The sequence below is a fragment of the Vibrio sp. 10N.286.45.E10 genome, assembly GCF_002874195.2.
In the GTDB taxonomy this organism is placed as follows: Bacteria; Pseudomonadota; Gammaproteobacteria; order Enterobacterales; family Vibrionaceae; genus Vibrio; species Vibrio crassostreae.
The window spans coordinates 1-57,671 of sequence record NZ_MCWD02000002.1; the positions used below are offsets into that span (position 1 = coordinate 1).

The window sequence follows — 57,671 nt, forward strand, 5'->3', positions numbered from 1 at the left end:
CAAGATCATGAACATTTTTCGCCCAATGGTTGACTAACGTTGACCTGATGGGTTGGTTGTGATCTTATTCTCCTCTTTTGAGGAGCACCCATGAATTTAGATACCATCAAAACGTATTTCAGCATCATTCGAGACGAACGACAAAGCGCAAAAGTAGACTATCCTCTGTTCGACATTTTATTTGGTTCAATTTGTGCCGTAATAGCCGGAGGTCAAGGCTGGACTGATATTCGCGAGTATGTTCTCGGACACCATGAATGGTTTCTTAAACATGGTTTATTCGAAAAAGGTGTGCCGGTTGATGATACCTTTGCTCGTCTGATTTCAAACATCGACCCGGCAGAGTTCCGAGATTGCTTTCTAGCCTGGATGAAAGCAGTGCACAAGTTAACTGGTGGTGAAGTGGTAGCCATTGACGGCAAAACTTTACGGGGTTCCTATGACAGAAACGACAGGCAAAGCACCATTCACATGGTGAGTGCTTATTCCTGTGCTAATCAACTCGTATTAGGTCAGCTAAAAACCGATGCTAAGAGTAATGAAATCACAGCGATACCTGCACTCCTCCAGATGCTCGACTTACGAGGTGCTATCGTGACGATTGATGCGATGGCCTGCCAGACTAAGATAGCAAAGGCTATCACGAGCAAAGGCGGTGATTACTTATTATCGGTTAAGGGTAATCAAGGCAAGTTAGCGGCCTCGATTCAGTCCGCCTTCTCCTCACGCCGGCGAGATCCGATTGACTGGGATAGGTATCAAGTTGAGAAGCAGAAGGGCCGGATTGAAGCGCGTACTTGTCATATCCTGAGTGCTCGTGAGTTGGAGGGTGACTTCTCCACTTGGGATAGGTTAACCAGTATTGTGATGGTCGAAAACTACCGAGCAACAAAAGGCAAGGCTCCAGAGTTGGAGTATCGTTACTACATTAGTTCAGCAGAACTGACCTCAGAGCAGGCAAGAGAGGCTATCCGTGCCCACTGGGGCATTGAATCCATGCATTGGATTTTAGATGTCAGTATGGGTGAAGATGCTTGTCAGATTTATAGAGAAAATGCTGCTGAAAACATGGCGGGATTAAGACATATGGCACTGAACATGCTCAGAGCTGAGTCAACCAAGATTAGCGTACCGATGAAACAGAAGCGGTGTATGATGAAGCCTGCCTACTTGGAACAAGTTCTTATGGCTGGATTTACATCGATGGCTAAATCTTAACCATTCATGCGGACGCCCTGACCTCTTCCCCATGTAATAAAGTTGGGTCAAACGTGCTCCCGTTATAATCCCATGACTGTCTAGGCATTACGAAAATGTTAAAATAGAAGTCTTCTGCAAAAACATAATCAAGAGAAAATTGGCTGCTCAATTGATATTCAATAAGCTGATTACCACCAGCTGTTTTATATTCGTGAAAGTTTTTTCTAAGTAATAACGTATTACTTAATGAAAGCCCTTCAATCCAATTATCGAATGGAGCACTCCACCTGACTTTCAACCTAGTTCCTAACGTTAGATCGTTCCTCCTTGACCATTTGGACGTTGGCAATATTACTCTCACCTCACCACTCAGTGATGAACCATCAGTTGGTTTGAATAATCCATTGCGCCCCCATGAGATGGACGTATCATTCCAGAATTGTCCCCTAGTCCCATATTCATCACCGTCGGACAAGTGGTAACCTGACGCCACAACTTGGAGTCGAGATTTGTCTGAAAACGAATATCGGACAACGCCAGTTGCAGAAGCCGAACGGTTTGCTAAAGACGCACTGTCTTCATATCCGTTTCGAGAATAGTCAGCACTAATGTATCCAGACCAAGGGTTTTCATTGTTTTTGGACTCCCACTCATCTTGCAAATTATTTGCTAGGGCGAGCGAAGGCGCCACCAGCATGAACGCTGGCAACATAAGTAGTTTATTCATATTTTCCTTCTTGTATTACACTTCCGTATTATATCTACATTTTCTTTTTCCAGTTTTAAGCCTGTTTAGCTAACCTCGTTGTTTTTATTTTATTCCTTTGAGATGGATGCGTTATTGGAATCGACGCCAATAGAGTTTTTGTATATTCTTCTTTTGGGTTTTTATAAACGTCTTCCACACTTCCAAACTCAATTATTTTACCTTTTTTCATTACGACCACATTATCTGAAATGTGCTTAACGACAGAGAGATCATGTGAAATAAAAATAATGGAAAGGTTCATCTCTTTTTGTATTTTTAGTAATAAGTTCAATATCTGTGCTTGCACAGAAACATCTAATGCCGATACTGACTCATCGCAAATCAATAACTTTGGCTTTAATGCTATTGCTCTTGCTATGCCTATACGCTGCCTTTGCCCTCCAGAAAACTCGTGCGGATAACGGGCTACGGCGGAGTGAGGTAATCCGATCTTATCGAGTAGCTCTAAAACCCATTGCTTTCGGTCTTTCTTTGAACCAATCCCATGAATAATAAAAGGTTCTTCAAGTATGCCGCCTACTGTATGCCTCTGATTCAATGATTCTAGAGGATCCTGAAATACAATCTGCATATCTCGACGAAGTGGACGCATTCTTTTTGTACTGTAATGGGTGATGTCTTCGCCTTCGAAAAAGATCTTCCCAGCGGATGGCTCATACAGTTTAAGTAATGTTCTACCAAGCGTACTTTTTCCACAGCCAGACTCTCCAACCAAACCTAACGTCTCACCTTGCTTCACTGAGAATGAAACGCCGTCAACAGCCTTGATTACATAACCTTTCTTAAATAGGTTCTTACCTGATAGAAAATGCTGCTTTAGCCCTTCAATTCTAATGACTTCTGACATAATCAACTCCCCTTGTATTCTGGGAATTCATTCAAATCAATTGGGTTGATTTGAATGGTTTGTTTCGGCTCGACATTGAGATCTGGAATTAAGCTCAAGAGTCTTTTTGTATACGGATGTTGTGGGTGATCGAAAAGTTCGAAAATTTCTGCATGCTCAACAATACGTCCGTCATACATCACAGCGACTTCATCGCAAATTTCCGCAACAACACCTAGATCATGAGTGATAAAGATCACTGCCATCCCGGTCTCTTCTTGAAGCTCTCTTATCAGTTCCAAAATTGATGCTTGAACCGTTACATCTAATGCAGTCGTCGGCTCATCGCATATCAAGATGTCAGGCTTACATGCAAGAGCTATCGCAATCATTACCCTTTGTCGCATACCCCCTGACAGGCTATGAGGGTATTCTTTAAAGCGTAGTTTCGGCATTGGAATTTCAACTTTCTCAAGCAAACCAATTGCGTACTCTATCTTTTCAGACTTAGACATCTGGCTATGGTGCAAATCCAGAACCTCGACAATCTGCTTGCCAATTGTCTGAACAGGGTTCAAGGCAGTCATAGGGTCTTGGAAAATGATTGAGATACGGTTCCCACGCATCTTATGCATCTCATGTTCAGGTACCTCTGTAAGGTCTGTATCACGATAAATTATTTTTCCAGCCGTGACCTTTCCATAAGGCTTAGGAAGTAGTCCCATAATAGACATGGAAGTTACGCTCTTCCCACTGCCCGACTCTCCAACCAAACCGAGTGTTTTGCCTGATTTCACGTCAAAGGACACACCTTTCAGTATCTTGACAATGCCCTCATCAGTATTGAACTCTGCTTCTAAGTCACGAACTTTTAATATAATATTTTGGTTCATTCCACGGTCATCCTTAGAGCTTATATCTGTCATCAATGATGGTGATGGGTGGATATGCCTTACCTTCTTTAGAAGCCAACTGAGTTTCTTCTTTTAGGTCTGTATCAATCCAGAAATTACTGGTATCTAAAATATTAAACATGGCGCCAGTCTTCTTCGTCATTGGGTTCTTTGGGAACTTAATCCAACGCCAGTAGGCATCTCGCGTATAAGGCACCATATAGCCAGGCACAATCACATACGCATCCTTTATTTTTCTTTGGATGTTCTGAGATAGCTGCTGTTTTCTTTCCATATCAAACTCAGAAATAAACGCCTCAATTTTTTGATCTAGCTCTGGTGAACTGAAATTTGTATGGTTATTAGTTTGAGGACGGTTGGCATTTGTCGAGTGAAAATACTCTTTGTAAGCTGGTATCTCCCCTCCGCCCATATTAAGAAAAGCAAGCTGGTGCTTTTTCTCGAGAATAAATTTGAATGCAGCAGAACCATCGACAAGATTTAAGTCGAGCTCTAAACCAGCTAACTTCGCTTGCTCTTTTAGATAGGCAATTCTTGGTGTCCAAATGTTGTAGCCATACGTAATCTTGAAACTCAAACGAAGCCCATTAGCATTCATTCGGATACCATCAGAACCGATATTATCGAAGCCTGCAGATTCAAAATAACCAATCGCAAGTTCAGGCCTAAACGGTGGCGGCTCTACGCCTTCTAAATCGTATTTTCCATGCCCAAACCCCATAGCATGAGGTTTTCTAGAGTAATCGCCTCGTAACACGTTTTTGATCATGCCGTCGAAATCAGTCGCGTACGTGATACCTTTCCGAACATTAATGTCGTTCAGCAGTGGCATGGATGTATTGATCCATAAACCGCCAGCGCCTTGTGGCCTTTGATTAAAGCCCCAGAATTTCTGTATAAAGCCATGACTAAAAGGTTCTGAGTTAGTTTTCTCATGCCACAGTTGAGGCTGTACCATTGCAAACGTGTCTAACTTTCCTTTTTCAAAATGCTTGCGTGCAATATCACTATCACGAATTACCTTGATGCGAAGTTTTTCCACGTTAAATCGGTTTTTATAATATTTATTTCCGTAACCCCACCAGCTATCACCAACATGTGAAAACGTAATGCTGCGGCCTTTATTTACTTTTGATATAAAATAAGGTGATGTTGTTGGCTCTGGCTTGAAGTTGTATTTGCGAACAAAATTATCATCCATGCCATCCTTATTCCCATCGTTAATATCAACAAAATGATGCTTGGGACGAGGCTGGACTCCGTGACTCGGCATATTGATAAGAGCCATAAGTTCATCATTACTTTTAGGCTCGGCCATCGTAATACTTATCGTATAGTCATCGAATTTTTCAACGGTCGTGATGCTATTGCGGAAAAAGTCGCTATACCAAGGATCAATAATGTCTTTGGAACGGTAATACGTAAGCATAAATAGATAGTCGTCAGCCGTTACCGCTTCCCCATCAGACCATTTCGCGTCAGGATTCAGTTTGAAATAAACCGTCTGGTGATCGTTCCCAAATGCCCATTCATTCGCCAGTTGTGGAATCCAATTGTCGGTATTTGGATGTCGTTGTGCCAATTTAGGCGTGCCATCCATTAAATAGAAACGAATACCTGAATTTGCGTCGGGGCCCACTGAACGTAATGTTTGTGGGAAACTAGGCATAAAGCTACGTAAAGTACCGCCACGCTTAGCCTCTTCAGAAGCAAAAACGGGATCATCCCAATTACTTTGCCATTCCAAGTTATTTGGTGTTTGTTGTGCTTGAGCTAAGAAACTCAACAACAAAGCGAATAGTCCGTATCTGTACATCATCACTTCCTAGTGCCTATCTATAAACTGTGTATTTTTTGGGATCAAAAGCCGTTCTTATCGCTTCACCGATGAATGTAACCATGACCAACACACCGACTATTGCCGTCACAACAGAGCCAACAATCCATGGCGAATCGAGATTCGACTTGCCTTGTTGAAGAAGCTCTCCCCAGCTTGGGGTCGGTGGAATAAGACCTAAACCTAAGTAGTCCAGTGCAGTTAATGCAGTGATATTGGCTGCAATAGTGAAAGGCGCCAGAGTGACGATCATCACCATCGTGTTGGGTAAAATATGATTGAAGAGGATTCTTGCTGTCGATGCTCCTAGCGCCTTTGCAGCTAACACATACTCTCGAGCAGATTCTCTGTAGGTCATCGTTCGCATGTACCAAGTAATGCCCATCCATCCAAAAGTCACATTGATCAATACAAACAGCATGAATGTGGGTTGTGCTATCGAGACCAAAATCATGATCACGTAGAGGAACGGCACCATTGACCAAGTCTCAATGGCTCTTTGAACAATCAGATCAAATTTGCCACCAAAGAAACCCATCGCACACCCCACCGTTACACCAATGCTGTATGCGATGACCATAGTTATCAGAGCAAACCCCATTGCTGTTCTAAACCCGTAAACCAATCGAGCTAAAATATCCCTCCCGATTACGTCAGTGCCCAAATAGTGCTTTGAGTAAGCACTTGGAGCATGTGGCGGATATTCACCAGAGAAGTCTTGTTCATACGGATTCCAAGGCACCAAAGGTAAAATCGCAAAGTCACCATTGTTTTTATCTTTAAGCGCTAATTGAAGTAGTCGATAGTTTACCTCTCCCGAAGACTCCAAACCAAATGTCTTGCCGGAGTAAACATCAGATACAATTGGAAAGTAATATTCCCCCTGATAACGCACCACTAAAGCCTTACTGTTGATCAACGCTTCAGCAAAAAGAGACAGTAATAACATTACAGATAGAATGATCAGCGACCAGTATCCACGCTTTATTTGTTTGAATCGCTTGATCTGCTTTAGCGTCAACGGATTTAATTTAATCATCATCAAGCTCCAAACTTCACTCTAGGATCGACCAATGCAACGCAGACATCAGACAAGATATTGCCAAGTAGCAATATGCAGGCGTTGATTGCGACAATACCCATAACCACTGGGTAATCTCTTTCTACAATTGATTCATAACCAAGCAGGCCTATGCCATTAATATCGAAAATGACTTCAATTAAGAAAGAGCCCGTCATGAAGAAAAGAAGAGAGTTGCCAAAGTGGCTAGCGATTGGGATTAAACTATTGCGTAGTGCGTGTTTACGAATCGCCTCTCTAAAAGGCAAACCTTTAGCGATAGCAGTGCGAATGTAATCTGACGATAAGTTTTCCATCAAATTATTCTTCATGGTCATGGTTAACGTCGCAAAGTCACCTATCAGATAACAAAGCAAAGGTAAGACCGCATGCCACAAAATATCAGTAATTTGCTCTGAGAAAGTATTGAAGTCGTCGAAGTCATCATCCACAAAGCCCCCCATTGGGAACCACTCTAGGTGATAACTGAAAAACGTAATAAGAAGCACGCCGACCACATATCCTGGTAAGGCATAGCCGACAAAAATCATGATTGATGAAACAGAATCAAAGACGCTGCCGTGCTTCATCGCCTTAAAATAACCAAGAGGAATAGAGACAAAATAACTAATGAAAAAGGTCACACCACCATACATAGCAGAGACGGGCAGGCGCTCAAAAATCATGTCACTGACCGGTTCGTAGTAGCGTGTCGACTCGCCTAGATCAAAATGAACAAGTCGAACTAGCCATTCGAGATACGCTTCCGTTACCGGCTTATCCAATCCATAAAATTTATTAAGATCGGCGAGTTGGTCTTCAGACAAAGCTGAGTTTTGGCCAACGAGACTAGACGCACCACCATCCCCTTGAGGCTGCATGTTAGCGAGCATCCTCTCGACAGGGCCACCTGGAACAAAACGCGTAATCGCGAATATCAAAATCGTAATACCAAGAAACGTAGGTACAACTAAAGCAAAACGTTTCAGTAAATATGCAATCATCCTAACTAGCCAAATTCCATTTAAAGCAATATTTCATCAATTTAATCAATAAAACAAAGTAGTCAAATGGTTACATTTACCTACATTAACTTACAATTGCATTTAGTTTGGATTTATTTACTTAATAAATTTTAATCTTAATAATCAAAAGCTTAAATTGGACACCAGAAAGGAATTTTGAATTAGAAGGTGTGGGTAATCTTTGTTTGTAACTTAGAAAGTGAACTGCTTAGACAATTCAAACATGTTTGTAAGCTGCATTGATATGGTGACAAATCGAAATCAAATACAAAAAATCGCCACTGTTACACAGAAGCGATTTATTGGTCTAATGAAAGAGGAGTTAATCTATGAATAATGTATTTGGCTACAGACCACCAACGTTCGAGAGATTCACCAACTGCTTGGTATATTCATGTTGCGGATTACCAAACAAAGTCTCAGTGTCGCCCTTCTCTATCACCTCACCTGCTTTCATGACAATGGTGTAATGACACAGGGATTTTACAACATTCAAGTCATGGCTAATGAACAGATACGTCAGATCGTACTTTTCTTGAAGTGACTTCAGCAAATCCAACACTTGAGCTTGAACCGTTCTGTCGAGTGACGATGTTGGTTCATCGAGCAGGATAAACTCTGGTTTAAGGATCAGAGCACGAGCAATCGCAATACGCTGCCTTTGGCCGCCTGAAAACTCGTTCGGATAACGGTGGCGAGTTTCAGGGTCGAGATCGACCTCTTTCATTACTTCACAGATGCGTTGATCGAGTTCGTTCTCGTCCAATTGTTGATGCACTAACAAACCTTCACCAATCACCTGAGCGACCGACATTCTTGGGTTCAAGGCAGAAAACGGGTCTTGAAACACAACTTGCATACGGCTTCGAAATGGCAGCATCTGTTGGCGGTCTAAGCCTTGAAGCTGTTCATTCGAATAGGTAATTGACCCTTCGCTATCCACTAGCTTGAGTATCGCCATACCAGTTGTTGATTTACCCGAACCACTCTCACCTACTAGGCCGATTGAGTGCCCCTTTTTCAAGGTAAACTCCATATCGGTAACGGCTTTGACGTGCGAAATCGTACGCTTGAATAAGCCGCCCGTGATCGGGAACCAAACTCGAAGTTGGTCAACATTAAGTAGAGGCTTGCTATCTGGTGATACAGGAACAGGCAAACCTTTAGGATCAGAGTTAATGAGTTTTTGAGTGTAAGGGTGAGTTGGTGCATTAAACAATGTTTGGCAATCGTTACTTTCAACCAAACGACCATCTTTCATTACCGCAACCCTATCGGCAATCTTACGAACGATACTTAAGTCATGGGTAATGAAAAGCATCGCCATACCCAGCTCTTGTTGCAGATCTTTTAGAAGATCAAGGATCTGCGCTTGTACCGACACATCCAATGCGGTTGTCGGCTCATCAGCGATCAGTAACTCTGGCTCGTTGATCAGTGCCATCGCAATCATCACGCGTTGGCGCTCTCCACCAGACAACTCATGTGGATAGGCTGAAATTTTTTGCTCTGGGTAACGAATACCCACCTTTGAGAGCCACTCTATCGCCAAGGCTTGCGCTTTGTTGGTTCGCATACCTCGGTGAATGGCTAAGGTTTCAACCAATTGTTTTCCGATTCGATGAAGTGGATTAAGCGAAACCATAGGTTCTTGAAAGATCATCCCAATGCGACCACCACGAATCCCGCGCAATTGCCTTTCTGAACAACTCAGAATATCGGTGCCAGAGAAATTGATCTTACCGTTTAGGTAGTGGGACGAGCCTTTAGGTAACAGCTTTAAAATCGAATTAGCCGTGACCGATTTACCGGAACCACTCTCACCCACCAGCGCGAGCGTTTCACCTTTGTATATTTCCAAAGAGACATCTTGTGTTACCTGTTCTATCGAATTTTTTCGCCCGAAACCGACAGACAGTTTGTCTATGGTCAAAACCGGAGAAGCAGGCGTTGTATTTGAAGTCATAACCTATCCTTACTTCTGTTGATGTGGGTCGAAGGCATCACGTACCGCTTCACCGACGAAGACGAGTAACGTAAGCATTAAAGAAAGTACAACGAATGCGGAAATACCAAGCCAAGGCGCTTGTAAGTTCGCTTTACCTTGCGCTAAAAGCTCACCTAATGAAGGCGAACCCGCAGGAAGACCAAAGCCCAAGAAGTCTAATGAGGTTAATGTGGTCACTGAGCCAGAAAGAATAAATGGCATCATGGTTAACGATGCAACCATCGCGTTGGGTAGCATGTGACGAAGCATAATGCGTTTATCATCAACGCCCATAGCCTGCGCGGCACGCACATAATCGAAATTTCGACAGCGTAAGAATTCAGCACGAACAATACCCACCAAACTCATCCAACTGAACAACACCATAATCCCAAGCAGCCACCAGAAATTCGGCTCAATAAAGCTCGATAGAATAATCAGCAAGAACAAGGTCGGCATACCAGACCAGACTTCAATGAAGCGCTGTCCGAATAGATCAACCCAACCACCGTAGTAACCTTGTGTTGCTCCAACTACGACACCAATCACGCTCGATACAATCGTCAGAATAAAACCAAATAGAACCGAAATACGGAAGCCATAAATGATACGAGCTAATACATCTCGCCCTTTATCATCGGTTCCGAGCCAATTCACAGAATCAGGTTCAGATGGCACCGCACCTGAAATATCGAAGTTTATCGTGTCGTAGCTAAACGGAATGATTGGCCACACGATGTAACCGCTGTCTTCAATGAGTTCGATAACATATGGATCTTTGTAGTCGGCTTCAGTTTCAAACTCACCACCAAATTCCGTCTCGGCGTATTCATTGATAACAGGCACAAACCACTGATTATCATAAGAAACCAATAAAGGCTTATCGTTAGCGATGATCTCAGCGAACAGGCTCAGTCCAAACAAGATGGTAAATATCCAAAGGGAGATAAAACCACGCTTGTTTGCTTTAAAACGTAACCAACGAGCTTCAGCTAAAGGGTTGTTAAACATTTATTATCAATACCTTGTTATTCGTTCGCCATTAACGCGCTTCAAAATCAATTCGAGGATCAACCCAGGTATACGTCAGGTCGGAGATAATGCTCAGCACCAAGCCAAGCAAGGTCATGATATAGAGAGAGCTGAACACCACGGGATAGTCACGTTGAATGGTTGATTCAAAGCCAAGAAGACCAATTCCTTCGAGTGAAAACATCACTTCAATCAACATAGAACCCGTGAAGAAAATACTAATAAATGCGCTTGGGAAACCCGCAATAATGATCAGCATGGCGTTACGGAAAACGTGCTTATAGAGAATACTGCTCTCGTCCAAGCCTTTCGCTCTCGCAGTCACCACATATTGCTTATTGATTTCATCAAGGAAGGAGTTTTTGGTCAGCATGCTGAGTGTGGCAAAGCCACCGATGACCATCGCAAAAATAGGCAATGCTAAGTGCCAGAAATAGTCGCCAATTTGCTGATACCAATTAAGCTGCTCAAAGTTACTTGATACCAAGCCACGCAATGGGAACCAACTGAAGTAGTTACCACTCGCGAACAAAATAATCAGGATAATCGCAAACAAGAAGCCCGGAACGGCATAGCCGACAATCACGACCGCGCTCGACCAAATATCGAAGCGAGAACCGTGATGTATCGCCTTCATGATGCCTAAAGGTATCGAAATCACATAGATGATTAACGTACTCCACAACCCTAAAGAAATGGAGACGGGCAGCCGCTCGATGATTAAATCAATCACGTTACCGCCCTTAAACAGGCTTTCACCAAAGTTAAAGGTCGCGTAATTTTTCAACATATCGAAGTAGCGAACATGAATCGGCTTATCAAAACCAAACTGCTTTTTGATCTCTTCAACCACTTCCGGATCAAGCCCGCGTGAGCCTTTATAACCACTGGCAGATGCTTGGTCACTTTCGCTTAAATCAACTTCTTGTCCACCACCAGAAAAGCGCTCCATGATCCCAGAGTTGTGCCCTTCTAATTGGGCAACAGCTTGCTCTACTGGGCCACCAGGTGCAATCTGAATGATGAAAAAGTTGATGGTGATGATCGCCCACAGCGTGGGGATCACCAACAGTAAACGCCGAAATATATACGCGGCCATGCTAACTAACTCCTAGCGACGTTTTTCAGGAAGCAATGCCGCCTTCTCTTCTGAAATCCACCATGTATCGATACCTAAATCGTATTTAGGCAATACATCCGGACGCTCAAACTTGTCCCACATTGCTACGCGGTACTCGCCAACGTGCCATTGCGGGATGTTGTAGAAATTCCACTGCAATACACGGTCTAGTGAACGACCTAATGTAAGAAGCTTTTCAGGATGTTGTTGGTTACGAGCAATTTCTTCTGTTAACGCGTCAACCACCGGATCCATCACACCTGCAGTATTGTAAGTAGAATCAATGTAGTTAGAGTTCCAAACAATCATTAAGTTCGGGCTAGGATAAGGGTTGGCAGAAAATGACGAAGACACCATGTCGAAATCTCGGTCACGAAGACGCTTGATGTACTGAGTCGTATCGATGGTACGGATCTTCATCTCGATACCCATGCGCTTCAAGTTCTTCTGAACAGGTGTTGCGATACGCTCCGTGGTTGGACTGTAAATCAGCAACTCAAACGACATCGGCTTGCCAGTCTTTTCGTTGGTCATCACTTTGTCTTTCAGAACCCAACCCGCTTCCTTCAATAATTTGAAAGCTGTACGCATTTGGCTACGAATACGGCCGCTACCATCGGTGACTGGAGGCTGGAATTCTTCGGTAAACACTCGCGGAGGAATCTGATCTTTGTACTGAGACAGCAACGCTACTTCAGCTTCGCTTGGTAAGCCTTTCGCCTCATAGTCGGTGTTTTGGAAATAACTACGAGTTCGCTTGTACTGACCGTAGAACATGTTCTTATTCATCCACTCAAAGTCCATCGCGTAGGTTAACGCTTCACGAACTTTAGGATCAGAGAACACAGGAGATTGAATGTTGAAGACGAAGCCTTGCGTCGTTTCTGGCTTCTCATGGTTGATCTCTTCTTTGATGATGTAGCCTTTATCGAAGTTCGCGCCCGTGTATGAATTGGCCCAAAACTTAGCTGAGTTTTCGGTTCGAAGATCGAACTCCCCTGCTTTGAAGGCTTCTAGCATTACTGTGTCGTCACGGTAGTAATCGTATTGTACTTCTTTGAAGTTATTACGACCGACGTTAACAGGCAGGTCGGCTGCCCAGTAATTTTCATCTAAACCGTAAGTCACGCTTTGACCAGATTTGTAGCTGATGATCTTATAAGGGCCACTTCCTACCGGCGGTTCACTTAGAGGTTCAGACAGCTTCTTGTCTTTCCAATAATGCTCTGGCAATACGCGAGTGCTTTGGGCAAAGCTAAACAACTTCTCGCGGTTTGGCTTCTCCATCTCAATACGTACCACTAAATCAGAAACCGCAGTGACTGACTTAATTTCTTTGTAATACACTCGGTATTGAGGCACACCCTCGGTTGAAAACTTATTAAAGGTGAATGCCACATCATGAGCCGTAATAGGCTCGCCATCATTAAACTTAGCTTTTGGATTGATATCGATTTCCATCCAAGTGAAGTCACTGGCGTAGCGAACCTTTGAGGCGATCAATGGATAATAGGCATCGATCTCGTCGCTCGGAGAAAACATCAAGGTATCGTAAATCTCTCCGGTATAACTTGCAGCAACGCCGCGAGAACCGAATCGATTAAAGCTATCGTAGGTGCCAATGCTTCCATAGGTCACTTTGCCTAGTTTTGGCGCATCGGGATTAACGTAATCAAAGTGAGTGAAATCGACTGGATATTTCGCTTCACCAAAACCAACCAGTTGAGTGGTCTCAATTACGGTGACGGCAGGTGTTTCGGTATCAGAAGCTTGTGTAACGGAGGGATATAGAGCAATAAGCGGCAGCATGACTGCACATGAAGTTAAATTTAACCTGAAAAACTGAGTGCGCTGCGAGGCTTTGCTTAGGAAAACTGTTCCCATTTGACTCTCCCTTCAAATGTTATGAATTCGATATTCAACTTGATTAATCGGCTTTGAATGCACACCGCTAAAACAAGTATAGGTTCAAATCTAACATCATGTAATAACTAATAAAACCATCAGCACTTCATCTCTGACGGTTTATTTACAAATTACTCGGGTTCAGTCTAGAGAAATACGACACGCCCTAACTATTCAACGCGGTACTCATCAAAGATAAGTTCACCAATTTCGTTAATCACCGTGTCACGCTCTGGTATGGTTAACTCGGTTTCCGTAAGAGAGATACTGATGATCAACGGAGCGCGATTTTCACTCCACACGATAGCCGTGATAGCACGTGAGCCATAAGCGCCCGCACCTGATCTATCGGCAACCTTCCAACCATCAGGCAGAATCGAACGGATCATCCCATCAGAGACTTTGTTATCTATCATCCAAGTCTTGAGTTGAGCTTTGGATTCTTCTGATAAGGCGCTGCCATACAACAATTTATTTAACGTTTTCACCATAGTGTTTGGTGTTGTGGTATCACGCTCATCTCCCGGACGAGCATGGTTCAAGTCAGGTTCGATATGATCAAGGCGTGTTTTTCTGTCTCCCGTGGAACGCAAAAACTCAGTTAACCCGTTAGGTCCACCAATACTAGCTAACACTATATTAGCGGCCGTGTTGTCGCTCATTGCCATGGTTGCAGCACATGCGCCTCTGAGTGAGATTTCTTTACCGACAAACGCTTTAGTCACCGGAGACCAAGCAATAAGCTCATCAGAATTAACCCCAACCTTAGACTCTAAATCTAATCCTTCATTCTCATGGTCATAGAGAAGATTCGCACAAGCCAGGGTTTTAAAGGTACTCATCATCGGAAAGCGTTCGTCGCCCTTATAACTCCATGTTTGCTTAGTTGCAGAATCATAAACAGCAATACCAATGCGTGCCGATACACGAGATTCAATTTGCTCAATAGATTGAGGTTCTAAGGAATGACTCAACGATGACGTAGAAAAGAAAACGCTCAACAACACAAGAGCGAGAGAAGTATATTTTTTCATTGTGAAACCATAAAAAAACGATCGATTGATCGTATATAAAATTAAACTCGACACCTAAAGAGCATCGAATTGAGAGAATCTAAGCAGAAAGCGACAACCTTCGCTAGATCAAATGAAAATAACTAACTAAATCCGAACAATATCTCAGTATTTTAGATATCCTTAAAAGAGTGATTTCAATAGGATTCAACCTTGAACAAACCAAACCAAATAACATTCTCAACGTTCAACCTTTTGAACTACCTCGAACCACCGAATGCTTATTATGATTTTGAGAACATCTACAGCTTCGAAGAATGGCAAAAAAAGCAACATTGGATTGCTGAAGCGATTCGTTCATTAGATTGTGATGTGATCGGCTTCCAAGAGATATTTAGCCCACAGTCTTTAGAACAATTGATGAGCGAACTAGGTTACCCATACTTTGCGGTGGTCGATAGCGCACACGTTGAAGATGATTACCTATACACCTCCCCTGTCGTTGGTATCGCTTCCCGTTACCCGATCGAAAACGTGCAACCTGTTACGCCAGATTCGAAGTTACTGACAGAATTCAACCTTGGTGACAACTTCTCATTCAACCGAACGCCTGTTCATGCCACGATTACGCAGCCCCATTTAGGTTCTACCGACTGTTATGTCGTGCATTTCAAATCGCAGCGGCCGACAGAGCCAAAGGCTGAATCTGTCGATGTGGATAACGCTCAACAAGGCGAAAAACCACAAAGTGAAACGCTGATTAAATTGCACCAAGAACAGCTTGGATCTTGGCTATCGAGTGTTCAGCGCGGCTTAGAAGCTCAGATGTTGCATCAATACATCACCAATCAACGCTACCAAACCGACCAGCCTGTTGTGTTGATGGGTGATTTTAATAAGCCTCTGTTTAATGATGAGTTTAAAGGGCTGTTGAGTTACTCAATCAACCGAGACGAAAACAGCAAGCATTGGCTATCCCACTTTCGATTAAAAGACAGCTGGGATCTTTACCATCAGTTACATGAAGAAGACTTGCTCGAACAACGCAAACCAACCCACTACTACGGCGCTTCTGGATCTGTACTGGACTACATTTTGATGTCGAACGAATTCGATTGTCAGAACTCATCAAGCTTGATGGAGATCTCTAGTTACACAGTGTTAGACCATCATCTGATTAATCCTAGTTTTGAACACGACCAATTCAGTACCGACCATGCCATCGTATCTGTTACCGCGCATATCCGTGAAGCCTAGAGTTAAACATAAAAAAGCCGCAGTCAAAAACTGCGGCCTTTCACTTTAGCTAAACGGGTTGAGCCAACCGACGCCCCATTTTGAAACCGATTTACCGTTTAACAAGGGTGTGAAACTTAGAAGTTATACATTGCGCCTAGGTAGAACGAATCGATCACGAGATCTTTATCATTTTCAAAATTTGAATCGCTCTCAATTACAAATGCATCCGCTTCATAACCTAATCTAAAGCTGACGTTTTTAGCCTGTTTAGGAGTGTACTCAACTCCGAAACCATAGCGAATACCCTCACCACTATCGTCATCAAGCGCCGGCAGCGACTGGTCTAAATCAATCGTCGACAAACCGATGATGCCAAAAGGACGAATTCCATTTTCAAACGTGTAACCTAGATTAGCACTGATCGAAAATGCAGTTGGAGACCAAGTGTAAGTAGATTGGTTTAATGCATTTTTTGCAACAACGTCGCCATAATTCGTGTATTGCGCCTCTAGCGCGACGATGCGATTAAATTGGTATCCAGCAATTATCTTAAATGTCTCATCGTCTGCATCGACAGTAATTGGTACTAAAGAGTCGTTATAAAGCCCGCCATCATCAATGCCAGTCGTACCGATTGCACCGCCTAGGTAGAAACCGCTGTCCGCTGCCATTACATTGTTTGCAGCTACTGCTGACATCATCGCGATGCTTAGAATAAATTTGTTGTTCATTACTGCTTGACCTTACTTAGTGCAAATCAAGATTGTTACACCTTCCTATGCTGCACAATCTTGTTAGAGTTATCCGACACCCCGTCGAATTGGCAAGCAGGTTAATCTCACTGAAAACAAAAAAATAAATAAAAATATAATCACTTTGTAACTTCAGCCAACATAATCAGTAATAACAAAATAAACACATGAATAATAAAGAAATAAAAACACATCTTTTCTAGATAAAACCTTCCACTCAATTTTCAAACCATCCCATTTTTAGATTTTATTCACGCAGACTTACGAACGCTTACTTTCAAGAGTGATGCGATTCTGCATAATTCGCGCGCTTTGACCATTCGTACACTTAAATAACCACACTTAAATAGTTATCCGATCCAAAAGCAGCCAATTTCGCTCAATCTCCACAATTCAGAATAAGACGATCAAAAAACACGATGAACCACACAATAGACTTCAACGGCTTAATCATTGATATCGACGCTCGCACTATTACCAACGAGCAAGGGAATAAAATCACCTTGCGCCCTCACCTATTAGCAGTGCTCTGCTTACTGATAGAAAATATGGGAAAGCCGATTTCGAGAGAACATATTGTTGATGTGTGCTGGGGCGGGCAACTCTCGTCACCGCATGCCCTTGCAAACGTCGTCTATAACTTACGCAATGTCTTCGCGCGATTGAGAACGCCAAACGTCCAGATCATTACCATCAGTAAGTTTGGATATGCGCTATCAATTGAAGCCACGTAAAAGGGTTTATGCAATCAATGTCGGTGACTGAGATCACCAAAAAACACCCCATCGAAACGTTTCGATGATCGTTATCACACTCTAAGAAAGTGAATAGTGCAAATGATAAATCAAACACTATTATCACTATCGAAACGTTTCGATGGCTTTTCTTGAGTTGTTCTCAACCCATCAAACGTTATTTTTCGATAGGTCGTGATATGAAAAAAAGTACTCTAATAAACTCTGAACTCTCTTACCTAGTGGCGACTCTTGGCCACACAGATGAAATCACGATTTGTGACGCAGGCTTGCCGATTCCAGACCACGTAACACGCATAGACCTTGCTTTGACTCACGGTGTGCCAAGCTTTGCTCAAACAGTGAAGACCATGCTGGATGAATCTCAAATTGAAGGCGTTGTAATTGCAGAAGAGTTTGCGAAAGTAAGCCCAGAACACCACGCAGCACTGATTGATTTAATCAAGACAGAAGAAGCGCGTTGCGGTAAACCGCTTTCGATTACTTACATCACTCATGAAGAATTTAAACAACGAACTCATGACAGCCGCGCAGTGATTCGTACTGGTGAATGCACACCATACGCAAATGTTATTTTCCAAGCTGGCGTGACTTTTTAATAAAAGCTAAACCATACACAGACACAACCAAATACAACTGGCCCCGAGTAAAGGAACCGACATGACTCAAGCCATTTTAGAACTTAGCTCAATTGAGAAAGCCTTCCCTGGTGTGAAAGCACTGGATAAGGCAAGCCTCAACGTTTACCCAGGACGCGTAATGGCGTTAATGGGCGAAAACGGTGCAGGTAAATCAACCCTCATGAAAGTGCTGACAGGTATTTATCACTTGGACGGCGGTACTATCGCCTACCAAGGAAAACCTGCCGCATTTAAAGGGCCGCGTGATTCTCAACAAGCAGGCATTAGCATCATTCACCAAGAACTGAATCTGATTCCTGAGTTAACCATCGCCGAAAACATCTTCTTAGGTCGTGAAATCACCGGCACCATGGGTCGCATCTTGTGGAGCGAGATGTACCAAGAAGCGGACAAGCTACTTAAACGCCTGAACGTAAAGCACAGCTCAAAAACACTTTTAGGCCAGTTGAGCCTTGGTGAGCAACAAATGGTAGAGATCGCGAAAGCCCTTTCGTTTGAATCAAAGGTCATCATCATGGATGAGCCGACTGACGCGCTAACCGATACTGAAACTGAGTCTCTGTTTAAGGTGATCAACGAACTGCGTGATGAAGGCTGCGGCATTGTTTACATATCTCACCGACTCAAAGAGATCTTTGAGATTTGCGACGACATCACCGTACTTCGCGACGGCAAATTCATTGGTCAATGTGAAGTAAAAGACACCGACGAAGATGGCTTAATCGAAATGATGGTTGGTCGTAAGTTAGACGAGCAATATCCACGTATCGGCCAAAGCCACGGTGAAACCTGCCTTGAAGTGATCGGCTTGACTGGTTCTGGTGTTCATGACGTGAGCTTTACGCTAAAACGCGGTGAAATCCTGGGTGTATCTGGGCTGATGGGCGCAGGTCGTACCGAACTGATGAAAGTGATTTACGGTGCCCTTCCAAGTGAACGCGGCGTCATCAACCTAGAAAACAAAACCATCAACCCTGTAAGCCCGAGAGATGGCTTGGCCAATGGCATTGCTTACATCTCAGAAGACCGTAAAGGCGATGGCTTAGTACTTGGGCTTTCTGTTAAAGAAAACATGTCTCTATGCTCACTGGATCTGCTGACTAAGAGCGGTCAAATCCAACATAAAGACGAAGTGATTGCGGTTGATGACTTCATCAAGCTATTCAACATCAAAACCCCAACTCGCGAGCAAATTATTGGCAACCTTTCTGGTGGTAACCAACAAAAAGTGGCTATTGCGAAAGGCTTGATGACCAAACCAAAAGTACTGATTCTCGACGAACCAACGCGTGGTGTCGATGTCGGTGCCAAGAAAGAGATTTACCAACTCATTAATAAATTTAAAGCCGACGGCATGAGCATTATTTTGGTCTCATCTGAAATGCCAGAAGTGTTAGGAATGAGTGACCGCATCATGGTGATGCATGAAGGCCGTGTAAGCGGTGAATTTGATGCTAAAGAAGCAAACCAAGAATTATTACTGGCGTGTGCGGTCGGTAAAAAGATCAACGAGGACGCAGCATGAGTACCAAAACCATGAGCAAAACAACTGAAACTGAAGCGCCTAAGAAGAAGCCGTTAATCAGCAAAGAGTGGCTGATTGATCAAAAATCATTGATAGCTTTGATCTTCCTGATTGTTGTCGTTTCTTTCTTAAACCCGAACTTCTTTACTGTCGACAACATCCTAAACATTCTGCGCCAAACCTCGGTTAACGCAATCATCGCTGTGGGTATGACGTTGGTTATCCTAACCGCGGGTATAGACTTAAGTGTCGGCTCTGTACTGGCACTTTGTGGCGCATTCGCAGCCAGCATGATTGGCATGGAAATCCCTGTGATGATAGCAGTGCCAACTGCTCTTGTAGCTGGTGCAGCATTGGGCGCTATCAGTGGTGTGATTATCGCTAAGGGTAAGGTTCAAGCCTTCATCGCAACGCTTGTAACCATGACACTACTTCGCGGCGTAACCATGGTTTATACCGATGGTCGCCCTATCTCAACTGGCTTCACAGACACAGCAGACGCATTCGCTTGGTTCGGTACAGGCTACGCAATGGGTATCCCAGTTCCAGTATGGATCATGGTCGTGGTATTCGCAGCGGTATGGTACCTACTTAACCACACACGCTTTGGTCGCTACGTTTACGCACTGGGTGGCAACGAATCAGCAACTCGCCTATCAGGCATCGACGTAGACAAAGTAAAAATCGGCGTTTACGCAATCTGTGGTCTGTTAGCAGCAGTGGCAGGCATCATCGTGGCATCTCGTTTGTCGTCAGCTCAACCAACCGCAGGTATGGGTTATGAGCTAGATGCTATCGCAGCCGTGGTTCTTGGTGGCACAAGCTTAGCTGGCGGTCGTGGTCGTATCATGGGCACATTGATTGGTGCACTGATTATCGGTTTCCTAAACAACGCCCTAAACCTATTAGACGTATCTTCTTACTACCAGATGATTGCAAAAGCAGTGGTTATTCTTCTGGCGGTATTGGTCGACAACAAAAACAAATAAAACCTATTCACATCCTAGGTTAATACAAGTAACACTCTAGTTTAATAAAAGTAACAGTTTGTTTTACCTTAAAATATTAGAATCTATAAATAATGTAACTACGAGCTAGGACTCACCTCCTAGCTCACCCTACACAAAGGACTTACACCATGAAAAAATTAGCGACTCTTATTTCTGCTGCTCTTCTTTCTACAACGGTATCAGTGTCTGCACAGGCGCAAGATACAATGGCAATCGTTCTGTCTACATTGAACAACCCATTCTTCGTAACCATGAAAGATGGCGCAGAAGCGAAAGCGGAAGAGCTAGGCTACAAGCTTATCGTTCTTGATTCTCAAAACGACCCAAGCAAAGAGCTTTCGAACATTGAAGATCTAACCATTCGTGGTGTTAAGGCTATCCTGATTAACCCAACGGATTCAGATGCTGTGTCTAACGCTATTCGTATTGCTAACCGCTCAGACATCCCAGTATTAACGCTAGACCGTGGCGCAAGCCGTGGTGACGTAGTGAGCCACATTGCTTCTGATAACGTAATCGGCGGTGAAATGGCGGGTCACTACATCATGGAAAAAGTGGGCGAAAAAGCGAAAGTAATCCAACTTGAAGGTATCGCAGGTACTTCAGCAGCTCGTGAACGTGGTGAAGGCTTCATGAACGCAGTAAACGGCAGCGACCTTGAGCTTCTTGCAAGCCAACCTGCTGATTTCGACCGTACTAAAGGTCTGAACGTAATGGAAAACTTGCTTGCTGCAAACCCAGACGTACAAGCTGTATTCGCTCAAAACGATGAAATGGCACTGGGTGCACTTCGTGCAGTTCAAGCTTCAGGTAAAGACGTAATGATCGTTGGCTTTGATGGCACAGACGACGGCATCGCTGCAGTTAACCGCGGCCTACTAGGCGCAACGGTTGCACAACAGCCTGACCTAATCGGTTCTCTAGGTATCGAAATGGCAGACAAAGTACTGAAAGGCGAAACAGTAGAAGAGTACGTACCAGTACCTCTAAAAATCATCGCTAAGTAATAGTTACTAGATAACACGATATAAAGCAGGGAGCCCCTATCCCCTGCTTTGCTTAACTCATTAGCTCACTGACTCAATACAAAAAAACCGACAGTGCATCGCTGTTTCTCATAAGCCGCTAACAAGGCGAGCAATCAACGTAATGAGAAAGACCCATGCATTTTCAAATACGATATATCATAAGGCTCGTATCATGACTCAACTGATTGTTTTAGGTAGCGTTAACGCTGACCACGTACTGCAAGTTCCTTCGTTCCCTCGTCCGGGTGAAACCTTGATTGGCGGTAACTATCAGGTCATCCCTGGCGGTAAAGGCGCTAACCAAGCGGTCGCTGCTGCGCGATTAAACGCAGATATCGGCTTTATCGCCTGTGTTGGCGACGACCCATTTGGCATCAACATTCGTCAAGATTTCGCTAAAGACGGCATCAACATCGACGGTGTTATCGTTGCAAACAACACCCCAACTGGCATTGCGATGATCCAAGTATCTGCAACGGGCGAAAACAGCATTTGTCTTTCTGCAGAAGCTAATGACAAGCTGACTTGCGACCAAATCGAACCACATCTAAAGAAGATTCGCGGAGCCAAGTACCTGCTGACTCAACTTGAAACACCGATTGAAGGCATTGAATACGCAGCAAAAGTAGCGAAAGAGAGCGGAACTCGCGTGATTCTAAACCCTGCCCCTGCTCGTCCATTGTCGGATACCTTACTAGCATGTGTTGATGTGATTACACCAAACGAAACCGAAGCAGAAGTATTGACAGGCGTTACCGTAACCGACAGCGCATCTGCTCATCAGGCGGCTTTGGCTCTGCATGCTAAAGGCATCAAGACTGTGATGATCACACTTGGCGCTAAAGGCGTTTGGGTGAGTAAAAACGGAGAAGGTGAGTTAATTGCAGGCTTCCGCGTTGAAGCGACAGATACCACGGCTGCTGGTGATACCTTCAATGGCGCATTAGTGACGGGCTTGCTTGAAGACATGCCATTAGAACGCGCAATTAAGTTTGCTCACGCTGCGGCTGCAATTTCAGTGACTCGCTTTGGCGCTCAGACGTCAATCCCAAGCAGAGCTGAAACGGATGCGTTTTTATCAGAGCAATTATCTGCTTAGCTTGACACCTATTTGAAGGCTTAACTCCTGAGCTAAACCGTAGTTAACGGGTGTTAGCCTTCAATTTCGGTAACAACAAATAACAAGCATAAGCCCCTGTTTTCGGGCAGAATATCGCGCAACGTGGCAAGTTACTCCCACAAGGATTTTTTATGACAACAATGAAAGACGTCGCTCGGCTAGCAAAGGTTTCAACTTCAACCGTCAGCCATGTGATCAACAAGTCACGTTTTGTCAGTGAAGAGATTGCTGAGCGTGTTAACAGTGCGGCTAAAGAACTCAACTACGCACCGTCTGCATTGGCTCGTAGCTTGAAAATGAAGCAAACCAAAACCCTTGGGATGCTCGTGACGACCTCTACCAACCCATTCTTTGGCGAGGTAGTAAAAGGTGTAGAACGTCGTTGCTACGAAAAAGGCTACAACCTTATCTTGTGTAACACCGAAGGCGATAGCGAACGCATGAAATCCTCTATCGATACGTTGCTGCAAAAGCGTGTCGACGGCTTAATGCTGATGTGTTCAACCCTTGAGGGCGAGCACATTGATGTATTTGAACGCTACCCAGAATTACCTATCGTTGTGATGGACTGGGGCCCAATGTTGTTCGCGAGCGATAAGATCCAAGATAACTCGCACCAAGGTGGTTACATGGCAACCAAGCACTTGATCGATAACGGTCATGCTCAGATTGGTTGTATCACCGGCCCACTTCACCGCAATCAAGCCTCTTCTCGTTATCAAGGCTTCAAGCAAGCGATGGAAGAAGCGAATCTAGAGATCAATCCTAAGTGGATTGTTGAATCAAACTTCGAATGCGATGGCGGTTTTGACTCTTACCAAACTTTAAAAGCGCGTGGTGAAATGCCATCAGCACTGTTTGTTAGCAATGACATGATGGCAATGGGTGTAATTCACGCGGCTGCTCAAGATGGCACATCGATTCCAAACGATCTTTCGATCATTGGCTACGATGACATCCACCTGTCTAAATACATGACCCCAGCTTTGAGCACTATCCACCAGCCAAAACATCGTTTAGGTAAAGCGGCTGTGGATACGCTTTTGAGTAGATTACAAACTCCAGACGCTTACCCGCAAGTCGTTGAACTGGAACCGACTCTTGTTGAACGAAGCAGTGTAAAAGCGATTTAGTACTCGCCATACACATTACACCGTTGAAAGCTAGCTTATTTGTTTTTTGGAACATAATAACGCCACTTACTCGCCCCTAAAATGCCTTGAATATTCAAAAACTTACACTCTAGAATATGCACTTACGGAATAAGCTACTAATTACACACATTACGACTAATTGTCATCTACACTATCAATACATGACATGGACATGGAGAGTGCCGTTTTATGATTGCGGGTTGGTTTGACAAGATATCCCTACAGAAAAAGCTATTAGTCAGCTTTTTGATTCCTATCACCTTAATGGTTGCTGTTTCCTTTTCTGTTCATGAAAACAGCCAATCTATGGTCGAAGACAACCACTTGGTTGTCCATACTCACAAAGCCATTGCTCGAGCTCAGGAGTTACTAAACCTAGTCGTAGATATGGAAACAGGACAACGTGGTTACCTAATCACAGGAGACCCTGTCTTTTTAGAGCCCTACCACCTCGCACTCGATGTGTGGCGTCAAAAAATTCAAACCCTTGCTACTCAAGTTAGCGATAATCCACCTCAAGTTGATCGCCTAAACAGAATTGATGATATCCATAAAACTTGGCTCAAAGAATCCGGAGAGGAGGAAATCTTACAGCGCAACCTCGTTAATAAAGGTGAAGCAGACATGCAGAGTGTCGTAGAACTCACCAAGCAGCAAACGGAAAAGCAACTGATTGACCAAATACGACGTGAAATCGCTCGATTTATCGAAATAGAAGAACAATTAATCAGTGTTCGTGTTGTTAAATCTGATAACTCCGCCAAGCAAACCGATTACGCTCTATTAGTCGGAACGCTCTTTTCGACATTAATTTCTCTGATTGTTGCTGCGTGGGCGTCAAACCGTATTAATCAAAGATTACACACCCTACTTGAAGCCACTAACCAAGTTGCCGCTGGCCATTTGGATCAAGGCGCTGCGACTCTGGAGTTGGGTTCAAATATAAACACCCAAGACGAAATCGCTCACCTCAAACAAAGCTTTCAAAAAATGACAGCCAATTTGATCAGTAATGACAGTGAAATGCGAGCGAAAAATCAGGAGCTAATCGCCGAACGAACCAAAGCAGAAGCCGCAGTAAAAGCTAAGAGCGATTTTCTGTCGACCATGAGCCACGAGATTCGAACGCCCATGAATGGAGTGCTTGGCATATCTCAGATCATTGCAAGCCAAACCCAAGAGCCTGAAACAAAAGAGAACATCAACATCATTCTTGAATCTGGCCACCACTTAATGACCATACTCAACGACATTCTCGACTTCTCTAAAGTACAAGAAAACAAGCTTGAGTTAGACTTTGCACCCTTTCATTTTACCCAAGTTATGCAACCCGTCTGTAGCGCACTTAAGCCATTAGCAGACGAGAAAGGCATTCGCTTGTTAATCGAAAATAACATCCCAACCCATATTCAACTTATCGGAGACTGTGCTCGGCTGCGCCAAATTATGTACAACTTGGGGGGGAACGCGACTAAGTTCACCAAAGAAGGTCACGTGTCCATTCAAGCGGATCTCAATAGACCAAATAACCAGCTCATTATCAGCGTGACAGACACGGGTATTGGTATTCCTAAAGACAAGCACGAACAAGTTTTTAACTCATTTGAACAAGCAGATACATCAACAACCAGACAGTTTGGCGGCACAGGGCTTGGCCTCGCGATCGTTAAGAACCTTGTCAATCTAATGAATGGGGAAATCATCTTGACCAGCGCAATTGGCCTTGGAACAAAATTCCAAGTCTCTATATCTATTGCGTGGCAAGAAGGCAAAACCGGTGAGAGTACGACACAGATGACGAATACAGAAAACCTCACGTGTAATTCAATGAACATCCTATTGGTCGAAGATAACCGTATCAATGCCATTGTTGCGCAAGGCTTCTGTGAAAACTTAGGCCACCATGTCGATCTTGCTAAAAATGGTAAGCTTGCGATTGAGCGCCTCAAAACCACTCAATATGACCTTATCTTGATGGACAATCACATGCCCGAGATGAACGGGGTCGAGACAACTCAATACATCCGCGAGAAACTAAAGCTCGACACCTTAATTTTCGCCTACACAGCAGATGTGTTTCGTGAAGCTCATGACAATTTTATTCAGGCCGGTGTTGACCATATTCTTACTAAGCCATTGCAGCAAGAGAGTTTCTTTGACGCCCTACAACAGTTTTCAAATCGATTACCTAAGCAAACTGAAACTAAAGACTCAAATTATGATGAAAATATCGTTGAGCTTCACCGAAAACCAATTGAAACGTTGAGATTAACGGAAGAAGAAATAAGCCATTCAGAGGTAATACACATACTGAAAGACGACACAGAAGGGTTCAACTTGCTTATCGATTCAACCATTATTGAGTTTGAACAGTCTGTTGATCGAGTCATCGAATATTATTTGGCGAAAGAGTTGAAGCTATTGTGCCGCACCCTGCACTCCATTAAAGGTATGTCTCTAAATTTAGGTCTTAAGATGCTTTCTAAACAAGCACTGGAGCTAGAAGTACAAGCAAAAAATCAACAGCTGCCTGATATTGAACTGCTACAAAAGTTGCTCAATCGCCTCATGGTCAATATCCATCAAGCTCAGCGGATGAAAACCGGCAATTCATTAGAACGTCTTAATCAAATGAACGATAAGACTTAAGAAAATGTCATTCCTAAACCAAAGGGCAAGGTTATCTAACCTTGCCCTTTTCGATCAAACGCCATTAGACGAGAAATTCTAACGACTCAACACTGAAGCTATCTCTTGCATTTCATCGAACACATCAACACCATTGTATTGAGGCGCAATAGACAGATCCTGAATACTCACACTTTCTACAGATTGCTTGTCGCTGAGTTGAGTCACTAACTCACCTTTTGGTGAATAAACTCTACTGCCACCACAATATGTCGCGGAAAACGCATCTACCACATCCTGCCCAACGCGATTACACGTCACGACATTACACCCGTCTTCTAAAGCTCTCGCTTGAGCAATGGCAAAGCTATGATGACCACCAAAATTCGCTGGATGGAGAATAACGTCTACCGACTGATATGCCCTCATGATTTCTGGGAACCAAATATCAAAGCAAATCGCGACACCGAACTTCAATCCTTTAAAATTAAATGTCAGTAGTTCACTTCCTCTAGAAAAGTACTCTTTGTCGAATTTCGTTTGATCCCCTCTCACTTGCCTACGCGAACGCCAACGGTTGAAGCAAGCGCACACTCTCATAAGCATCTCAGCTCAACTACTTCATCAGCTTGGGCTCTGGTAAAACGGGCGGCGTGCTATCCATATAGGTTAAGAAGTTTTCCCATACCTCATGTGTTCTCTGCTTAGTGAGTTTGGTTTTGCAAGAAAGCGTCATAACCCCTCGAATGGAACCATCGCGCCATTGGGTGTATACAGAGTCACAATGAGCCAACATGTACGTCTGCCAGCTCTCCTGAGCCTTCTTCATTGAAGCCACCAGCTCAGCATCATAAGCATTGTGCTCAAAGCTGGCTGCAAGGTATTTATCCAGTTCCGCTTGTGCAGATTCCAACTCAATTGCGGCACACTGATTGATCTCGATGGTATTCATCGCATTCTCACAATCGATAGCACTTTGATCAGCCAACGCAGAGAATGAGAAGCACACGGCTATGAATGCTAATATAAGTTTTTTCATAAACATCCTAAATATTGTCACCCCTGAACGGTTCGATGATATTTCCATATAACCTTGTTTAACTTGTGACCATATCAGCTAATTAGATTAAACATGGCTCTATATTTAAATCTCTTTCGATCTTTAAGCAAATAACATCAAAATTTATCGGGATATAAGCGTTTTTTATACGTGTGAATAATGCAAAATATCACCAATCCCACCAATAAAAAAACGAGATAACATCAAGATTTCGCTGGTAAAAATGGAAAATATATTATCTTTATCAATAATTCATGCGCGCATTCACAATATTTATTATTACTATTGCTACGCAATCGTTAAATTTATAAATTAAATTGAATGCTCACCCAATCGGTAACGCTTCTCCAACTATGGATATCAAGTACCAACATTTTGCCAAGACTTCGCTCTACTTTGCCATTTCTTTCTTCTTCTCTATGGCATTGCTTATCCCGTTTACACCATCTCACTATCAGAATTTAACCCAAGACACATCAAAGCTCGTCGAAACACAACTTGAAGGTATCCAATCGAGGTTCGACCGTTTTTTATCAGGCATCACCCCTGACCAATCTTGCGATGTAATTGTTAGACAGATGCGACAAACCGTTTTTGATGCCGATTGGGTAAAAGAAGCAGCGGTATTCGATAAACAGAACCAGTTTTATTGCTCGACTACAGATGGTGAAGTTTCGTTTCGCCTTTACAGCACCATCAGACAAAGACTCAATGACGATCCAAATTTAACGACCCTGTCGTATTCAAACTCGGCCATCACCCAAGTTCAGTCCATCATGCTCATTTTCTCGAACAAAGAAAATGCCGGTGTGAGCCTGATGATTCCGCCACACTTCATCTATGACATTGTCGAAACAAACCTTAACAGCCATGGAATACAGGCTAAAGTCGAAGTGATCAAAAGAGACATCCACCCTACTAACATTGACTCATCATTAGCCAAGGTGCGTATACAATCAAACATTTACCCGCTGACCATCACCTCATACATTGGGTATCAGTATTATCTTCACTTCATGTTGAGCTATTTATGGTTTGGCTTTTTGATGGCCGGAATTACGACCATTATTCTCCTTTCCGTCAAACATAAGAAACAGAGCCAACGTAGCTTAGAGTATTCGCTTTCAAGTGCACTAAAAAACAAACATCTACATGTTCACATGCAGCCCATCGTTAACCAAAACACCAACGAGATCGTTGGCTGTGAGTCATTATTACGATGGAACGACCCAATTGAAGGTAACGTATCCCCTGCTATTTTCATCCCACTAGCTGAAAGCTTAGGGCTGATTGAGGAGCTCACTTACTTCGTGCTACGCAAAGTATTAATGACGCTGAAAAGCAATCAAGACGTGTTCGAATCAAAGTACATCAGCGTCAACATCAGTCGCAACGTTGTGTCCAACAGTAACTTCTCCAACAAGGTAATTAGCATCTTTAAAAGACACCCTGAGATCCTCAAGCAGGTGGTATTTGAAGTAACAGAAGATGGTGAATGTTCTGATGCCGATATGGTCAAAATTAGAGACAACCTTACCAAGCTATCGAACATGGGCGTGAGAGTCGCGATTGATGATTTTGGTACAGGCTACGCCGGATTAGACTTTGTAAGACAGTTCCCGTTTAGCATTCTCAAAATCGACCGGGTGTTCGTGAAAAACATCTCCGACGAATCCATCTTTGGTCTCCCTTTACTCGAATCCATGCTTCAACTATCACGAACCTTAGGTATGCAAGTCATCGTCGAAGGTGTCGAGTACGAATCACAAGTAAAAATCTTGTCTAAGCTAGGTGTCGACTATATCCAAGGCTTTTATTTTTATAAGCCGATGCCGATAAACCTGACGCTAAGCTTGCTTAAGCAACAGCATTTTGAGTCTGATAGCATTGAGAAGCCTTCGGCATCAACGCCGGAGTGTGAGCAAATTTAAACTGTTTGATAATTGCAGCCTGCGTAGACTCTTTTTACTACGAGTCTACGCTTACCGCGAGCATAAGGGTCTTGTTTACGGCTTACTCATAATCAAAACATTGCTGTTTAAGCCAATGGCCTAACGTTTTGATTTCAAACTGCTTAGCTCTCGACTTTTTGTATACAAAATACATGTTGTCGCCAGTCGGCAAATCGTGCATTGGGATACGAACCAAGTTTTGTTGAAGATCTTGGTCGTTAAGAAAGTAGTCGTTCAGGAACGCAATACCTTGATGGTATTTCACGGCCTCGGCGGCCAGTACCATGTGGCTGAACTGGCTAATTTTCACATCCTTTGGCAAGCTGAAGCCACCGCGTTCACACCACTGAATCCAGTCTTTCGCTTCACCGCCATCCTTGAAGATTGAACTTACTGAAAGTAATTGCTGATCCCACAGAGCCTCTGGCAAAGGTTTATCTTCGATCCTCTGCCACACCTTTTGGCTACAGAACGGATATAACTGCTCTTTGTATAGGAAGTCACTAACGTAGTTTTTCTTAGGCGGGTAGGCAGTGATAAAGCAGTCGGCAACTTGATCTGAAAACTCAGGCTCATCGGCTACCATACTTAACGTTAAGTCGATTTCTGGATGCTGTTGGCGTAAGTTTTCGAGCCTAGGTACCAACCATTTCACGGCCAGAGAACTGTACATTGCAATCCGAATTTTGCCACTGTCACCTTCGCGGATTTGGTAGCTGGCTTGCGCGATATTCTGTAATGAATGAGACACATCTTCGTAGTAACGCTCTCCTATCGGGGTGAGCGATAAACGCCTTCCCTGACGCACAAACAAGGTTTCACCTAAGTATTCCTCCAGCAAGCGAACCTGATGACTCACCGCACTTTGAGTAACATGAAGCGCTATAGCCGCCTGAGAAAAGCTATTAAAACGAGCGACTGACTCGAAACATTGTACTGCTCTCAATGGTGGTAATTTCATTATTAGTTCAGCTCATACTAAGTGAATTTTTATCATTATATATGAAACGATTTTATGCATTAAGATTACGCCATCACACTTCTTCACTTTCTTTTTAACTCACACTGAACACGCGTCAGTCAATGATAGGAGCTTCTTCATGCCTACAATGTCTGTTGGAATGGCAATGAGTTTACTCATTGTCGGCAATCTAATTGCGGTTTTCTCTGATGCCTTAATTAAAACCTTAGGCGAAGACACTGCTGTGTTTCAATTTGTCTTCTTCAGACAACTAACTGCCGTGTTAATCCTTCTGCCTTTTTGTTTTGGCGTGAGTAAAAAGAGCTTCACCGACGGGCTAAAATGGCATGCCTTGCGCGCGCACATCTGGTTACTGGGTGCAATCTTTATGGTGTTTGCCATCAATGCCATGTCATTGGCTACCGCTAACGCGATTTTCTACGCCGCACCTTTGATGATGCTTCCGTTAGCCTTGGTCTTTTTCAAAGAACAACTCAACCGCTACTCTGTTGCTGCTGGAATATTCGGCTTTATGGGCGTTCTGGTCATCATTCGCCCGACAGAGATCGATTGGGCGGCCATTGCTGCGCTTATCGTGGCGTTAACCATTGCCAGCAATAACTTATTAATCCGCAAACTCCCGAAGCACCAAACCGTCGCACAAACGTTGCTGTTAACCAACTTAGCAGGCGTTCCGGCATCACTTGGACTCGCTATTTGGGAAGGCCGAGAATGGGATTGGTCACCACTGATCACTGCCGCAGGTTCAAGCAGCTTCATCCTCATCTACGCGGCGATATGTGTCGTCACTTACCGATCGGCAGAAAGCAATAAAATCGCCAGTGCTGAATACAGCGGCTTACTCGGAGCGGTGGGAGTTGGGTTGGTCTGGTTTGGTTTGGTGAAATGCCTGATATTGCAATGGTGATTGGCACTGCGATGATCATACTGCCACTCATCTGGCTGGCTCGAAATGAAAAGAAGCAAAGCTAACAAAGTTTATTGATACCAGGCCTGAATACCAAGCGAAATGAGTAAGATATCACTTCAGATAAGAGCTTTAATTAATATAAACGATGTGAAGCCGTAGCTGTAAAAGCAACGGCTTCGTCTGTTCGAACAGAGCTTAAAGAGAAATAGAAAGCGAACAAAGGGTGAGTGAGTTAGTCAGCTAATTAGGCTAGTTCGTCGCTTTTGAATCTGATGAATTGGCCGCTTTCGTCGCTTCTTCAGCGGTTTTCTTACCAAACACCGTATCCATCATAAAACCAATACGCTTAGATGCATTACCGAACTTATTCGGGTTAGCCGTATATGGAACTTTAAACTCTACTTCACCTACTCTTTGCCCGTTCTGATAAGCATTGATCTCCGCTTGCTTTAAGAACAAGGCTAAGTCCCAGCCCCAATGGCCTTCATACTCCAATGTTAGCTTATCAAGATCGTGCTGCGACTTATCTGGTACGACGGTGTAAGTATAATCGTTATCTTGCAGCCACGTTTCCATGGTATTTAAGAACCCTTCACGTGTTTCAGCGTCTTTAACAATCACAACATCCACTTCAGTCGTAGGTTCTGGAATCGCGCTCCCTGTGTAACGAGGGGCTCCACAACCAGCCAAAATTAAAACCGAAAGCGATAATAGTAGGTATTTTTTCACGTTACATATCCATTAATGATTATTTGGGTGAATAGTACCATAAAATAAAAACAGCATGTCATATACCAAGGAGTCAACAAGACATTCCTTGTTACATAAAGCATTGAAAAATAGCGAAAGAAAAACCAACGACCATGGGTCTCCTTTGATGGACATTTAACTTCATCGCATCTTGAGTACATTAAAAGGAATACCATGGAAAAGACACTTCAAACCAAACTGGCGACCAGCCTACTACTGCTGAGAGTCGGCATTTTTATCGTCTTCTTGTTCTGGGGCTTGGATAAGATCCTTGTGCCTGAACACTCGACAAAAGTACTGTTCGGCTTTTACGGCATCGACGTGTCGAACAATGCGATGATGGCGCTGGGTGTCGCTCAGCTTGGATTTTTAGGCGCATTCGTCGTCGGCATGTGGAAAAAGTACACCTACGGTGCGGTTTTGGTCCTGCACGCAGGCTCAACTTTCGCCTCTTTTGGAAAATACATGGACCCGTTCAACAACCTACTGTTCTTTGCCTCTTGGCCAATGCTCGCAGCCTGTATCGCACTATTCTTACTGCGCGACTACGACACTTACAGCGTTGCCAACTAACACAAAGGGCGCCTGTTACTGGCGACCTTTGTGTTTAGCTTGATTATTAAACGTTTGTTATAGCTCTTTATCCTCGGGTAAAAGCTTTAAGAATGTTATCTGCAACAGAGTTACTTTCGAAGTAATACTCTAACGAAACGTATGGGGAGCTTTCATAAACTAAACATGAAGCACCGACTCGCAAATCTCCAACGGTTTTAGAGTAGCTCGATTTACCAGCTTCAATCTGAAATGCTGGATAATACTCCTGAAACTTGTCAACCAAATAGCCTAAAGCTGAAATGCATTCACTCTTACTGATAAAACCTCGCTCGACTTTAACTCGACCCACCAATCCAGAGCCATTGTCTATTGTAACTTCGTAGTCTGATACAAAACTAAGCTTTGAGTCAGTATCTATCTCTAAAGGCACTCGAAAATTAGTAACTGGACTATCAGTAGCAATATTGAAGTTTTTCAAAGGTACGACTGGAAAAGGTTTAGCTACTTCAACTTCAAATATAGGGAAACCTTCACCTTGAGAGGTTGTGTGTTGTTCTACTGAACTAAAACCACTCCCCATCATATAACCAAGGGTGGTCATGCAGGCCATGACTAAACCTATTTGCATTTTGTGCATCTGATTCCTTAGACTATCGTTGAGCTATAACGAATGACAGGGATCCCCTTTCGGAGGATCTTCCACAATTGTGCAGTACCTAATTGCACCGAAGCTATCATTTGAACAAAATTTAAAGCCTTGTTAGATGACGATTACTCCGAACTTTTGAGTTCTTGCGGATTAAACTTGTAGTTATAACTATTCCACTTTGAAGCAATACCAATATCATAACCGTAGGTAAGAGTTACTTTAATCAAGTTTTTATTTAGTGACTCTGGGTAAGTATAAATTATAGTTTGGACTAGTTGCTTTGCGATCTCTGAATCTCGAACACTATCTTTATAAAGAAAAGCTTGAGCTTTCACATATGTCGTTGTTTTACTGCCAGACTTTGATGAAGCAAAAGTTGTTGAACCTTCTGTGACCCCTGCATATTTTACTGACTCATTATTATTGATTGCTTTCTGTGTTACTAACAGTCCCTTGAACGATTCTGATTCAGTTAAGTCAGAAGTAAGAGCGGGGACAAGGATCGCAGTAACAAATAAGCCGGTAACCACCACTAAGTGAGGTCTCCAGACTGATGGCAACTCTTCAGAACTAGCCTCTGCATTTACGACATAAGTGCCTACGGCAAGATCATGTAATGACTGTCGGGTTACGCGATTAAAAATATATAAGTAAGTAATTGAGCATAAGCCACCAAATACGATAAACGATAAGAGGTACATTAAATATGGGATTACTGCTTCGTTAGTAATTTGTGTTCCATTCAGAGAAAATGGAACGGCAAGGAAGCTATACCTCAAAAAGGACTTCGGTAGGCTGATAGTTGAATTGCATGAGTCAACAACTCTTATATTTAGAAGCTTTTTCCCTATTGTCTGGCCATTTAATAAAGAGCTATTCATTACACCAAAATATGTAATTGACACAACAAAGCCAATCAACCTTCCCCACTCACCAAGCTGGACGAAAACATCTTCTAGAAATAAGCCGACAACATACCCCAATACACCTAAAAATATTGTGTCAATAAACAAGGCTCCGATTCTCGTCCAGAAACCACAAATCCATTTTTCTTGTACTTCTTCCAAAATATAATCCTTACTATGATGCTTGAAAGTAATCTAACGAATGACATGGATTCCCCCTACCGAGGATCTGCCACACTTATGTGGTGCTCAATCACACCGGACACACCATGTCTACTTGAATTACTGATTAGGTTATTAGTATCGCTCGCTTAATAGCTTCAGCTAGCCCATCGGCGTTTTCCCACGCCATTGAATGCCCAGCATCAGAAACAACGCTGATCGCTATATCGTGGTTACTCAGCTCTTCTGTATCGCGGTCAGGTAAAGATTCACTACCAAATATATAAGTTCTGTTTACGTTCAGAGAATACAACCTATCACGCCAACTCGGGAGTTGCCCTTCTATCAAGGACACGGCTTGCCTGTGTGTACCTATCGCTGAATTCACGGCTAAACTGGCAGCCCATTGAGTATTTTGGTCATCGATGCTGTGTTGCACTATCTGGGCGTGACCGTGATTGGCATATTCAAGCTCGGTGTAGCTCGCAATCTTCTTGCTAAAGAACCCGCCACCGGAATCAAGATTGGCCTCACTCAACACCAAGGCCTGCAGTTGTGGTTGAACTTTTTCAGCCAACACAACCGACACAGCGCCACCCATGCTGTGACCGTAGATAACAAACTTATCCAAACACAAAGATTGAATAAACGCCTCAAGATAAGCCGCGTGGCTACAGATGGAATAATCGAAGTCCTCAGGTTTATCACTAAACCCAGAACCTAACAAATCAACAAGAATGCGCCGATGAGGAAGCAACCAATCACTAGCCGCAACGGCCGGATAATCAAACGAGGAAGCACAGCCAATACCATGTATAAAAATAATAGGCACTTCCGAACCGGGAAGATCATGATACCTGAGTATCGCGTTGCTCCCCTTAACCTTAAACTCTTTCATTTATTCCTCTGAAACCAACTGAACACAACACTTAACATATACATACTTCACATACCAAGCGTGTCGAATTGCTTGTTATTGATTAGCCAATCAAGCCACTGAAAACACAATGCGCTCTTGGCTTTCATCATCTTTCAACTCAAGTAAAATGCCTTCGGCCTTTGCGTCTTTTAATGCGTTAACTAATGCTTCTAATTACTCCCCGTTTTCGTCAAATTTAGACGATATGTTCTTGGGTAAGAGTGTCACAACCAACTTTGCCAAGCCTAAAGGAACCACCAAGCTGTCCTTTAGCTCACTAGTTTCAAAGCAATAAGTGTCCATTTTGAGCTTACGCATGCAAAAATACTCGCCGAACACATGGACTTACTAGAGTACCTTTTCTTTGAGATTTGTCTGTGAGTTACATGCGAGAAATGAAACATTACACATATTAAAAATGCATTGATTGGCCCACTCTAAAACTGCGACAGCTCAGGGCCATCTTGAAGGTGACAATTACATGTATGAGAAAGGTGTTTGTTGGATTGGATGCTAAGGGAGATTTTGTTAGGAGAAGTAGCTCCGTGGCCGTTTACATGGCGTATGAGGCTTGAAAAGCGAGTTTTATTAAGTAAGCCAAGTTTAAATTACTGAAAAATGTGGATTTAATATCAAACCACCAAATTATATTCGACTATGTTGAAAATGCTAATCATATATTTCACTTTAAAGAATATTTCTTTTGAAATGAATTTTATCAACTTAATAATCAGTTAGTTTAATTATCCATTTTATCACTAATTAAAAATATTTTTTAATTTTACATCATGCACCAAGATAAATGGTTTTTATATGCTAATTTTATAATATAAAAATTAATATCCACTGGTTCTGCTTTGATATAACAGCTTTGTTGTACGTTGGGAAATTTTTGGTTAGGGGATAAATCCATGATAATTAAAGAAGTTAAAAACGTATCGATTGCTATTAGAGTTTGGGCGATTCTCGCTTTGTTTGCAATCGCTTTACTTGCAAATACCATTTTAAATATAGACGGCTCACGCCAACATGTACGTGAGAGTTATCAAAAAGGGGTGAAAATTCTAGTTCAAAGCGCCGTTAGCGTTATTAAGCATTATGAAAATCAAAGTGCAATAGGGAAATTAAGTGAAGAGGAAGCACGTGCACGCGCATTGGAAACCATCTCAAATATGCGATTTGATGGTGGGAATTATATCTTCGTAGGTGATCGAGAAGGAAAGCAAATAGCTACAGGCGTCCCCTCTCTTTTAGGAAAAAATATTATGGACCTTCAAGATAGTAAGGGTAAATATTTTGTCAGAGAGATGTACAGCATTTCGAAAAATGGTGGTGGATTCATTGATTATCATTGGAAAAACCCGAACAAACAAACGCTAGAGCCAAAAACCAGTTATGCAATAATGTTAGAGCCTTGGGGATGGATGGTTGGTTCTGGTGTAAATATGGTGGCCTTACAAGCGACGACTCACCGAGCTGAGATGACATCGATAGGTTATGCAATAGGCATTTTAACGGTTCTCTCACTGATCGTTGGTTACTTCATCAAAACCATCACTCTCCCAATAAATCGTACTTTGGCTGCGATGAAAGCATTATCAAAAGGTGAAGGCGATCTAACGCAACGTATTCCCGAAGAAGGGAGCAAAGAACTGATTTTCTTGGCTCGTTATTTCAATCAGTTTGTAGAGTCTATTCAATCAATGATGCTAGGGATTCAGGGAATTGGGACTCAAGTATCAGCGTCGGCAACGCAACTCACTGATTCGGTACACCAAATAGATAATAGCCTTAACCAGCAAAGAAACGACGTGGATATGCTTGCGACAGCCATGACAGAAATGCTTGCTACCGTTGAGGAAGTTGCTGGGCGAACCGTTGAAGCAAATGAAGCAAGTCGGTTTGCAGCGCAGGAGACACAGAAGAGTTCCTCAATTATTCAAAATAATGTGATAGAAGCTAACGAAATGGCGGAAGTCATTACCTCTGCAGGACAAGCAGTCCAGAAGCTGGCGCTTGATGCAAAAAATGTGGATACGGTTCTAGAAGTTATTCGAGGAGTCGCAGAACAGACAAACCTCTTAGCACTCAACGCCGCCATTGAAGCCGCTAGGGCTGGTGATCATGGTCGGGGCTTTGCTGTGGTAGCAGATGAAGTAAGAACCCTGTCTCAACGTACTCAGGAGTCCACACTTGAGATTCAAAATATTATAGAAAAGTTGCAAGTTGGCGCTGAAAATGTCGTTACAGTAATGCATCAAGGGGTTGATAAAGCGAATAAAGCCTCAGAGCTATCAGCGCAGGCAGGATGCAAGATTGACGAGAGTAACAAGCAAGTTAATAAGATCGAAGGTATGGCGCAACACATTGCAACTGCTGCTGAAGAGCAAACACTCACCGTGAACGAAATAAACCGTAACGTAGCCAGCTTGAGTGATATGGCGACTTTAGTGTCGAGTGAATCTACCGAAATGGCTAATTCGAGCCGGGAACTCAGAGGTATCTCGGAAAATCTCATGTGTACAATTAACCGATTCAAACTTGCATGATGCAAGAATTTGCTTTGAAAAGCGGAAGTTTCCTACGCATAAAAACGAATAGCAGTAGCTCACGGAGCTACTGCTAGAACTGATTTCTTCCATTGATTGCAAAGACAGCTTCCACAGGAGAATCAGTCTAAACACGAACATAAACCCCTTTTTTCAAACACCGCATCCCTTTAAGTTCTAGTGCATGAGAGTTATCACAGATAAAAACATGCCCTCCGGGTATGAGGATGTCTTGAGCATACTTACGGACAATATCGTGATACTCATTGGTTAATGATGCGATAACAATCGCATCTAACCTACTATTGTACTGATTAAAATTAACGTGGTCGAAGTTATTAAATGTGATTTTATTTTCTATTTTTCGATTGATGGAAAAATGACTATTCTTCATTTTAACTTTGTTAGACTCTAGATATTCAGCTAATTCACCTCGGGTGTTACTAAATAACCTTTCTTTGAAGTTCCCTTTACAGTTGATTTTTCTAAAACTATTGTTGTCAACCAAAGACATAATCCGACAAAAACCAGATGAGATCATCTCTGTCTTTTGTTCGTAATAAGAATGTAACATTGCCAATGAAAAACTATCGTAATATTGACCTGTATCTAAACAACAAATAAGTAAATCACTCCCCCGTATCTGCCTTTCGATCACAAGCTCACTGTAGTCTCTATATAATTCAGCGTTATAGAAAAAGTTGTCAGTTACCATATTTAAACCTTGAGGTTTTGTTTTACTCGATTTAAAAAAGAGGCGAGTTAGCTAGTGGGATAAATTTTTTCGACAAGCGATAAATTCACACAAAAAACAAGATTATGTGGTAAGTCTGAATATGCCACTCCAACTTCACCAGTCACAAAGTTAACGGACTTTGCTATATCTTCTTGAAAGTGTTCAAGTACTAATTGCAATAAGCAATCTTTACCCAACATATCCATCAATACTCCTTTAGAGTTAGAAGTGAAATTATTATATAAGTATAGAACCTAATAATGGTCAAACCTGAATATATATTTTTCAGATTAAATGCGATGTAAAGCAATGATTTTCAACTATATTAATTTATTTTTAAATTTGTCCACGCCCTTTACTTTTTCCGGCCATGAGTTCAAGTAATGAAAACCATGTATCCAAATCAACGAGGAAAATCGTGCTGACGCACTTTGGGGGCATGCGATGTGAAGTGTTATGAAGCACTATTCACCGCTTTTGGCTAAACCCCTTTATCACAAGGGGAATCTGGGGCTCTGAATGATTGGGGAACAAATAACGGAAGGCATAAGCGCCTTCCGTCGTTCAAGCAGGTGATAAGGTAAGTACTACTTACTTACGCTAATCATCTCGTTAAAGTAATCCACTTGCTCTGCCATGCTCACACTTTGGTTGTTATAGCCTAGCGCCCACATAAAAAAGCCACCGTAGCCGTTATCTTTCTGCCATTTAGCACGGTCTAGGTTGTTCTGGCGCGTTTCGACAAAGTTACCACCTGGCTCTGGTGACCACTGACTGTTTATCGTATTACCTAAAACAATCTTCGACTTGTCTCCAATGTACTCAGCGTAGTTTGCCATCGCGACTTCATATAAGAAGTTTCGACCCGCGTCGTATGTCATCACGTTAAAGAAATCGAAGTCGTTCTTGGTTGCTTTCAACAGATCAATCACTTCACCGTGGTGAGATGAACGGCCAGACTCTTCAATGTAAGAGCAGTTTTCAAACACGCTTGCATCCATACATTCAACAGGATCCGCGCCTACGTGGTAAGTCGTCAGAGAAAGAACCTTCGTATTGCCCACCTTCTCACGGATAAGCTTGATCAAAGCCGTCAAGTCTTGGTTCTCTTTGTCTGTGATTCGTGCCGCTTTCTCAAAGTCAAAGTCCAGACCATCAATGTGCACGTAACCCGCTAATTGGTACTTGCTGTAATCACAGCTACCGTCAGAGTTTGTTGCAAGACACTCGCCTTCCACCTCTTCAGGTTTTAGGTTCTTTTTGTACACAGGGAATGGCGTATGCACCAAATCAACTAACCCATTCGCAACCGATTCACGGCTTTCAGGCGTACTGATCGCCGACCAAATGCTCTCGTAAGTTTGACCACCAAACGCAACCATCATAGTCGCATTTTCGTTGTCATGCTTGAGCGTTGACCATGCTAGGTACTGTGTTGGCATCCAGTCCGGATTGTAATTCGGTGGTGTTAGCATGCCATCAGAGATCGTGATGTTACCGCTCGCGTCCCACTTACCAAATGACAATAAGTAACCATCACCTTCTGAGTTGAACAGCTCTTGGTAGTCATTTAACCCCCAAGACGTTAGGTAACTGATAGAGCGATCAGGGTTATCGACTAAGCCGCCACCACCTGTGCTTTCTTTGACTGTAATGTTAGACGTTGCAGAGGTTTGCTCTTGGTTGGCCGTATTCACCGCTTTTGCCGTGACAGCATATGTACCCTGCTGAGCACCTAGCCACTCATATTCATAAGGTGCTTCCGTGTCTTTAAACAGCTCGTTACCGTTCGCAATGAAGCTTACCGAGGAAATATCGCCTTCGTAACTCTTCGCGTCTGCTTTGATCGAAATCGCACGACCTTCGAAGTAGCTTGAACCATCCACAGGAGATGCTAAAGAAACAACCAAGTCTTTATCAGTAATCGCTAAAGAAATTGGCGCCGCCTCCGCACTCGCACCTTGGTCATCGTAGGCAACAACCGTCAATGTGTATTGGCCTTCAACTTGGGCAGGCACCGTGATGGTGTAAGTATCACCTTGTGAAGGCGTGTTTGATGTCGCAACCAGTTGACCATTCAATTGAACATCAACGCGAGCAACTTCAGTATCATCCGATGCATCGACAACTACGTCGAATGCTTGGTTAGGTGCGATTTTCTGTCCATCTTGCGGTGATTGAACGTCCACCACTGGCACAGGGTTCGGATCACACTCACCCGCTTCATCCCATGCATCTTTCCACGCATCAGGATAACTTGGATGACCAGTTCCTGGTGTCCATACAGGGTTACCACACCAACCCGCGACCGTACATGAGTAGATATTGCCAATGTTAGTGACTTCATCACCGACGTTATAGGCCACACCATCTTGGTACTGAGGTATGTCACCACAGCTGGTGCTTGTATCTGTCACCGTGATGGTTAAGTTCTTACTAGAGACATGTTGTTCGTCATCTTTTGCTTCCGCACGAAGCGTAGTAGAGCCTGCCGTTTGCGTTGTCCAGTCACAAGAGAAATCTTGGGTCGTTTTCGCATCAAGAGAACACACTTCTGAATCGTTAGCGAAGAACTTAACCGTCGCTAAGTCATCATCTGCATCTGTTACATGCGCTGAAATTGTGATGCTGTCACCTTTTTGGTGAGAAGAGCCTGCGTCTGGCGAGATAAACTCTATCACAGGTGGATTTGGCGCCGTCGATTCTGACTCTACCGTCACTTGAACTGCTTTTTCTGTGAGTTTATCGCCACTGTCATTGAAAGCCATCACAGTGATCGATGCTGCACCAACTTCGCTTGGAAGCCAAGCTTGTTGGTATTCTGTTGTACCTTCTACAACGTTTTGCTCACCCAATTTGGTCCTGTTTGCCCAGAACTCGAGTTTGCTTGCACCCTCACCTTCGACACCCGTAATGATGTCAACATTCGTACCTGTGTAAACCACTGAGTTTTGAGCAGGCGCTAAAATATCCAGTGAAAATTCTGGTGGAGGAACAACTTCGCCATCCACTTTGACCACAACAGAATTCTCAAACGCATTCAGATCAGTCAGTTCGCCACCGAAAGAAATAGTCAATGCCGCAGATTCACCTGAGGCCAGTTCACTATCAACCCAAGAGCCTTCCGGGAACGTCAACGTCACGGCGTTCAATACCCCATCCGCTTGCGTCGTATGAGAGATTTCCCATGATGGGTAAGAAAGATGGTTCGACGCCCAGTTGATCTCGTTAATCGCTACTGGCAATAAAAATTCGATCACGGCTTCACGCATGTCTGCGCTATCTGAGCCCGTGTTTGTGATATCTAGCTTATAGGTGCTCCAGTATTCACTTTCTGACTGAGCTACCGCATCAGTACTGAACTCACTAGCCATGGCTTGTGAAATTGGATTCAACAATAAGCCAGAGCAAAGCATTGTTAGCCCTAACGCGCGATATCCAAAAGAGTGAATCTGTTTAGCACTGCTCTTTCTTAGATACATACTTGATTCCTTAGCTTTATATTAATTATTTTATTTCTGCAATAAACCTGCAATTGGAAATTCATCCCCCCCTTGCAAGCACACTTAATTTACACAAGAAATTAACCAACAAGGAATTAAACTTTTACTTATTGAATAAATGTCAAAATTTATTTAATTATGAGATGAAGCCCAAAATTTCGGAAAATACAATTATGTAAGGCCCCTTTAAACCGCCCACTTAGAATGAACTAAATTAGGTTGGACTAATTTAGAAAAGGTAAAAACAATTAAATTAACCTGGATAAGAAAGCAGGGCAAGATCATGAACATTTTTCGCCCAATGGTTGACTAACGTTGACCTGATGGGTTGGTTGTGATCTTATTCTCCTCTTTTGAGGAGCACCCATGAATTTAGATACCATCAAAACGTATTTCAGCATCATTCGAGACGAACGACAAAGCGCAAAAGTAGACTATCCTCTGTTCGACATTTTATTTGGTTCAATTTGTGCCGTAATAGCCGGAGGTCAAGGCTGGACTGATATTCGCGAGTATGTTCTCGGACACCATGAATGGTTTCTTAAACATGGTTTATTCGAAAAAGGTGTGCCGGTTGATGATACCTTTGCTCGTCTGATTTCAAACATCGACCCGGCAGAGTTCCGAGATTGCTTTCTAGCCTGGATGAAAGCAGTGCACAAGTTAACTGGTGGTGAAGTGGTAGCCATTGACGGCAAAACTTTACGGGGTTCCTATGACAGAAACGACAGGCAAAGCACCATTCACATGGTGAGTGCTTATTCCTGTGCTAATCAACTCGTATTAGGTCAGCTAAAAACCGATGCTAAGAGTAATGAAATCACAGCGATACCTGCACTCCTCCAGATGCTCGACTTACGAGGTGCTATCGTGACGATTGATGCGATGGCCTGCCAGACTAAGATAGCAAAGGCTATCACGAGCAAAGGCGGTGATTACTTATTATCGGTTAAGGGTAATCAAGGCAAGTTAGCGGCCTCGATTCAGTCCGCCTTCTCCTCACGCCGGCGAGATCCGATTGACTGGGATAGGTATCAAGTTGAGAAGCAGAAGGGCCGGATTGAAGCGCGTACTTGTCATATCCTGAGTGCTCGTGAGTTGGAGGGTGACTTCTCCACTTGGGATAGGTTAACCAGTATTGTGATGGTCGAAAACTACCGAGCAACAAAAGGCAAGGCTCCAGAGTTGGAGTATCGTTACTACATTAGTTCAGCAGAACTGACCTCAGAGCAGGCAAGAGAGGCTATCCGTGCCCACTGGGGCATTGAATCCATGCATTGGATTTTAGATGTCAGTATGGGTGAAGATGCTTGTCAGATTTATAGAGAAAATGCTGCTGAAAACATGGCGGGATTAAGACATATGGCACTGAACATGCTCAGAGCTGAGTCAACCAAGATTAGCGTACCGATGAAACAGAAGCGGTGTATGATGAAGCCTGCCTACTTGGAACAAGTTCTTATGGCTGGATTTACATCGATGGCTAAATCTTAACCATTCATGCGGACGCCCTGGATAAGAAAGGGTCTTGGCGGCATAACTAACAGACAAAAAAATCACATACAAATCAATATATAACAATCACTTAAATGAAAACCACTCATCTAAAAGCACCTATAGAAAGAATAACTCTCATACGAACCATGAAGTCTATTTCGCTAAAAAAGGTTCATGGATCATTAACTCCCATCTAAATACCAACTTTTAATATGACGTTTAAATTAAAATAACAGTAACAACTCCAAGTTGGGTTTTATTTTTATTTTGAATTAAAGTCACAATTTATTCATGGGAAAGAGTCATGTATAAAACGGTATTATTTAGAGTATTAATTCTATTTCCAACTGAATTATTCAATTAAAAATTTAATTATCTCTCTATGACTTCAATGTCTTCCATTAAAAACCGAGCGTCACGCCTGTGTTTTTTATGCTTGTTCTGTATTTATTTTACCCAACGGTTAAAAAGGCAAGCCGAAAACCGCCTCTCACAGCGTACTGCACTCTTCTTACTACGCGGCCACGACACTTACAGCGTTACCAACTAACACAAAGGGCGCCGTTACTGGCGCCCTTTAAAATGACCTTCATGAAAACACCACTTTGCACTGATGTTAAGTGCTAAGTGTTAAGTGCCAAGTGATGGAGCGCCAAGCGTTAAGCATCAGGTTCACTGTCGTGTTTAGCCGTTCGTTCAGCGAGCACTTCTTTGAATGCGAACATCCCATTCAGCGCAGCAGGAAAACCAGCGTACACAGACATCTGAATGATCACCTCTTTGATCTCTTCTTCACTGCAACCCACATTAAGCGCCGCATTCAAATGCACTTTAAGTTGCGGGGCGCAGGTGCCTAGTGCGGTTAACGCTGCCACCGTCGCAATCTCGCGAGATTTCAAATCCAAGCCTTTGCGAGCATAGATATCACCAAAAGGATACTCGATGGTGTATTTGGCTAAATCGGGGCAAATATCTTGCAGGCTTTCGATAACATTTTGACCAGCTTCACCATCAATCTGTTTGAGCAGTTCTAGCCCTTTTTCAAAACGTGACGTGTTCATTGTGTTGCTCCTATGTATTGAATAGGAGCGCAGCATACAAGTTAGAGTTCACTCTAAGTCAACGCACTTTTCCATCTTTATACAGGTCAATTTTGTCTTCCAGAGCGGAAAGATGAGATTGCTGCTGCGCAATATGCGCTTTTAAACTCTGTTGGTGCCGTTCTAGCAAAGCTTGACGTTCAAGTACCGTACTGCTGCCCTGCTCCCTTAATCGAGCGTATTCCAATATCTCTTCGAGTGGCATGGCCGTTTCTTTTAGGCGAATGACAAACTCAAGCCACTTTACGTCTTTCCTGGTATACACTCGGTGCCCACTGCTATTACGCTGAACATTTTTAAGCAAACCGATTTTTTCATAGTATCTAAGCGTATGAGCCGACAAACCCACCAAGCTAGAAAACGCCTTCATGTTCATGGTTTTATTTCCTTAATAGCCTAATACGCGAATACGTTGTTTTGGTAAAGAATACTCACCTCCAAACCAGAAATCATCATCAAAGAAAGCGCCAGTCTAAAAACACAAAACCCAACGATAGCATGCTGCCGTTGGGTTCTACTTTTTAATGCGAGTTATAACGCTTTGTTACTTAACTGTTATACCAAAATCACTCCATTGAGCTTTACGCTTGGTGGTAAAAATACAAGAAACACCGCCCACGGTATGAGTAATTGGAGCTTCAAAATCGCAAAACAGTGAGATATACAAAATTGGTAGCTGTTCGTTACCAAATGAATTTGGTGTCCACATGGCTACATCACCATCTTTACATTTAGCATTCGCTTCATCACCGTTAGCAAAATGACAGATATTGTCTTGCTTTAAATCACTTAGCCCAAATGCAGCCGATGAGTTGAATGATGTTGCTGACAAAGCAAAAGTAAGTGCTAATAGAACTTTTTTCATAATAAGGTTGCCCGTAGTTTGATGTATACAAGTTACCTTATCATGATGATAAACATATACTTAGCCAGACTATGCAACCTATGACACAAACCACAAATTGCGTTACTCACGAAGAATTAAGGTTTGAGTAACGCAATATCGATGCCGACGCATACCACCTAAATCACTTAACTTAACTCTCGGCATAGGTGCCACGTATTACGAGTCAATTTAAACAGATTGTTATGAAACAGTATCGTCACTCTCTGTTTCTTTCATAGACCAACCAGCAGCATATAGAATATGCTTTTCATGCAAGCCTGTCTGAGTTGTATGCGAATCAACAACGACTTCCTCAGACTTAACTTTTGGTATCACTGTAACAGGCTCAAGACCAAGACCTATAGTTGGTAAGTTTTTCCTAGATTCTATGACTTCTTTGAGCGTTGGTTTCTGAAGTGGCAGTCGCTTTTTACGTTTTGGTTTTCGTGTATGTTTGCGCTTAGTCTTCTGTGCTTTCTTTTTCGCTGCTTCCATAAAATCCAGGCTATCGATTAAAGCCTGCAATTCGCCTAACGCTTTAAAATTCACTCGTCTGGTTGGCGGTAATGCATGTACTGATTCATAAAAACTTCGGATTTTTGCTTTCTCTTTCTTCGAGAAAACAAATTGTCCATTAGGGAACATTTGGCTATAGAAAGAGCCATAGCTAACCATTGCTTTAGGATTTCTAAGCACCCCTGCAAATTCATTAATGTCCATAGTTCCCTCGGTTTCAACGCCGCATTAAGGTGTGAGCGGCGCTTGGCTATACTTGAGCGAAGCGAAACTGCCAAGCGTTGCGAATCACTCTTAAATGCTTTGTATGGATAATAAGCACTCCAATCGGGTAATGTGAGACCCAGGCTTTAGCTGCAACTAAAGCTTTCTATGTAGTAGTTCGTTTAAACGCTGGCTCCTCTATCGAGAGACCGATAACAAACATGAACGCTACATAGGACTTCAAGCATAAACCTCGAATAGTCGACTGGGTCTCGAACCCGCATTACGCAAGCATGAGTTAGCTTATTATGAATACCAAAATCAATCAAAGCATCAACGTTGGAGTTGATACCGGCAAAACACAATTAGACATCCACATCAGGCCACTAGACCTATTTTTCTCAGTAGAGAACAATGATAAAGGCATCAAAAAAGCACTCAAAACGATTAAGAGTCACAGTCCTGAACGAATCGTTATTGAAGCTACAGGCCGATTAGAAATGCCTTTTGTTCTTGCATGTGCAGAGGCTCAATTACCTATTGTCAGAGCAAACCCTATCCACATAAAACGATTCGCTGGTGCTATTGGCCGCAGAGCCAAAAATGATCGTTTAGATGCAGAATTGATCGCTCACTATGGAGAAGCAATCAAACCAGCTCTTACTGTCATAAAGCCAAAAAACATACGCCTAATGAGTGACTTCGTCATTCGCCGAAACCAGTTGTTATCCATACAAACCATGGAAAAGAACCGAATCCAGATACTTCCCGCCTCTCTCCATCCGACTATCAAACCAATGCTAACCACGATAAAAAATCAAATCACCAAGTTAGAAGAAAAGCTCGTTAAACTCATTGAAGATAGCCCTGAATACCAAGCTAAAAACACAATATTGCAAAGCGTCCCAGGAATAGGAAACATTGCCGCTGCATCAATAATTAGCAACGTACCTGAACTTGGTTACATCACGAATAAACAAGCAGCATCACTGATTGGCGTCGCTCCAATAACACGTGAAAGTGGTCGCTACAAAGGTAAGCGCGTAATCCAAGGCGGTCGAGCGCAAGTACGAACCGTTTTATACATGGCGATGATGTCAGCCATGCAATGTAACCCCATATTCAAAGCGACTTATGCTCGACTTTTAGCTGCTGGGAAACCTAAAAAAGTCGCAATAATCGCGTGCGTACGAAAGATGGTAGTGACACTTAACTCTATGCTCAGAGATGGCGCCATGTGGGATGAAAACACAGCCAAAAATTAATCATTGACGCCATAGTCGTTTGTTATATTTTTATTCGTATATATTAATGACCTTATCTCTAATTTGGTCTGGAAGTGAATATGTTTCAGCTGATATATGCTCTAATGCAGCATAAGGCTTACCGCCAAAACCTCTAGGCATACCTAGTTCTTCTTCAATATCATTTACAAATGTTACTGAGGAGCCATAAGTAACATTAATTGCATCTTCAATTGCTTGAGAAGCAGCATCTGACGTTGCTCTTGCATTAGCATCTTTATGAGCCTGATGGTCAATATCATAGACTGCAATATACGGAATTTTAAACTTATTCAATAAGTTACAGTACATTGGAATGTTGTTCTTAGAACCACAATCGATAACCGAATAATCATGTTTAAAACAACCCAAAGTTTGAGCAACAAATGGAATTACCGTCTTTTCAGTTGCGCCTTCAGCGAGAATGACTTTCTTTGCAAAAAACAACTCACTACGATCCGGGTTTATCCAGTAGCTAAGATTGAAATCTTTTTTACCATTGCCAATGAATAATTCCTCTTCGCATTGGCATGCCTTAGAGCCGACTTCCACGTTTTCTTTACGTATAATACAAATCGATTTGTATTTGCTTAGATCTATTAGCGAAGCAGAATGTGTGCAAAGAACAACCTGCACTCCTGTTGAGTTAGACAATAAGGTTAGTGATTCTAACAGCGCTCTCTGCGCCTGTGGGTGCAAATAGAGTTCTGGTTCTTCAAGGATAAAGAACATCGACTGCGAAGAAGAACGCCCAGTTGTTTCAGCGTTCTCTTGTTCATTTCTCAAGATATCGGCTAACGTCTTAATCAGTGCGAAACTTAAAGCTCTCTGTAAACCATTACCCTTTCTCGAAACGTCCGTCTTGCAACCATCATTAACCCAGACCTGAGTGTTTGCTTTGAAGACATCTTCTACGTTTGGTGGCAATACTTCTAATTCTACTTCAGAACCCCAGCTAGCCAATTGTTCATTTAGCTTGGTTTCAAATTCTCCTAACTGCGTTGGTCTCTGAGTATTTGGATTACCATCGGTATCCTGTTTATTTAGTAAACTAAACAATGAAGCAACGGTTTCCTTAGCCTCAACCCACCCAGCACTATTAGCTGAAATATCAGAAATGATCCTACCGTATAGTTTGCTAAATAGACTACTGCTATTGTTTGAGTAATCATCTGATGCAACTTTTACTGCAGGTATATAGAAAACGTCTCCAAATATGCCTTTTGCAACATTCTTAGCACCCATAAAGTTAGTAGATTCTAATTCATAGTTGAACTCTAAATCTGCCTGATTTGCTTCTATGTACTGTGCTTGAGCGTCTTGTATATTAGCTTTAGTAATTCTTCCACTTGGAGGGAGTAAATCATAAAACTCCAGCCCTTCGGCAACGCTGCGCGTCGTATATGAAGAAGCATTTTCATCCTTTAACCACTCAAAGACTGGTGACTGTGTGTAACCTTGGTAGGTTAACGAGCCACCTTTTGTTGCAGTTCTTCTAACTTTGATTTTTTGGTCTGCGGTCACATACTTTGTAAATGTAGATAGTTCGCTTGCAACCAAGTCATCAAAAGTCACTTCCACATAAAGTTCATCTGAGCCATCATTGAAGTCCAAATCTTGAGGCTTTATCTCACCAAAGAAGAATAGGATTGCATTTAAAACATTCGACTTGCCGTGATTATTTTGACCAATGAGAATCATCAAGTCTTGAAAACTAATGCTAACATCTTTGATCGAACGCCAATTTGATATTTGTATTTCACTTATTTTCATTATTACCTCAAAAGTTGAAAAAATATAACGCCTTGTTAAGGGGTGAGCAACGCAATAAAGAAGCCGCCGCATACCACCTTAAACACTAAAACCAACGCATAGTAAAAATGCCACGCGTTGCGAATCCCTCTTGAACAATTTGTTGAACGAAGCCGCTACGCGGCAGAGTAAAACGAGTGCAAACCATACTCTTGTAACACCATCACCCTGATGGTCGTTCACAGGAGTAACCCCATGAAACCCGATGACTTAAAACGCTACAACACCCTTTATGAACAACACCTTACCAACCTAAAGCTGCAAGGTAAACGACCTGCGACGATCGATGCCTATTCCCGTGCAGTTCGTCGGATCACCGCTCATTTCGATCGCGTACCCGATACGTTAACCACTGCCGACCTCAAACAGTTCTTCGCGTCTCTTATTCAAACCCACTCGTGGAGCACCATAAAACTCGATCGTAATGGCTTGCAGTTTTTCTATCGCTACACGCTCGATAAACAGTGGGAATGGCTCAATATCGTCAAGCCGCCACAAGTAAAACGACTGCCCGACATACTGACACCGCAACAAGTCAGCTCACTGATTAGCCACACTCGACAGACACGTTATCAGGTGTTTTTTCTTACTCTGTACAGCATGGGGTTGCGCCTTGGTGAAGGACTGAACCTAACGGTTCATGATATCGACAGCCAAACAATGCGCGTTCACATACGGGAAGGAAAAGGCGGAAAAGACCGAATGGTGCCGCTTCCGCTGCGAACGCTTAAAGCTCTTCGCGTACATTGGCTTACCCATAAGCACCCTTACTACTTATTTCCTGGCCTTGGTACCTGTCGCGACACCCTCATGGATCGTGGCGGTATTCAAAAAACCATGAAACTTGTGCTCAAAGAGTGCGGGATCCAAAAACACGCCAGCCCCCACTCACTTAGACATTGCTTCGCGACGCACTTACTTGAGCAAGGGTTAGACCTGCGTTCACTGCAAACGCTACTGGGTCATGCAAGCCTCAACACCACTGCCCGTTACACTCGAATGACTACGCTAAAACAACGCGATGCTGCGATGGCCATCAACCATTTAACTGATGCTCTAGACTTAACGTGGAGCATTACATGAGTACCTTTATTGAACTGCTTCGTCAACATCACTCTGCGCTTAAACGTCACTATTATGCGCAGATGAATGGCGATATGCATCGAGCCATTGGGGCGATGCTCCGTTGTAAAACAGAGCAACAAGGTCGCTCACAATGGTTCTGCAGTCACTGTCATCACGATGACCGATTACCGCTTTCTTGTGGTCATCGTCATTGCCCTCAATGCCAACAACGCACCACTTCTGACTGGCTTCAACGTCAGCAGCAAAAGCGGTTACCTGTTCACTATTTCATGGTGACTTTCACTTTACCGTATCAATTAAGAGCCTTAGCGAGGCATCAACCTAAAGCGATATATAACGGTATGTTTAAGGTGGCATCGGGGGTATTAAAGGATTTTGCCAACCGACAACGGCAAGGTGAACTTGGTTTTACCGCCGTGTTGCATACTCACAGTCGACAACGAAACTTGCACCCACATCTGCACATTATCGTGGCGGCAGGCCAATACGACGCGTCGAGGCAAACGTGGCACAAAGGCAACAAGCATTACCTTTTCAACGCGTTTGCTTTGGCCAAAGTATGGCGAGCAAGAATGCTGGATGCCATTAATCAGCATCCTATGCTGTGGCTTCCCAATGGTATACCCAAGGAATGGGTGGTCGATTGCAGACAAGTGGGGTACGGTCAGGCTGCGCTCAATTATTTGTCTCGCTACCTCTATCGCGGTGTTCTGCCTGATGAAGACATCATCCATATCACCGATGACACGGTCACCTTCCGCTATAAAAACAGTCAGACTAAAACATGGCAAACGCGCACCTTACCCACCCTCAAGTTCTTGTTGCTCATTTTGCAACACGTGCTGCCCAAAGGGTTACAGCGAGTAAGAGACTACGGTTTTTTGCGCGGTCAAGCACACGCCTTAAGAACCCGCATTCAACTGCTGCTGTTGAACCTCCTCTATAGGATGCCGCCACTCACCGCACCGATAAGGAGCAAAGCGATAAGAACCTGCCCTTGCTGTCAGCATCAGATGGCGTGCGTTGGAGTAAGCCGACCCATGTAGCCGAAAGGCATTGATAATAAGGAGAATGGCATTGACGAAATCAGAGGAGATGTGACGACGAAAGAAACGAAAAATAGCTAACTGGTTGATAAGATTGCTATCGCAACCTTATCTTGACCTCACTCGCCTTGAGAAAAGCCTCAAAGCGGTGCGCCCTTCAAGTTCAATCGTACAATTCACTTAATAAAGTGGCTTCGGGCTTGTTCAACACTCGGGATTTAGTGTTGGCTGCGCAACACCTTAATCCTTATTTGTTAGAAGTTTGCTCACCTAGTGCTCCGACTTTCCCTTTTCGCGTCATGTGGGAAACAGTTTGTATACGCACGAGCGACATGACTTTTGCCATTATCATCTACGACGACACAAACTAGATTGCACGGATTTCCCAATGCACTCCGCCAATTATGATGACGATCCTCATAATCTACTTCAAATTCAACGTAAACGTATGCTGAGCTAACCCATTCAAACGGAATTGAACGTTTTACAAGCAACCTTTTAAACATCTTTGAATAGCGTTCAGTCATGAGATCAAAGTGCGGGTAATATGGAGCAATCTGTTGGGAACAAAGGTCTATTGAAACACACTTACTTTGAAGGTGGTCTACGAAAAGGTAAAGCTTACCGATACCCCAATAACCATCGATATCATTGTTTCTACTCCGAAACGAGCCAATAATGCCGCTTGCAATACTACCTAGTTCTCTCCTGCGTCCCATATTTATTCCTAAAACTTCTAACGCTTAAGTATTTATCCGTTGTCGTAGCACAATGGATAAATACCTGTTGGACTTGGCTGCTTCTATCTATGGAATTTGCTTTTTAGGACTGACTTGCGTTCCACTCTTATCATTAAGACCGGTACCCCGTCAGCCGTCCATTTTCCACTTCTAGCCGCCAATTTATCTACAGCGACTATACCCGTTGCATAATCTTTTTAAAAGCGAACAATGCCCCTCTCTCGCCATAACACAACGATAATTTTATTCATTATAATCAGACAACTAGGTCAGTTGGTACTCTGAAACGACTATCCTAGGTCTAATATTGATGCACACGAGTACCATGCTGTTGCTATGGCAGTTCGGACAACAAGGTTTCTCTTTCAGCACTTCCGATTTCTCTGCGGGTCGCTTTCGTAAGCTTTGCCTAATTTCCGCTATCGCTTTTACCCGTACAGCATTAGCTAAAAAGCCATAGTAGCGTATTCGCATTAGCCCTTTAGGCAACACATGTAAAAGTAAGCGTCGAAGTAACTCGCCCGCATTACAACACATTCTTTGCGTCCCATTGGTTCGGTAGTCTTTGTAACTCATCGTGATACGGCCATCCACGTTATAACTTAATTGGTTGGGATTTAACCCGATACGATTGCAATACCGAGATAGATAACCCACTACCGCTGTAGGCTCGTGGAGTACAGGTTTACTGTACACAACCCATCTCTTACTAGCGGCTTCCTCTAATAAATTACTGTGCGTTGCTATCAACTCGCTTACTCGACATAACATCTCTTTCTTAAAACGAACGGATAAGGCTTTAACCGGAAGCAGGTAACTCTCTTTTCTTGTCGGTTGCCATTGCCGATCTTTTGTAAGCACCCCACTCGGTAGTAGGCAATGAATATGAGTATGTTGACTCAGATTTCTTCCCCAAGTGTGAAGAACCATTAATGCTCCAAGTTGACCGACAAGGTGATGCCGCTCATTAGCAAACGCGCATAATGTTGCCCACACTGAATGAAACAAGCATTGATAAACCACCTTAGGATGCGCTTTAACCAGAGCATTGAACTCGTGAGGTAAGGTAAAAACCATATGATGGTAGGCCACAGGTAAAATATCTTGGCTTCGCTTTGTTAGCCATTGCTGTCTCATCTGCTCTTGGCAATTGGGGCAATGACGATCTCGACAAGAGCAGTTCCAACGAGTTTCATGACCACATTGCTGACAACGCCAGTCGTAACTGCCCATACGCTCCGTTCGGCAGTCTCTTAAATGGTTAAGCACTTGCCACTGTCTCGGTGTGACTTTGCTTTTATCAAGCTCTTCTAAACCTTGTGTTAATACGGCTTGGTAAGGAGATAATGCGTTCATTCGCTCTCCTCCCATAGTTGAGCAACTAAGTCGAACTTACTTCCGTCCGAGCTTTCGTTGTGATGACCTATCCAATGGGTGTACCTCAATGTCGTTTTGATATTCGAATGTCCGAGGTAACGCTGCAGAACATTCAAAGGCATGCCCGATTCGAGCTGATGAGTCGCATAAGCGTGCCTCAAGGCGTGTATTCCTCCTAATTTTCTGACGTTTGCCTCAACTTTTGCTGCTTTGAAGCACTTCTGCAAAGAGCTAATACCCAATGGCTTTTCGGGCTCTAGGCTGGGAAACAGCACTACGGTTGGGTGATAATGACGCCAGTAATTTCGAAGATGATTCAGTTGGCTATCACCCAGTGGAACAAAGCGATCTTTTTTACCTTTACCACAATGAATGTGCAGTCGTTTCGCCGTACCATCGATGTCTTTCACGTACAAGCCGACGACCTCACTGACACGTAGGCCACACCCGTAACACATTTCAAGTGCGGTCTGATATTTAAGACTTCGACAATGACTAATGATACTTCTTACTTCCTCGCGATTAAGCAGCTCCGGTATTTTACTGGCACGTTTAATCGGGGGAACCAGTCGCTCTTCAAATTCTCTATTCAAAACGGCACGATAAAAGAACAAGATAGCATTCAAAGCTTGAGCACAAGTACTACTACTTAAGCTCCGCTCTGTGGTGAGCGTACGTAAATAAGCACTAATCTGTTGATCGGTGAGTAAATCAGGGGACAGATCGTAAGTAGTAGATAGATCTTTAACCCAACGTAAATAGCTTGCATGGGTTTTCGGAGAAAAACGGCGAACCGCCATTTCATCGATAAGTTGTTGTCTTAATGGGCTCATGATGTATTCCTTAATCTATGGATACATCATAAGTTTCGTCTATCGGATAGGTGAGAGGAAAGTCCTCCGCGAAGCGGCTTAGTTCAACAGCTATATTAGACAGAATAATTCTGCATTTTGTCCCTGACACAATTCTGTCTAGTAATTTGAGTCGTTCAGGCTCTATCTAATAACTAATTTAATAACAATACCTTATCTGCTTGCTTCTGAAGCGAACATGATGAAACACAGACATTTTCGACATAGTTTCGGCAAAATACAGAAAATGGCGCAATGTGTGAGTGAGTCGTCATCTTGCAGGTTGATTTCTTCCCCGCCGTCTTAGCATTTTGGTTCCAGAACTGTTGGTAGCATGATGATTAAGCCGCAGTCTCGGCGAGTCTCTTGCTGATAAATTTACAGAACGACATTCATTTTTCGAGAGATGGTATGTAAAACTGATCGTTTAATCAATCAGTATTTCATACTCAAAACCGAATTACCTTATTGATATTTCTAACACTTTAACGCCGCGTGTAACGGTTCATTTTTGGTGGCTCACAAAGTCTTGTTACTCGTCCACTTGGCTTAGGTTTTCTATGGCGTTACATCGCAGCTTTCAACACGCTGGCAGAGCTTAGTATTTATCCTTGTAAATTTAATGGTCTTTATCTTCCTGAATTCTATACCTAAAACTCCGTAGCCATGAAGCCTTTTGTGCACTGATAATTTTTGTCATCACGATTAATGCTAGAAAGGTGCAACGCGTGTTGAGGTGAACTATCCACTCAACTACTCACGTTATGAGCCGCACAGATTCAGCACTAAATACCATGTGTTGTGAATCTATCTTGATCGACGACTCCACACGTTTAGCCAATCGTCCCCCACCACCAGCGAATTCCCCCCACAGAACGGATACATCAAAAGTCATCAAGCGGTTTGCTGCGTCAAAAAATGACGGAGCGAGAACGCAGGCACTAAAAAATTTCACAACCGAGTAAAGGGCTAGTTAGGAGCGAACAGCCCAATAAAACCGGAGGCTTTCACCGTTTTTTTGCATGGTACAACACAAACAAAACAATAAAAAATTATTGTTAATCGATAATTTTTTATTGATCTGCAAACATTCCGATATATATTAGCCCCTCAACACCAACCCTAAACTCTTATGAGGTATAAAATGAAAAAGGCTTTACTGTTTCTTGCTTTTGGTTCTCTTTCTGTTTTCGCTCACGCCAAAGCAGCACAAAATTCCGACCAGATGCTTGCCCAAATCGATAACGTTATTGTTTACGCAGGTGAAAATGTAGACAGCTCAGAAGAGGTATATGAAACGATCAATTCAACTAACTCTGCTGGGTTCGAAAACTGCGCGGTTTATTTACCGGAGGGGGAATTAGAGGCCAGCACGACGATCACTTTACGCCGCACTGAAGATGGCTTTATGTTGGAGTGTGGCTCTAATTAGAACTAACGCATAAAAATACCGACCTCTGGGGTCGGTATTTATTCATTTATTGTTTTATTGTTTTAGATGCCTATGTGGCGGCATTTAAAGTAAGTGACTGAGCAAACTCTCGCATGTGCCTTGCGTTGTCTGCTTTTTCTGCATCACCACATGCTTTTCCGTAGTATTGAATGTTTGGCGAGGAATACACGGGCAATACTTTTTCAGCGTAGGTCATCACGGTGCCCGCTTCCCGGCACAAAGCGCCGAAAGAGTAAGGTTTTATATAATCATGGTTTTCTTGTAGCAACATACCTTTGAGCCAGTAGTCTGGGGTGTCGTTGTGCCACGCCCAAGCCAAGTGACCCAGTTCATGCTCAAGTACCTCTACCTCTGCTGCAGATGACAGCACCAAAAAGCTGCGGCTTAAATTCAGATCAACCGAACCCACGGCTCCTTCGTCTGAGAACTCGTGGTCTTCAGGAAGAATCAGTGCATAGTAGCTCCCCTCTCGCTGCATGGGTTCCAACACCTCGTCACCAACCAACTTGACTAACTGTTTGTGCAGCTTGCTACTTTCCGCATCTTGGAAACCGGAAAGGTCGATTCTCGTGATGCCTGATAATGTTCTCTCCATTGGTATGCACGAGTTTTGAAGAACAAGATTAGAGTAGCCTATCATCTTCTGAATTTTTGACTCGCTCATCGATGCGTCGGTAAAGAAGTGAACGGGAGTTTCGACTTTTTCACCCATTTCACAAGGGGCAAGGGTCAGTTCTTCGCCTCTGTTTTTACCAACGAAAAAGAGTGCCACAACACCCAGCAAAGTGCCGCCAACCACTAGGTTTTTCTTCATTATATTCCTTTATTGCCTTATCGCTTTATTACTTACTTTTTATAGCTTCGGTGCTTGCTGTTTATTGCTTAAGTGCTTAGTGCTTAGTGCTTTGGCAAACCATGTTTCTACTAGGGGAACGGACCAACCTATTGAAAAGTCGCATAATATAAAAGGGGTGGCACACTAAATTGAGAAGGACAGCGACAAAACCCAACGCTGATGTGTTGAAATTCACGCGTTGGGTTTGAAGAGATAATGGTTTATAAGCCGGATTAAGCGTGCGATTTTAGGTACTTTTTAACTTTTTTCATCGCCATTTGACGCTTTAGTGGCGACAGGTAATCAATAAATAGGTTACCCGATAAATGGTCAATTTCATGCTGCATGACGATAGCGAGAAAGTCATCGCTTTCAATGGTGATTGGCAACCCTTCTCGATCGAGAGCAGAAACAGCCACAGACGTAAAACGCTCGACATCCGCATAGTAGTCAGGCACTGATAAGCAGCCTTCTTGGCCCAAAGCTTTGTTGGTGCCACTTGCGACGACCGGGTTCACCAAGATTAACGGTTGGTCTCGGCTGTCTGAAATATCGATAACCACCACGGCCTCTTTACGACCGATCTGAGTGGATGCCAAGCCGATACCATTATCAGTGGCATAGAGTGTTTCTAACATATCGTCGATGAGTGTTTGTACCGTCGATACATCTTGCACCTCTTCCGCTTTCACTTTGAGCCTTGGATCCGGTGCGGTAAGAATGTCTAAAACTGCCATGTTTTCCTTTGAATTTTCAATTTAATCATTATTTTATAACAGAGTGAGAAAGATAAACCAATATAGCTTGAGTACC

At 43.1% G+C, this 57,671-nt stretch carries 48 protein-coding genes and 3 pseudogenes; 19 read left to right on the forward strand and 32 right to left on the reverse strand.

The annotated features are described in order from the left end of the window. Positions 1-90: 90 nt before the first annotated feature. A complete protein-coding gene (locus tag BCU34_RS13170) occupies positions 91-1,218 on the forward strand; it encodes an ISAs1 family transposase (RefSeq protein WP_102480625.1) in 1,128 nt (375 codons plus the stop codon). Between the two features lie 19 nt (positions 1,219-1,237). Here the strand turns inward: BCU34_RS13170 and BCU34_RS13175 are convergent. The 11 genes and pseudogenes from BCU34_RS13175 to bla all read right to left on the reverse strand — a co-directional run. After that, positions 1,238-1,927, reverse strand: a pseudogene (locus BCU34_RS13175) (hypothetical protein); the annotation flags it as partial. A 55-nt stretch (positions 1,928-1,982) separates the two neighbouring features. Further along, a complete protein-coding gene (locus BCU34_RS13180; RefSeq protein ID WP_102479476.1) occupies positions 1,983-2,816 on the reverse strand; it encodes an ABC transporter ATP-binding protein in 834 nt (277 codons plus the stop codon). A gap of 2 nt (positions 2,817-2,818) precedes the next feature. After that, positions 2,819-3,688, reverse strand: coding sequence for an ABC transporter ATP-binding protein (locus BCU34_RS13185; RefSeq protein WP_102332934.1), 870 nt, complete (start codon positions 3,686-3,688; stop codon positions 2,819-2,821). 13 nt (positions 3,689-3,701) lie between these two features. Continuing rightward, positions 3,702-5,525 carry an extracellular solute-binding protein gene (locus tag BCU34_RS13190; protein WP_102479474.1) on the reverse strand — a complete coding sequence of 608 codons (1,824 nt, stop codon included), beginning with the start codon at positions 5,523-5,525 and terminating at the stop codon, positions 3,702-3,704. A 16-nt stretch (positions 5,526-5,541) separates the two neighbouring features. After that, on the reverse strand, positions 5,542-6,585 hold the full coding sequence (locus BCU34_RS13195; RefSeq protein ID WP_102479472.1) for an ABC transporter permease: 1,044 nt from the start codon (positions 6,583-6,585) through the stop codon (positions 5,542-5,544). A gap of 2 nt (positions 6,586-6,587) precedes the next feature. After that, positions 6,588-7,610, reverse strand: a complete 1,023-nt coding sequence (locus BCU34_RS13200; protein WP_055319460.1) for an ABC transporter permease subunit — start codon at positions 7,608-7,610, stop codon at positions 6,588-6,590. A 367-nt stretch (positions 7,611-7,977) separates the two neighbouring features. After that, on the reverse strand, positions 7,978-9,597 hold the full coding sequence (yejF, locus tag BCU34_RS13205; protein ID WP_102480809.1) for a microcin C ABC transporter ATP-binding protein YejF: 1,620 nt from the start codon (positions 9,595-9,597) through the stop codon (positions 7,978-7,980). A gap of 9 nt (positions 9,598-9,606) precedes the next feature. Then, on the reverse strand, positions 9,607-10,629 hold the full coding sequence (locus BCU34_RS13210; RefSeq protein WP_048608646.1) for an ABC transporter permease: 1,023 nt from the start codon (positions 10,627-10,629) through the stop codon (positions 9,607-9,609). Positions 10,630-10,660: 31 nt separating this feature from the next. After that, on the reverse strand, positions 10,661-11,749 hold the full coding sequence (locus BCU34_RS13215; RefSeq protein WP_048663438.1) for a microcin C ABC transporter permease YejB: 1,089 nt from the start codon (positions 11,747-11,749) through the stop codon (positions 10,661-10,663). Positions 11,750-11,761: 12 nt separating this feature from the next. Beyond that, positions 11,762-13,654: an extracellular solute-binding protein gene (locus BCU34_RS13220; protein WP_102480808.1), complete on the reverse strand. Its 1,893-nt coding sequence runs from the start codon at positions 13,652-13,654 to the stop codon at positions 11,762-11,764. 191 nt (positions 13,655-13,845) lie between these two features. Next, positions 13,846-14,709, reverse strand: a complete 864-nt coding sequence (gene bla / locus BCU34_RS13225) for a class A beta-lactamase (protein WP_102480807.1) — start codon at positions 14,707-14,709, stop codon at positions 13,846-13,848. Between the two features lie 192 nt (positions 14,710-14,901). Here bla and BCU34_RS13230 point away from each other — a divergent pair, with 192 nt between their 5' ends. Further along, a complete protein-coding gene (locus BCU34_RS13230; protein ID WP_102480806.1) occupies positions 14,902-15,945 on the forward strand; it encodes an endonuclease/exonuclease/phosphatase family protein in 1,044 nt (347 codons plus the stop codon). A gap of 116 nt (positions 15,946-16,061) precedes the next feature. Here BCU34_RS13230 and BCU34_RS13235 read toward each other — a convergent pair whose 3' ends face one another. Then, the gene (locus tag BCU34_RS13235) at positions 16,062-16,658 is read right to left on the reverse strand and encodes a porin family protein (protein ID WP_102480805.1); all 597 of its coding nucleotides are present in this window, start codon (positions 16,656-16,658) and stop codon (positions 16,062-16,064) included. Between the two features lie 440 nt (positions 16,659-17,098). Here BCU34_RS13235 and BCU34_RS13240 point away from each other — a divergent pair, with 440 nt between their 5' ends. The 8 genes from BCU34_RS13240 (at position 17,099) to BCU34_RS13275 (ending at position 26,561) form a co-directional block, all read left to right on the forward strand. Beyond that, positions 17,099-17,413 carry a winged helix-turn-helix domain-containing protein gene (locus tag BCU34_RS13240; protein ID WP_102480890.1) on the forward strand — a complete coding sequence of 105 codons (315 nt, stop codon included), beginning with the start codon at positions 17,099-17,101 and terminating at the stop codon, positions 17,411-17,413. Positions 17,414-17,613: 200 nt separating this feature from the next. Further along, on the forward strand, positions 17,614-18,033 hold the full coding sequence (rbsD, locus tag BCU34_RS13245) for a D-ribose pyranase (protein WP_048660424.1): 420 nt from the start codon (positions 17,614-17,616) through the stop codon (positions 18,031-18,033). Between the two features lie 61 nt (positions 18,034-18,094). Next, positions 18,095-19,600 (forward strand): ribose ABC transporter ATP-binding protein RbsA, encoded by a 1,506-nt coding sequence (gene rbsA / locus BCU34_RS13250; protein ID WP_048663433.1) that lies wholly within the window; start codon positions 18,095-18,097, stop codon positions 19,598-19,600. Beyond that, the gene (gene rbsC / locus BCU34_RS13255) at positions 19,597-20,589 is read left to right on the forward strand and encodes a ribose ABC transporter permease (RefSeq protein WP_009844905.1); all 993 of its coding nucleotides are present in this window, start codon (positions 19,597-19,599) and stop codon (positions 20,587-20,589) included. The genes rbsA and rbsC overlap by 4 nt, the downstream gene beginning before the upstream one ends. 149 nt (positions 20,590-20,738) lie before the next feature. Beyond that, positions 20,739-21,617 carry a ribose ABC transporter substrate-binding protein RbsB gene (gene rbsB / locus BCU34_RS13260; protein WP_102478578.1) on the forward strand — a complete coding sequence of 293 codons (879 nt, stop codon included), beginning with the start codon at positions 20,739-20,741 and terminating at the stop codon, positions 21,615-21,617. A 193-nt stretch (positions 21,618-21,810) separates the two neighbouring features. Beyond that, positions 21,811-22,737 carry a ribokinase gene (rbsK, locus tag BCU34_RS13265; RefSeq protein ID WP_102478579.1) on the forward strand — a complete coding sequence of 309 codons (927 nt, stop codon included), beginning with the start codon at positions 21,811-21,813 and terminating at the stop codon, positions 22,735-22,737. Positions 22,738-22,889: 152 nt separating this feature from the next. Further along, positions 22,890-23,891 (forward strand): substrate-binding domain-containing protein, encoded by a 1,002-nt coding sequence (locus BCU34_RS13270; RefSeq protein ID WP_102530363.1) that lies wholly within the window; start codon positions 22,890-22,892, stop codon positions 23,889-23,891. Between the two features lie 210 nt (positions 23,892-24,101). Then, positions 24,102-26,561, forward strand: a complete 2,460-nt coding sequence (locus tag BCU34_RS13275) for a CHASE3 domain-containing protein (RefSeq protein WP_102480177.1) — start codon at positions 24,102-24,104, stop codon at positions 26,559-26,561. Between the two features lie 78 nt (positions 26,562-26,639). Here the strand turns inward: BCU34_RS13275 and BCU34_RS13280 are convergent. Continuing rightward, a pseudogene (locus BCU34_RS13280) lies at positions 26,640-27,083 on the reverse strand (carbon-nitrogen hydrolase family protein); the annotation flags it as partial. A gap of 73 nt (positions 27,084-27,156) precedes the next feature. Then, positions 27,157-27,579, reverse strand: coding sequence for a lysozyme inhibitor LprI family protein (locus tag BCU34_RS13285; RefSeq protein WP_102480181.1), 423 nt, complete (start codon positions 27,577-27,579; stop codon positions 27,157-27,159). A 374-nt stretch (positions 27,580-27,953) separates the two neighbouring features. Between BCU34_RS13285 and BCU34_RS13290 the strand changes: the two genes are divergently transcribed. Continuing rightward, entirely contained in the window at positions 27,954-29,531 is a 1,578-nt protein-coding gene (locus tag BCU34_RS13290) for an EAL domain-containing protein (protein ID WP_102480183.1), read from the forward strand. A gap of 82 nt (positions 29,532-29,613) precedes the next feature. Here BCU34_RS13290 and BCU34_RS13295 read toward each other — a convergent pair whose 3' ends face one another. Then, positions 29,614-30,513, reverse strand: coding sequence for a LysR substrate-binding domain-containing protein (locus BCU34_RS13295; protein WP_102433577.1), 900 nt, complete (start codon positions 30,511-30,513; stop codon positions 29,614-29,616). A 139-nt stretch (positions 30,514-30,652) separates the two neighbouring features. On the opposite strand from BCU34_RS13295, the pseudogene BCU34_RS13300 reads away from it, so the two are divergent. Continuing rightward, positions 30,653-31,506: pseudogene (locus BCU34_RS13300) on the forward strand (DMT family transporter). A 187-nt stretch (positions 31,507-31,693) separates the two neighbouring features. Here the strand turns inward: BCU34_RS13300 and BCU34_RS13305 are convergent. Beyond that, positions 31,694-32,173 carry an Sbal_3080 family lipoprotein gene (locus tag BCU34_RS13305; protein ID WP_057621948.1) on the reverse strand — a complete coding sequence of 160 codons (480 nt, stop codon included), beginning with the start codon at positions 32,171-32,173 and terminating at the stop codon, positions 31,694-31,696. Positions 32,174-32,368: 195 nt separating this feature from the next. Here BCU34_RS13305 and BCU34_RS13310 point away from each other — a divergent pair, with 195 nt between their 5' ends. Beyond that, entirely contained in the window at positions 32,369-32,767 is a 399-nt protein-coding gene (locus tag BCU34_RS13310; RefSeq protein WP_102480185.1) for a hypothetical protein, read from the forward strand. 67 nt (positions 32,768-32,834) lie between these two features. Here BCU34_RS13310 and BCU34_RS13315 read toward each other — a convergent pair whose 3' ends face one another. The 3 genes from BCU34_RS13315 to BCU34_RS13325 form a co-directional block, all read right to left on the reverse strand. Further along, complete coding sequence (locus BCU34_RS13315) at positions 32,835-33,386, reverse strand: hypothetical protein (RefSeq protein ID WP_102433574.1); 552 nt, start codon at positions 33,384-33,386, stop codon at positions 32,835-32,837. A 134-nt stretch (positions 33,387-33,520) separates the two neighbouring features. Continuing rightward, entirely contained in the window at positions 33,521-34,465 is a 945-nt protein-coding gene (locus BCU34_RS13320) for an RDD family protein (RefSeq protein ID WP_102433573.1), read from the reverse strand. Between the two features lie 127 nt (positions 34,466-34,592). After that, positions 34,593-35,363, reverse strand: a complete 771-nt coding sequence (locus tag BCU34_RS13325; protein ID WP_102441112.1) for an alpha/beta fold hydrolase — start codon at positions 35,361-35,363, stop codon at positions 34,593-34,595. 932 nt (positions 35,364-36,295) lie between these two features. Between BCU34_RS13325 and BCU34_RS13330 the strand changes: the two genes are divergently transcribed. Further along, on the forward strand, positions 36,296-37,933 hold the full coding sequence (locus BCU34_RS13330; protein ID WP_102431309.1) for a methyl-accepting chemotaxis protein: 1,638 nt from the start codon (positions 36,296-36,298) through the stop codon (positions 37,931-37,933). A gap of 127 nt (positions 37,934-38,060) precedes the next feature. Here the strand turns inward: BCU34_RS13330 and BCU34_RS13335 are convergent, their stop codons facing one another. The 3 genes from BCU34_RS13335 to BCU34_RS13345 all read right to left on the reverse strand — a co-directional run bounded on the left by BCU34_RS13335 (position 38,061) and on the right by BCU34_RS13345 (position 42,151). Beyond that, a complete protein-coding gene (locus tag BCU34_RS13335; protein ID WP_102431308.1) occupies positions 38,061-38,648 on the reverse strand; it encodes an SAM-dependent methyltransferase in 588 nt (195 codons plus the stop codon). Between the two features lie 47 nt (positions 38,649-38,695). After that, entirely contained in the window at positions 38,696-38,875 is a 180-nt protein-coding gene (locus BCU34_RS13340) for a hypothetical protein (RefSeq protein ID WP_102431307.1), read from the reverse strand. A 381-nt stretch (positions 38,876-39,256) separates the two neighbouring features. After that, on the reverse strand, positions 39,257-42,151 hold the full coding sequence (locus BCU34_RS13345; protein WP_102479790.1) for an Ig-like domain-containing protein: 2,895 nt from the start codon (positions 42,149-42,151) through the stop codon (positions 39,257-39,259). 387 nt (positions 42,152-42,538) lie between these two features. Here BCU34_RS13345 and BCU34_RS13350 point away from each other — a divergent pair, with 387 nt between their 5' ends. Beyond that, positions 42,539-43,666 carry an ISAs1 family transposase gene (locus BCU34_RS13350; RefSeq protein WP_102480625.1) on the forward strand — a complete coding sequence of 376 codons (1,128 nt, stop codon included), beginning with the start codon at positions 42,539-42,541 and terminating at the stop codon, positions 43,664-43,666. 662 nt (positions 43,667-44,328) lie between these two features. Here BCU34_RS13350 and BCU34_RS13355 read toward each other — a convergent pair. The 4 genes from BCU34_RS13355 to BCU34_RS13370 form a co-directional block, all read right to left on the reverse strand. Continuing rightward, the gene (locus BCU34_RS13355; RefSeq protein ID WP_102478296.1) at positions 44,329-44,730 is read right to left on the reverse strand and encodes a carboxymuconolactone decarboxylase family protein; all 402 of its coding nucleotides are present in this window, start codon (positions 44,728-44,730) and stop codon (positions 44,329-44,331) included. Positions 44,731-44,788: 58 nt separating this feature from the next. After that, the gene (locus BCU34_RS13360; RefSeq protein ID WP_102478295.1) at positions 44,789-45,145 is read right to left on the reverse strand and encodes a MerR family transcriptional regulator; all 357 of its coding nucleotides are present in this window, start codon (positions 45,143-45,145) and stop codon (positions 44,789-44,791) included. Positions 45,146-45,313: 168 nt separating this feature from the next. Then, a complete protein-coding gene (locus BCU34_RS13365; RefSeq protein WP_102478294.1) occupies positions 45,314-45,634 on the reverse strand; it encodes a hypothetical protein in 321 nt (106 codons plus the stop codon). Between the two features lie 222 nt (positions 45,635-45,856). Then, complete coding sequence (locus BCU34_RS13370) at positions 45,857-46,375, reverse strand: hypothetical protein (protein ID WP_133146186.1); 519 nt, start codon at positions 46,373-46,375, stop codon at positions 45,857-45,859. A gap of 308 nt (positions 46,376-46,683) precedes the next feature. Between BCU34_RS13370 and BCU34_RS13375 the strand changes: the two genes are divergently transcribed. Further along, entirely contained in the window at positions 46,684-47,640 is a 957-nt protein-coding gene (locus BCU34_RS13375; protein WP_198592774.1) for an IS110 family transposase, read from the forward strand. A 30-nt stretch (positions 47,641-47,670) separates the two neighbouring features. Here BCU34_RS13375 and BCU34_RS13380 read toward each other — a convergent pair whose 3' ends face one another. Continuing rightward, positions 47,671-49,431, reverse strand: coding sequence for an ATP-dependent nuclease (locus BCU34_RS13380; RefSeq protein WP_102478291.1), 1,761 nt, complete (start codon positions 49,429-49,431; stop codon positions 47,671-47,673). A 234-nt stretch (positions 49,432-49,665) separates the two neighbouring features. On the opposite strand from BCU34_RS13380, the gene BCU34_RS13385 reads away from it, so the two are divergent. Both BCU34_RS13385 and BCU34_RS13390 read left to right on the forward strand, forming a co-directional pair. After that, positions 49,666-50,553, forward strand: coding sequence for a tyrosine-type recombinase/integrase (locus BCU34_RS13385; RefSeq protein ID WP_102478635.1), 888 nt, complete (start codon positions 49,666-49,668; stop codon positions 50,551-50,553). Continuing rightward, a complete protein-coding gene (locus BCU34_RS13390) occupies positions 50,550-51,602 on the forward strand; it encodes a transposase (RefSeq protein ID WP_102478636.1) in 1,053 nt (350 codons plus the stop codon). The genes BCU34_RS13385 and BCU34_RS13390 overlap by 4 nt, the downstream gene beginning before the upstream one ends. Positions 51,603-51,868: 266 nt before the next feature. Here BCU34_RS13390 and BCU34_RS13395 read toward each other — a convergent pair whose 3' ends face one another. The 3 genes from BCU34_RS13395 to BCU34_RS13405 all read right to left on the reverse strand — a co-directional run bounded on the left by BCU34_RS13395 (position 51,869) and on the right by BCU34_RS13405 (position 54,552). Next, positions 51,869-52,321 carry a hypothetical protein gene (locus tag BCU34_RS13395; RefSeq protein ID WP_029388826.1) on the reverse strand — a complete coding sequence of 151 codons (453 nt, stop codon included), beginning with the start codon at positions 52,319-52,321 and terminating at the stop codon, positions 51,869-51,871. A 285-nt stretch (positions 52,322-52,606) separates the two neighbouring features. Then, positions 52,607-53,698, reverse strand: a complete 1,092-nt coding sequence (locus BCU34_RS13400; protein ID WP_102479488.1) for a transposase — start codon at positions 53,696-53,698, stop codon at positions 52,607-52,609. Continuing rightward, the gene (locus BCU34_RS13405; protein WP_099166413.1) at positions 53,695-54,552 is read right to left on the reverse strand and encodes a tyrosine-type recombinase/integrase; all 858 of its coding nucleotides are present in this window, start codon (positions 54,550-54,552) and stop codon (positions 53,695-53,697) included. Before BCU34_RS13405 ends, BCU34_RS13400 begins: the two co-directional genes overlap by 4 nt. Positions 54,553-55,714: 1,162 nt before the next feature. Here BCU34_RS13405 and BCU34_RS13410 point away from each other — a divergent pair. Further along, positions 55,715-56,002: a hypothetical protein gene (locus BCU34_RS13410; RefSeq protein ID WP_102479335.1), complete on the forward strand. Its 288-nt coding sequence runs from the start codon at positions 55,715-55,717 to the stop codon at positions 56,000-56,002. Positions 56,003-56,072: 70 nt separating this feature from the next. Here BCU34_RS13410 and BCU34_RS13415 read toward each other — a convergent pair whose 3' ends face one another. Together BCU34_RS13415 and def are read right to left on the reverse strand one after the other, a co-directional pair. Next, the gene (locus tag BCU34_RS13415; RefSeq protein ID WP_102479336.1) at positions 56,073-56,837 is read right to left on the reverse strand and encodes a hypothetical protein; all 765 of its coding nucleotides are present in this window, start codon (positions 56,835-56,837) and stop codon (positions 56,073-56,075) included. Between the two features lie 254 nt (positions 56,838-57,091). Then, a complete protein-coding gene (gene def / locus BCU34_RS13420) occupies positions 57,092-57,595 on the reverse strand; it encodes a peptide deformylase (protein ID WP_102479337.1) in 504 nt (167 codons plus the stop codon). Between the last annotated feature and the right edge of the window lie 76 nt (positions 57,596-57,671).

What these genes read in the sequence shown, in the direction of transcription:
- BCU34_RS13220 (WP_102480808.1), bottom strand. Translation starts at nt 13,654, where the DNA reads ATGGGAACAGTTTTCCTAAGCAAAGCCTCGCAGCGCACTCAGTTTTTC.
- BCU34_RS13355 (WP_102478296.1), bottom strand. Translation starts at nt 44,730, where the DNA reads ATGAACACGTCACGTTTTGAAAAAGGGCTAGAACTGCTCAAACAGATT.
- rbsA (WP_048663433.1), top strand. Translation starts at nt 18,095, where the DNA reads ATGACTCAAGCCATTTTAGAACTTAGCTCAATTGAGAAAGCCTTCCCT.
- BCU34_RS13195 (WP_102479472.1), bottom strand. Translation starts at nt 6,585, where the DNA reads ATGATTAAATTAAATCCGTTGACGCTAAAGCAGATCAAGCGATTCAAA.
- BCU34_RS13335 (WP_102431308.1), bottom strand. Translation starts at nt 38,648, where the DNA reads ATGGTAACTGACAACTTTTTCTATAACGCTGAATTATATAGAGACTAC.
- yejF (WP_102480809.1), bottom strand. Translation starts at nt 9,597, where the DNA reads ATGACTTCAAATACAACGCCTGCTTCTCCGGTTTTGACCATAGACAAA.
- BCU34_RS13325 (WP_102441112.1), bottom strand. Translation starts at nt 35,363, where the DNA reads ATGAAAGAGTTTAAGGTTAAGGGGAGCAACGCGATACTCAGGTATCAT.
- BCU34_RS13340 (WP_102431307.1), bottom strand. Translation starts at nt 38,875, where the DNA reads ATGGATATGTTGGGTAAAGATTGCTTATTGCAATTAGTACTTGAACAC.
- BCU34_RS13330 (WP_102431309.1), top strand. Translation starts at nt 36,296, where the DNA reads ATGATAATTAAAGAAGTTAAAAACGTATCGATTGCTATTAGAGTTTGG.
- BCU34_RS13215 (WP_048663438.1), bottom strand. Translation starts at nt 11,749, where the DNA reads ATGGCCGCGTATATATTTCGGCGTTTACTGTTGGTGATCCCCACGCTG.
- bla (WP_102480807.1), bottom strand. Translation starts at nt 14,709, where the DNA reads ATGAAAAAATATACTTCTCTCGCTCTTGTGTTGTTGAGCGTTTTCTTT.
- BCU34_RS13240 (WP_102480890.1), top strand. Translation starts at nt 17,099, where the DNA reads ATGAACCACACAATAGACTTCAACGGCTTAATCATTGATATCGACGCT.
- BCU34_RS13295 (WP_102433577.1), bottom strand. Translation starts at nt 30,513, where the DNA reads ATGAAATTACCACCATTGAGAGCAGTACAATGTTTCGAGTCAGTCGCT.
- BCU34_RS13395 (WP_029388826.1), bottom strand. Translation starts at nt 52,321, where the DNA reads ATGGGACGCAGGAGAGAACTAGGTAGTATTGCAAGCGGCATTATTGGC.
- BCU34_RS13410 (WP_102479335.1), top strand. Translation starts at nt 55,715, where the DNA reads ATGAAAAAGGCTTTACTGTTTCTTGCTTTTGGTTCTCTTTCTGTTTTC.
- BCU34_RS13345 (WP_102479790.1), bottom strand. Translation starts at nt 42,151, where the DNA reads ATGTATCTAAGAAAGAGCAGTGCTAAACAGATTCACTCTTTTGGATAT.
- BCU34_RS13415 (WP_102479336.1), bottom strand. Translation starts at nt 56,837, where the DNA reads ATGAAGAAAAACCTAGTGGTTGGCGGCACTTTGCTGGGTGTTGTGGCA.
- BCU34_RS13180 (WP_102479476.1), bottom strand. Translation starts at nt 2,816, where the DNA reads ATGTCAGAAGTCATTAGAATTGAAGGGCTAAAGCAGCATTTTCTATCA.
- BCU34_RS13190 (WP_102479474.1), bottom strand. Translation starts at nt 5,525, where the DNA reads ATGTACAGATACGGACTATTCGCTTTGTTGTTGAGTTTCTTAGCTCAA.
- BCU34_RS13390 (WP_102478636.1), top strand. Translation starts at nt 50,550, where the DNA reads ATGAGTACCTTTATTGAACTGCTTCGTCAACATCACTCTGCGCTTAAA.
- BCU34_RS13275 (WP_102480177.1), top strand. Translation starts at nt 24,102, where the DNA reads ATGATTGCGGGTTGGTTTGACAAGATATCCCTACAGAAAAAGCTATTA.
- BCU34_RS13380 (WP_102478291.1), bottom strand. Translation starts at nt 49,431, where the DNA reads ATGAAAATAAGTGAAATACAAATATCAAATTGGCGTTCGATCAAAGAT.
- BCU34_RS13185 (WP_102332934.1), bottom strand. Translation starts at nt 3,688, where the DNA reads ATGAACCAAAATATTATATTAAAAGTTCGTGACTTAGAAGCAGAGTTC.
- def (WP_102479337.1), bottom strand. Translation starts at nt 57,595, where the DNA reads ATGGCAGTTTTAGACATTCTTACCGCACCGGATCCAAGGCTCAAAGTG.
- BCU34_RS13385 (WP_102478635.1), top strand. Translation starts at nt 49,666, where the DNA reads ATGAAACCCGATGACTTAAAACGCTACAACACCCTTTATGAACAACAC.
- BCU34_RS13370 (WP_133146186.1), bottom strand. Translation starts at nt 46,375, where the DNA reads ATGGACATTAATGAATTTGCAGGGGTGCTTAGAAATCCTAAAGCAATG.
- rbsB (WP_102478578.1), top strand. Translation starts at nt 20,739, where the DNA reads ATGAAAAAATTAGCGACTCTTATTTCTGCTGCTCTTCTTTCTACAACG.
- BCU34_RS13210 (WP_048608646.1), bottom strand. Translation starts at nt 10,629, where the DNA reads ATGTTTAACAACCCTTTAGCTGAAGCTCGTTGGTTACGTTTTAAAGCA.
- BCU34_RS13360 (WP_102478295.1), bottom strand. Translation starts at nt 45,145, where the DNA reads ATGAACATGAAGGCGTTTTCTAGCTTGGTGGGTTTGTCGGCTCATACG.
- BCU34_RS13200 (WP_055319460.1), bottom strand. Translation starts at nt 7,610, where the DNA reads ATGATTGCATATTTACTGAAACGTTTTGCTTTAGTTGTACCTACGTTT.
- BCU34_RS13400 (WP_102479488.1), bottom strand. Translation starts at nt 53,698, where the DNA reads ATGAACGCATTATCTCCTTACCAAGCCGTATTAACACAAGGTTTAGAA.
- BCU34_RS13405 (WP_099166413.1), bottom strand. Translation starts at nt 54,552, where the DNA reads ATGAGCCCATTAAGACAACAACTTATCGATGAAATGGCGGTTCGCCGT.
- BCU34_RS13170 (WP_102480625.1), top strand. Translation starts at nt 91, where the DNA reads ATGAATTTAGATACCATCAAAACGTATTTCAGCATCATTCGAGACGAA.
- BCU34_RS13365 (WP_102478294.1), bottom strand. Translation starts at nt 45,634, where the DNA reads ATGAAAAAAGTTCTATTAGCACTTACTTTTGCTTTGTCAGCAACATCA.
- rbsD (WP_048660424.1), top strand. Translation starts at nt 17,614, where the DNA reads ATGAAAAAAAGTACTCTAATAAACTCTGAACTCTCTTACCTAGTGGCG.
- BCU34_RS13235 (WP_102480805.1), bottom strand. Translation starts at nt 16,658, where the DNA reads ATGAACAACAAATTTATTCTAAGCATCGCGATGATGTCAGCAGTAGCT.
- BCU34_RS13375 (WP_198592774.1), top strand. Translation starts at nt 46,684, where the DNA reads ATGAATACCAAAATCAATCAAAGCATCAACGTTGGAGTTGATACCGGC.
- rbsC (WP_009844905.1), top strand. Translation starts at nt 19,597, where the DNA reads ATGAGTACCAAAACCATGAGCAAAACAACTGAAACTGAAGCGCCTAAG.
- BCU34_RS13310 (WP_102480185.1), top strand. Translation starts at nt 32,369, where the DNA reads ATGGAAAAGACACTTCAAACCAAACTGGCGACCAGCCTACTACTGCTG.
- rbsK (WP_102478579.1), top strand. Translation starts at nt 21,811, where the DNA reads ATGACTCAACTGATTGTTTTAGGTAGCGTTAACGCTGACCACGTACTG.
- BCU34_RS13270 (WP_102530363.1), top strand. Translation starts at nt 22,890, where the DNA reads ATGACAACAATGAAAGACGTCGCTCGGCTAGCAAAGGTTTCAACTTCA.
- BCU34_RS13285 (WP_102480181.1), bottom strand. Translation starts at nt 27,579, where the DNA reads ATGAAAAAACTTATATTAGCATTCATAGCCGTGTGCTTCTCATTCTCT.
- BCU34_RS13315 (WP_102433574.1), bottom strand. Translation starts at nt 33,386, where the DNA reads ATGCACAAAATGCAAATAGGTTTAGTCATGGCCTGCATGACCACCCTT.
- BCU34_RS13350 (WP_102480625.1), top strand. Translation starts at nt 42,539, where the DNA reads ATGAATTTAGATACCATCAAAACGTATTTCAGCATCATTCGAGACGAA.
- BCU34_RS13290 (WP_102480183.1), top strand. Translation starts at nt 27,954, where the DNA reads ATGGATATCAAGTACCAACATTTTGCCAAGACTTCGCTCTACTTTGCC.